Source organism: Nonomuraea sp. SYSU D8015 (assembly GCF_008065375.1).
Classification (GTDB): Bacteria; Actinomycetota; Actinomycetes; order Streptosporangiales; family Streptosporangiaceae; genus Nonomuraea.
The window spans coordinates 456,545-513,223 of record NZ_VJYI01000003.1 but is presented as its reverse complement, the minus strand read 5'-3'; the positions used below and the strand labels follow the sequence as shown (position 1 = coordinate 513,223).

The 56,679-nt window shown below is 71.2% G+C and carries 53 protein-coding genes, 1 tRNA gene and 1 pseudogene (2 of these 55 only partly in view); 29 read left to right on the top strand and 26 right to left on the bottom strand.

The window, feature by feature from the left end; translation table 11 throughout:
• The 10 genes from ID574_RS17800 to ID574_RS17755 form a co-directional block, all read left to right on the top strand.
• Positions 1-459 carry the end of a LacI family DNA-binding transcriptional regulator gene (locus ID574_RS17800; RefSeq protein WP_188189995.1) on the top strand. It extends 576 nt beyond the left edge of the window, so the window shows 459 of its 1,035 coding nt (coding positions 577-1,035); its start codon lies off the left edge, out of view; the stop codon is at positions 457-459.
• Between the two features lie 747 nt (positions 460-1,206).
• Positions 1,207-2,121 carry a carbohydrate ABC transporter permease gene (locus ID574_RS17795; RefSeq protein ID WP_188190296.1) on the top strand — a complete coding sequence of 305 codons (915 nt, stop codon included), beginning with the start codon at positions 1,207-1,209 and terminating at the stop codon, positions 2,119-2,121.
• Positions 2,114-2,941, top strand: coding sequence for a carbohydrate ABC transporter permease (locus tag ID574_RS17790; RefSeq protein WP_188189994.1), 828 nt, complete (start codon positions 2,114-2,116; stop codon positions 2,939-2,941). Before ID574_RS17795 ends, ID574_RS17790 begins: the two co-directional genes overlap by 8 nt.
• 20 nt (positions 2,942-2,961) lie before the next feature.
• Positions 2,962-4,245, top strand: a complete 1,284-nt coding sequence (locus ID574_RS17785) for an ABC transporter substrate-binding protein (RefSeq protein WP_188189993.1) — start codon at positions 2,962-2,964, stop codon at positions 4,243-4,245.
• 26 nt (positions 4,246-4,271) lie between these two features.
• Positions 4,272-5,372, top strand: coding sequence for a Gfo/Idh/MocA family protein (locus tag ID574_RS17780; protein ID WP_188189992.1), 1,101 nt, complete (start codon positions 4,272-4,274; stop codon positions 5,370-5,372).
• Positions 5,369-6,274 (top strand): DUF6807 domain-containing protein, encoded by a 906-nt coding sequence (locus ID574_RS17775; protein ID WP_223166801.1) that lies wholly within the window; start codon positions 5,369-5,371, stop codon positions 6,272-6,274. The genes ID574_RS17780 and ID574_RS17775 overlap by 4 nt, the downstream gene beginning before the upstream one ends.
• The gene (locus tag ID574_RS17770; protein ID WP_188189990.1) at positions 6,271-6,996 is read left to right on the top strand and encodes a cupin domain-containing protein; all 726 of its coding nucleotides are present in this window, start codon (positions 6,271-6,273) and stop codon (positions 6,994-6,996) included. Before ID574_RS17775 ends, ID574_RS17770 begins: the two co-directional genes overlap by 4 nt.
• Positions 6,997-7,040: 44 nt before the next feature.
• Positions 7,041-10,991 (top strand): carboxypeptidase regulatory-like domain-containing protein, encoded by a 3,951-nt coding sequence (locus tag ID574_RS17765; protein WP_188189989.1) that lies wholly within the window; start codon positions 7,041-7,043, stop codon positions 10,989-10,991.
• A 5-nt stretch (positions 10,992-10,996) separates the two neighbouring features.
• Entirely contained in the window at positions 10,997-12,037 is a 1,041-nt protein-coding gene (locus tag ID574_RS17760; protein WP_223166800.1) for a LacI family DNA-binding transcriptional regulator, read from the top strand.
• A 58-nt stretch (positions 12,038-12,095) separates the two neighbouring features.
• Positions 12,096-12,809: a class I SAM-dependent methyltransferase gene (locus tag ID574_RS17755; RefSeq protein WP_188189988.1), complete on the top strand. Its 714-nt coding sequence runs from the start codon at positions 12,096-12,098 to the stop codon at positions 12,807-12,809.
• A gap of 237 nt (positions 12,810-13,046) precedes the next feature.
• Here ID574_RS17755 and ID574_RS17750 read toward each other — a convergent pair whose 3' ends face one another.
• A complete protein-coding gene (locus tag ID574_RS17750) occupies positions 13,047-14,003 on the bottom strand; it encodes an ArsR/SmtB family transcription factor (protein WP_188189987.1) in 957 nt (318 codons plus the stop codon).
• Between the two features lie 276 nt (positions 14,004-14,279).
• A complete protein-coding gene (locus ID574_RS17745) occupies positions 14,280-14,849 on the bottom strand; it encodes a DUF6461 domain-containing protein (RefSeq protein ID WP_188189986.1) in 570 nt (189 codons plus the stop codon).
• On the opposite strand from ID574_RS17745, the gene ID574_RS17740 reads away from it, so the two are divergent.
• Positions 14,848-16,230 carry an FtsX-like permease family protein gene (locus ID574_RS17740; RefSeq protein ID WP_188189985.1) on the top strand — a complete coding sequence of 461 codons (1,383 nt, stop codon included), beginning with the start codon at positions 14,848-14,850 and terminating at the stop codon, positions 16,228-16,230. The two genes, ID574_RS17745 and ID574_RS17740, sit on opposite strands and share 2 nt — an antisense overlap.
• Entirely contained in the window at positions 16,220-16,408 is a 189-nt protein-coding gene (locus ID574_RS17735) for a hypothetical protein (protein WP_188189984.1), read from the top strand. The genes ID574_RS17740 and ID574_RS17735 overlap by 11 nt, the downstream gene beginning before the upstream one ends.
• Positions 16,409-16,840: 432 nt before the next feature.
• Here the strand turns inward: ID574_RS17735 and ID574_RS17730 are convergent, their stop codons facing one another.
• From ID574_RS17730 to ID574_RS17710, 5 genes are all read right to left on the bottom strand, one after another.
• Positions 16,841-17,833 carry an endonuclease/exonuclease/phosphatase family protein gene (locus ID574_RS17730; protein WP_188189983.1) on the bottom strand — a complete coding sequence of 331 codons (993 nt, stop codon included), beginning with the start codon at positions 17,831-17,833 and terminating at the stop codon, positions 16,841-16,843.
• A gap of 75 nt (positions 17,834-17,908) precedes the next feature.
• Positions 17,909-18,700 (bottom strand): SAM-dependent methyltransferase, encoded by a 792-nt coding sequence (locus tag ID574_RS17725; RefSeq protein WP_188189982.1) that lies wholly within the window; start codon positions 18,698-18,700, stop codon positions 17,909-17,911.
• 52 nt (positions 18,701-18,752) lie between these two features.
• A complete protein-coding gene (locus ID574_RS17720; RefSeq protein ID WP_223166799.1) occupies positions 18,753-19,382 on the bottom strand; it encodes a hypothetical protein in 630 nt (209 codons plus the stop codon).
• Entirely contained in the window at positions 19,379-19,951 is a 573-nt protein-coding gene (locus ID574_RS17715; protein ID WP_188189981.1) for an RNA polymerase sigma factor, read from the bottom strand. The genes ID574_RS17720 and ID574_RS17715 overlap by 4 nt, the downstream gene beginning before the upstream one ends.
• A gap of 83 nt (positions 19,952-20,034) precedes the next feature.
• A complete protein-coding gene (locus tag ID574_RS17710; protein WP_188189980.1) occupies positions 20,035-20,805 on the bottom strand; it encodes a PP2C family protein-serine/threonine phosphatase in 771 nt (256 codons plus the stop codon).
• Between the two features lie 364 nt (positions 20,806-21,169).
• On the opposite strand from ID574_RS17710, the gene ID574_RS17705 reads away from it, so the two are divergent.
• The 3 genes from ID574_RS17705 to ID574_RS17695 are packed head-to-tail and all read left to right on the top strand — an operon-like array spanning position 21,170 to position 24,119.
• Complete coding sequence (locus ID574_RS17705; protein WP_188189979.1) at positions 21,170-22,324, top strand: sensor histidine kinase; 1,155 nt, start codon at positions 21,170-21,172, stop codon at positions 22,322-22,324.
• The gene (locus ID574_RS17700; protein WP_188189978.1) at positions 22,321-23,439 is read left to right on the top strand and encodes a hypothetical protein; all 1,119 of its coding nucleotides are present in this window, start codon (positions 22,321-22,323) and stop codon (positions 23,437-23,439) included. The genes ID574_RS17705 and ID574_RS17700 overlap by 4 nt, the downstream gene beginning before the upstream one ends.
• Positions 23,409-24,119, top strand: a complete 711-nt coding sequence (locus ID574_RS17695) for a DNA-binding response regulator (RefSeq protein ID WP_188189977.1) — start codon at positions 23,409-23,411, stop codon at positions 24,117-24,119. Before ID574_RS17700 ends, ID574_RS17695 begins: the two co-directional genes overlap by 31 nt.
• Before the next feature lie 19 nt (positions 24,120-24,138).
• Here the strand turns inward: ID574_RS17695 and ID574_RS17690 are convergent, their stop codons facing one another.
• Complete coding sequence (locus ID574_RS17690) at positions 24,139-24,543, bottom strand: Uma2 family endonuclease (protein WP_188189976.1); 405 nt, start codon at positions 24,541-24,543, stop codon at positions 24,139-24,141.
• 283 nt (positions 24,544-24,826) lie between these two features.
• On the opposite strand from ID574_RS17690, the gene ID574_RS17685 reads away from it, so the two are divergent.
• Both ID574_RS17685 and ID574_RS17680 read left to right on the top strand, forming a co-directional pair.
• A complete protein-coding gene (locus ID574_RS17685) occupies positions 24,827-25,492 on the top strand; it encodes a lytic polysaccharide monooxygenase auxiliary activity family 9 protein (RefSeq protein ID WP_188189975.1) in 666 nt (221 codons plus the stop codon).
• A gap of 362 nt (positions 25,493-25,854) precedes the next feature.
• Positions 25,855-26,910 (top strand): C45 family autoproteolytic acyltransferase/hydrolase, encoded by a 1,056-nt coding sequence (locus ID574_RS17680; protein WP_223166798.1) that lies wholly within the window; start codon positions 25,855-25,857, stop codon positions 26,908-26,910.
• An 18-nt stretch (positions 26,911-26,928) separates the two neighbouring features.
• Here the strand turns inward: ID574_RS17680 and ID574_RS17675 are convergent.
• Positions 26,929-27,516, bottom strand: a pseudogene (locus ID574_RS17675) (acyl-CoA dehydrogenase family protein); the annotation flags it as partial.
• Here ID574_RS17675 and ID574_RS17670 point away from each other — a divergent pair.
• The 3 genes from ID574_RS17670 to ID574_RS17660 are packed head-to-tail and all read left to right on the top strand — an operon-like array spanning position 27,500 to position 29,643.
• Positions 27,500-27,799, top strand: coding sequence for an aldehyde dehydrogenase family protein (locus ID574_RS17670; RefSeq protein WP_442939308.1), 300 nt, complete (start codon positions 27,500-27,502; stop codon positions 27,797-27,799). The pseudogene ID574_RS17675 and the gene ID574_RS17670 overlap by 17 nt on opposite strands.
• Before the next feature lie 60 nt (positions 27,800-27,859).
• Entirely contained in the window at positions 27,860-28,978 is a 1,119-nt protein-coding gene (locus ID574_RS17665; RefSeq protein WP_188190292.1) for a CaiB/BaiF CoA transferase family protein, read from the top strand.
• Positions 28,975-29,643: a GntR family transcriptional regulator gene (locus ID574_RS17660; RefSeq protein ID WP_188189973.1), complete on the top strand. Its 669-nt coding sequence runs from the start codon at positions 28,975-28,977 to the stop codon at positions 29,641-29,643. Before ID574_RS17665 ends, ID574_RS17660 begins: the two co-directional genes overlap by 4 nt.
• A gap of 2 nt (positions 29,644-29,645) precedes the next feature.
• On the opposite strand, the gene ID574_RS17655 is transcribed toward ID574_RS17660, so the two are convergent.
• From ID574_RS17655 to ID574_RS17630, 6 genes are all read right to left on the bottom strand, one after another.
• Positions 29,646-30,935, bottom strand: a complete 1,290-nt coding sequence (locus ID574_RS17655) for an erythromycin esterase family protein (RefSeq protein WP_188189972.1) — start codon at positions 30,933-30,935, stop codon at positions 29,646-29,648.
• A 165-nt stretch (positions 30,936-31,100) separates the two neighbouring features.
• Positions 31,101-31,634 carry a hypothetical protein gene (locus tag ID574_RS17650; RefSeq protein WP_188189971.1) on the bottom strand — a complete coding sequence of 178 codons (534 nt, stop codon included), beginning with the start codon at positions 31,632-31,634 and terminating at the stop codon, positions 31,101-31,103.
• Positions 31,635-31,688: 54 nt separating this feature from the next.
• The gene (locus tag ID574_RS17645; protein ID WP_188189970.1) at positions 31,689-33,020 is read right to left on the bottom strand and encodes a penicillin-binding protein 1A; all 1,332 of its coding nucleotides are present in this window, start codon (positions 33,018-33,020) and stop codon (positions 31,689-31,691) included.
• A 24-nt stretch (positions 33,021-33,044) separates the two neighbouring features.
• Complete coding sequence (locus tag ID574_RS17640) at positions 33,045-34,586, bottom strand: carboxylesterase/lipase family protein (RefSeq protein WP_223166796.1); 1,542 nt, start codon at positions 34,584-34,586, stop codon at positions 33,045-33,047.
• Positions 34,587-34,664: 78 nt separating this feature from the next.
• Entirely contained in the window at positions 34,665-35,465 is an 801-nt protein-coding gene (locus ID574_RS17635; RefSeq protein WP_223166795.1) for an alpha/beta hydrolase, read from the bottom strand.
• A 126-nt stretch (positions 35,466-35,591) separates the two neighbouring features.
• The gene (locus ID574_RS17630; protein ID WP_188189969.1) at positions 35,592-35,936 is read right to left on the bottom strand and encodes a winged helix-turn-helix transcriptional regulator; all 345 of its coding nucleotides are present in this window, start codon (positions 35,934-35,936) and stop codon (positions 35,592-35,594) included.
• A 97-nt stretch (positions 35,937-36,033) separates the two neighbouring features.
• Between ID574_RS17630 and ID574_RS17625 the strand changes: the two genes are divergently transcribed.
• Positions 36,034-37,155 carry an NAD(P)/FAD-dependent oxidoreductase gene (locus ID574_RS17625; protein ID WP_188189968.1) on the top strand — a complete coding sequence of 374 codons (1,122 nt, stop codon included), beginning with the start codon at positions 36,034-36,036 and terminating at the stop codon, positions 37,153-37,155.
• A 95-nt stretch (positions 37,156-37,250) separates the two neighbouring features.
• On the opposite strand, the gene nrfD is transcribed toward ID574_RS17625, so the two are convergent.
• From nrfD to ID574_RS17585, 9 genes are all read right to left on the bottom strand, one after another.
• A complete protein-coding gene (gene nrfD / locus ID574_RS17620; RefSeq protein WP_188189967.1) occupies positions 37,251-38,153 on the bottom strand; it encodes an NrfD/PsrC family molybdoenzyme membrane anchor subunit in 903 nt (300 codons plus the stop codon).
• Positions 38,146-38,961 carry a 4Fe-4S dicluster domain-containing protein gene (locus tag ID574_RS17615; protein WP_188189966.1) on the bottom strand — a complete coding sequence of 272 codons (816 nt, stop codon included), beginning with the start codon at positions 38,959-38,961 and terminating at the stop codon, positions 38,146-38,148. The genes nrfD and ID574_RS17615 overlap by 8 nt, the downstream gene beginning before the upstream one ends.
• A gap of 1 nt (position 38,962) precedes the next feature.
• A complete protein-coding gene (locus tag ID574_RS17610) occupies positions 38,963-39,733 on the bottom strand; it encodes a formate dehydrogenase accessory protein FdhE domain-containing protein (protein ID WP_188189965.1) in 771 nt (256 codons plus the stop codon).
• On the bottom strand, positions 39,733-42,156 hold the full coding sequence (fdnG, locus tag ID574_RS17605) for a formate dehydrogenase-N subunit alpha (protein WP_223166794.1): 2,424 nt from the start codon (positions 42,154-42,156) through the stop codon (positions 39,733-39,735). Before fdnG ends, ID574_RS17610 begins: the two co-directional genes overlap by 1 nt.
• A 12-nt stretch (positions 42,157-42,168) precedes the next feature.
• A complete protein-coding gene (locus ID574_RS59765; protein ID WP_223166793.1) occupies positions 42,169-42,744 on the bottom strand; it encodes a dehydrogenase in 576 nt (191 codons plus the stop codon).
• Between the two features lie 57 nt (positions 42,745-42,801).
• Positions 42,802-43,356 (bottom strand): hypothetical protein, encoded by a 555-nt coding sequence (locus ID574_RS17600; RefSeq protein ID WP_188189963.1) that lies wholly within the window; start codon positions 43,354-43,356, stop codon positions 42,802-42,804.
• Positions 43,353-45,278, bottom strand: a complete 1,926-nt coding sequence (locus tag ID574_RS17595; protein WP_188189962.1) for a selenocysteine-specific translation elongation factor — start codon at positions 45,276-45,278, stop codon at positions 43,353-43,355. Before ID574_RS17595 ends, ID574_RS17600 begins: the two co-directional genes overlap by 4 nt.
• Positions 45,269-46,600, bottom strand: a complete 1,332-nt coding sequence (gene selA, locus ID574_RS17590; protein ID WP_188189961.1) for an L-seryl-tRNA(Sec) selenium transferase — start codon at positions 46,598-46,600, stop codon at positions 45,269-45,271. Before selA ends, ID574_RS17595 begins: the two co-directional genes overlap by 10 nt.
• A 90-nt stretch (positions 46,601-46,690) precedes the next feature.
• Positions 46,691-46,783, bottom strand: a tRNA-Sec gene (locus tag ID574_RS17585).
• 24 nt (positions 46,784-46,807) lie between these two features.
• On the opposite strand from ID574_RS17585, the gene selD reads away from it, so the two are divergent.
• Positions 46,808-47,806, top strand: coding sequence for a selenide, water dikinase SelD (gene selD / locus ID574_RS17580; protein WP_188189960.1), 999 nt, complete (start codon positions 46,808-46,810; stop codon positions 47,804-47,806).
• A 71-nt stretch (positions 47,807-47,877) separates the two neighbouring features.
• Complete coding sequence (locus ID574_RS17575; RefSeq protein ID WP_188189959.1) at positions 47,878-48,417, top strand: hypothetical protein; 540 nt, start codon at positions 47,878-47,880, stop codon at positions 48,415-48,417.
• Between the two features lie 573 nt (positions 48,418-48,990).
• On the opposite strand, the gene ID574_RS17570 is transcribed toward ID574_RS17575, so the two are convergent.
• Complete coding sequence (locus ID574_RS17570; RefSeq protein WP_188189958.1) at positions 48,991-49,413, bottom strand: hypothetical protein; 423 nt, start codon at positions 49,411-49,413, stop codon at positions 48,991-48,993.
• A complete protein-coding gene (locus tag ID574_RS17565) occupies positions 49,410-49,664 on the bottom strand; it encodes a hypothetical protein (protein ID WP_188189957.1) in 255 nt (84 codons plus the stop codon). The genes ID574_RS17570 and ID574_RS17565 overlap by 4 nt, the downstream gene beginning before the upstream one ends.
• Positions 49,665-49,986: 322 nt before the next feature.
• On the opposite strand from ID574_RS17565, the gene ID574_RS17560 reads away from it, so the two are divergent.
• The 6 genes in view from ID574_RS17560 to ID574_RS17535 are tightly spaced (at most 27 nt apart) and all read left to right on the top strand, a layout consistent with a single transcriptional unit that may run on beyond the window.
• Positions 49,987-50,778 (top strand): IclR family transcriptional regulator, encoded by a 792-nt coding sequence (locus ID574_RS17560; RefSeq protein WP_188189956.1) that lies wholly within the window; start codon positions 49,987-49,989, stop codon positions 50,776-50,778.
• Between the two features lie 7 nt (positions 50,779-50,785).
• Positions 50,786-52,057 carry an ABC transporter substrate-binding protein gene (locus ID574_RS17555; RefSeq protein WP_188189955.1) on the top strand — a complete coding sequence of 424 codons (1,272 nt, stop codon included), beginning with the start codon at positions 50,786-50,788 and terminating at the stop codon, positions 52,055-52,057.
• Positions 52,058-52,084: 27 nt separating this feature from the next.
• Positions 52,085-52,981, top strand: a complete 897-nt coding sequence (locus ID574_RS17550) for a carbohydrate ABC transporter permease (RefSeq protein ID WP_223166792.1) — start codon at positions 52,085-52,087, stop codon at positions 52,979-52,981.
• On the top strand, positions 52,978-53,868 hold the full coding sequence (locus ID574_RS17545; RefSeq protein ID WP_188189954.1) for a carbohydrate ABC transporter permease: 891 nt from the start codon (positions 52,978-52,980) through the stop codon (positions 53,866-53,868). The genes ID574_RS17550 and ID574_RS17545 overlap by 4 nt, the downstream gene beginning before the upstream one ends.
• A gap of 12 nt (positions 53,869-53,880) precedes the next feature.
• A complete protein-coding gene (locus ID574_RS17540; protein ID WP_188189953.1) occupies positions 53,881-56,448 on the top strand; it encodes a hypothetical protein in 2,568 nt (855 codons plus the stop codon).
• A protein-coding gene (locus ID574_RS17535) for a glycoside hydrolase family 88 protein (protein WP_188189952.1) crosses the window boundary here: on the top strand, positions 56,445-56,679 show its beginning. The gene runs 827 nt beyond the window's last position; 235 of the gene's 1,062 nt are visible here — the first part of the coding sequence; the start codon lies at positions 56,445-56,447; the stop codon falls past the right edge of the window. Before ID574_RS17540 ends, ID574_RS17535 begins: the two co-directional genes overlap by 4 nt.

The following is a 56,679-nucleotide window of genomic DNA, read 5'->3' as shown; positions in this document are numbered from 1 at the left end:
GCGATATTCGCCGGCGTCAGAGAGCTGCGGACCGCGTCCGATCGTACGGCGGGATTCGTCGACGGATTGCGGGCCGGAGGCGTTGACGAGCGGGATATCCGCACCATTTACTGCGAAATCAGCCGCCAAGGCGGATTCGACGCGGCGCGGCGGCTGGCCGATGAGGGAATGGACGGGCGGCAGGCCGTTCTCGCGCTCAACGACATCGTCGCCATTGGGGCCATGTCGGGTTTCCGGGCGGCCGGGATAAACGTTCCCGAGGACGTTTCCGTGACCGGGATCGACGATATTCCGCTGGCCGGTGACGTGACGCCGAGATTGACGACGGTGGCGCTTCCCTTGGCGGACGCGGGGGCGGAGGCGATCCGCTTCGCGCTCGCGGACGCCGCCGAGCCCCGCCGCCTGATCGTCGAGGGCCGCCTGATCATCCGCGCCAGCACCCGCCCCCGCCACCCCTGACCGACATCGCCGCTGACCGACATCGCCCCTGACCGACATCGCCCCGCCGATCCGCCACACCGGCGCGCGCCCGATTGTCGCCGCTTCAGCGCGCACCGCCGTCGCCCGTCTACCCGCTGCGTCGCCCCGCCGCTTGGACCCGCCGCGCCGCCGCGCCGGGACGCGCCGTTGACGTGCGCCGGCCTGCGGTGGGCCTGGGTGTGGTCCCGCCACGTGTGCCTGGGCGTGACGTGACGGCGCCCGCCGCACCGCGGCCCCCGCCGCACCGCGTTCCCTCCGGCGCGACAGCGTCCGTGCCGAGGCGTCGGCGCGATGCGGGGCAGGCGGTGTTTGTGCCGGTCGTATTGTTACTGTCCGTAATGGCCGCTCCTTTCGTCGAGGGCCGCTGTGCGGTGTGCGGCCGGAGTGCCCCGGCGGCGGGCCGACGGGGGTGGTGACAGGGGTGCGGGGCTGCGTCGCGGCCAAGCGCCGGCGTCTGTACCGCGACTTCGCCCACCCATGCCGCGAGCATTCGTGCAGGTCGCAGTGGTGTAACGGGATGCCGGCCGTCAATCGGCCGACCGCTCACACCGCGTGACGGGCCCCGTGATCACAGGCACCGTAGCGCTCTTGACGCTTGCGTGACCAGCATGCAAACTGCGGAATACGTTTTCCGGAGCCCGGGCGGACCCCGTCTCCCAGTGACAGGAGGTCACGGATGATCGCGTCGAGGAGGCCCGCGTGAGCGCTCTCGGCGAGCTCCAGCGCATGCGCAAGGGCAGCCGCGGAACCCTCGGCGTCGCACGAGAACCCAAGAAGGACAACAAGGCCGCGTTCGCGTTCCTGCTGCCCTGGTTCGCGGGCCTGCTGTTCATCACGGCCGGCCCCATCGCCGCCTCGTTCGTGCTGGGCTTCACCGACTACAACCTGATCCAGCCACCGGTCTTCAACGGCCTGGACAACTGGATGCGGATGCTCGGCGACGCCCGCCTGCACAAGGCGCTCGGCGTGACGCTGGTCTACGTCCTCGTCTCCGTCCCGCTGCAGCTGGCCTGCGCCCTGGCGCTGGCCCTCCTGCTCGACAAGGGCCTGCGCGGTCTGGCGTTCTACCGGTCGGCGTTCTATCTGCCGTCCCTGCTCGGCTCCTCCGTGGCCATCGCGGTGCTGTGGCGGCAGATCTTCGGCGCCGACGGCCTGTTCAACCAGGTGTTGTCCATGGCCGGCATCGAGGGCAAGGGTTGGATCTCCGACCCCGACAGCGCGCTGTCGACGCTGATCGTCCTGAACGTGTGGACGTTCGGCGCCCCCATGGTGATCTTCCTGGCGGGCCTGCGCCAGATCCCCGCGATGTACTACGAGGCCGCGGCCACGGACGGGGCAGGCAAGTGGACCCAGTTCAGGAGGATCACGATCCCGCTGCTGTCGCCGATCGTCTTCTTCAACCTGGTCTTGCAGGTCATCCACGCGTTCCAGTCGTTCACGCAGGCGTTCGTGGTCTCGGGCGGCAGCGGCGGGCCGTCGGACTCCACCCTTTTCTACACGCTCTACCTCTACCAGCGCGGATTCGGAAATTTCGACATGGGGTACGCCTCCGCCCTCGCCTGGCTGCTCCTCGTCATCATCGCCGCGTTCACCGCCATCAACTTCTGGGCCGCGAAATTCTGGGTCGTTTACGATGACTGAGCTGCGCAAACTGCTGAGGCACGCCGGCCTGCTCCTGCTGGCCCTGGTGATGCTCTACCCGGTGCTCTGGATGGTGGTCAGCAGCCTGCGGCCCAACAACGAGATCTTCCGCCGCCCCGGCCTGATCCTCGACAGCCTCCAGATCCAGAATTACGGCGAAGGCTGGAACGCCCTGGCCTCCCCGTTCGGCCACTATCTGGCCAACTCGGCGATCCTGGTGCTGGCCTGCATCATCGGCAACCTGGTGTCCTGCTCGATGGCGGCGTACGCGTTCGCCAGGCTCGACTTCACCGGCAAGCGCCTGTGGTTCGCCATCATGCTCGGCACGATCATGCTGCCGATCCACGTGATCATCGTCCCGCAGTACATCATGTTCTCCCAGCTGGACTGGGTGAACACGTTCCTGCCGCTGGTGGTGCCGAAGTTCCTGGCCACCGACGCGTTCTTCGTCTTCCTCATGGTGCAGTTCATCCGCGGGCTGCCCCGCGAGCTGGACGAGGCGGCCAGGATCGACGGTTGCGGCCACGCCCGCATCTTCCTGCGGATCATCCTGCCCCTGATGCTGCCGGCCCTCGCCACGACCGTGATCTTCACCTTCATCTGGACGTGGAACGACTTCTTCGGCCAGCTCATCTACCTGACGGACCCGGAGATGTACACCGTGCCGGTGGCGCTGCGCTCCTTCGTGGACGCCACCGTTCAGACCTCCTGGGGATCCATGTTCGCCATGAGCGTCGTGTCCCTGGCTCCGGTCTTCCTCGCCTTCCTGGTCGGCCAGCGCTACCTCATCCGAGGCATCGCCACCACCGGCGGCAAGTAACCCCCCGAAGAGGAACCATCATGAGACGAATCGCCCTTGCCGCCGCGGCGGCACTCATGCTCACCGCCTGCGGCAGCGGCGGCGGAAGCGCCGGTCAAGAGCTGTCGAAGGAGCCGGTCACCCTCCGCTTCACCTGGTGGGGCGCGGACGAGCGGCACAAGCGCACGCAGCAGGTCATCGATCTCTTCCAGAAGAAGCACCCGAACATCACCGTCAAAGGCGAGTTCAAGGACTGGAACGGCTATTGGGAGAGCCTGGCGACCACCGTGGCCGCCAACGACGCGCCCGACGTCATCCAGATGGACGAGCTCTACCTCGCCTCGTACGCCGAGCGCGGCGCCCTCCTCGACCTCGGGACCGCCACGAAACACCTCAAGACCGCCGACTTCGACAAGTCCGCCCTGGACACCGGCATCGTCAAGGGCAAGCAGTACGCGATCCCCGTCGGACTGAGCACGTACGCGATCGTCGCCAACACCGACCTCCTCGACCAGTTCAAGATCAAGCTCCCGGACGACGGCACCTGGTCCTGGGACGACTTCAAGAAGGCCGGCGCCGAGGTGTCGAAGGCGGGCGGCGGCAAGGTCACCGGCGTCCAGTCCTTCGGCTTCGACGCCGGCAGTCTCAACATCTGGGCCCGGCAGAACGGCGCCGCCCTGTTCGACGTGGCAGGCAAGGTCGCCGTGCCGGAGAACGTCCTGGCGAGCTACTGGACCTTCATCAAGGACCTGGCCAAGTCCGGCGTCTCCCCGGCGCCGTCGGTGACCATCGAGCGGGCCGGCGGCCCGCTGGACCAGTCCGGCACGGCCACCAACGCCTCCGTCTTCGCCACCTGGTGGAACACCCAGCTCACGTCGCTGTCGGCGGCCAGCGGCTCCAAGCTGAAGCTGCTCAGGCTCCCCGGCGAGTCCCAGGCGTCCTCCCCGGCCGCGTACTACAAGCCCTCGATGTTCTGGTCGATCTCCTCGCGGAGCAAGCACCCGGCCGAGGCCGCGGTGTTCGTGGACTTCCTGGCCAACAGCGAGGAGGCGGCGAACATCCTGCTGACCGACCGCGGCGTCCCCGCGAACACGAAGATCCGCGCCGCCATCACCCCGAAGCTGGGGGAGACCGACAAGGCGGCGGTCGAGTTCCTGGACACGATCAAAGTCGGCACCGCGCCCAGGGTGACCCCGAACGGCGCCAGTAATCTCGAAGCCATCATCAAACGGCACACCGAAGAGGTGCTGTTCGACCGGCTCACGCCGGAGCAGGCCGCCAAGTCGTTCATCAAGGAGCTGCAGACGGAGATCGACGGCGCCTGATCCCCCTTCAACCAGGAGTCATCACCTTGTCTCAACCCAGCTACCGGGCCGCCGTCGTCGGCACCGGTGGGATCGCCACCGCCCATGCCCGGGCCATCGCCGCCTCCGGCGGCAGGGCGACGCTCGTCGCCGTGGCCGACGTGGATCTCGGCCGGGCCAAGGAGTTCGCGGGGACCTGGGACGTCCCGCGGGCTCACGGGAGCCTGACCGAGCTGCTGCGGGAGGAGCAGGTGGACCTCGTCCACCTGTGCACGCCGCCGCGGCTGCACGCGCCGCAGGCCGTCGAATGCCTGGAGGCGGGCGCGACGGCCTTAGTGGAGAAGCCGCCGACGCTGTCGCTGGCCGAGTTCGACACGCTGATCGAGGCGGAGAGCCGATCGACGGCGCACGTCGCGACCGTCCTGCAGCATCGCTTCGGCGCGGGCGCGCTGCGCCTGCGCCGCCTGCAGGACGCCGGTGACCTGGGCCGCCCGCTGCTGGCGACCTGCCTCACCCAGTGGTACCGCGACGAGTCCTACTACGCCGTCCCGTGGCGCGGCACCTGGGGGTCGGAGGGCGGCGGCCCGACGATGGGACACGGCATCCACCAGTTCGACCTGCTCCTGTCGGTGCTCGGCCCATGGCATGAGGTCACGGCGACGGCCGCCCGCCGGGCCCGCTCCGTCGACACTGAAGACGTGTCGATGGCGCTGGTGACGTTCGAGAACGGCGCGGTCGCCACTGTCGTCAACTCGGTGGTGTCGCCGCGCCAGACCTCCGAGCTGCGCTTCGACTACGAGCACGCCACGGTCGAGGTCGAGCACCTGTACGGCTACACCGACGACGACTGGACGATCACCCCCGCGCCCGGCCACGAGAACGTGGCCGACCTCTGGACACAGGGTCGCAGCACCGTGCCGAGCAGCCACGAGGGCTGGTTCGCCGCCGTGCTCGACGCCCTCGACCAGGGCCAGGCGCCCCCGGTCACCGCCGGGGACGCCAGGCGGACGATGGAGTTCATCGCCGCCCTGTACGCCTCCGCCTTCACCGGCGAGCGCGTGCGAAGCGGACAGATCACTGCCGACAGCCCGTTCGCCCGGACGATGGAGGGCACGGGAACCCCATGGGAAAAGGTGAGGAACAAGTGACCCTGCAGGTTGATCACGCGCTCGGCCGGTCGGTCGGCGTGTCGGCGGGCGACGTCGAGCTGTTCAGCTACGTCTACCGCCCGGACACGCCGGTGCTGGAGTCGCCAAAGCCGTACCTGCATCCGATCAGGACGCTCGGCGGCCGGCTGGTGTCGTTGTTCCGGCCGCACGACCACGTCTGGCACAAGGGCATCGCCTGGTCGCTGCCGCACGTGGGCGAGCACAACTTCTGGGGCGGCCCGACGTACGTGACCGGCAAGGGCTACGTGCAGCTCGACAACAACGGCAGCGCCACGCACCGCGAGATGACCACGCTGACCGCCGGCGACGACCGCGTCGAGATCGGGCACACGCTCGACTGGTCCTCCCAGGCCGGCGCCCCGGTCATCGAGGAGCGGCGCTCGCTGGCCGCGACCGTCCTGGACGACACGGCCTGGGCGCTGGTGTTCGAGACGGAGATGACGAACGTGTCCGGCGGCACGCTCGACTTCGGCTCCCCGACCACGAAGGGCCGCGAGAACGCCGGCTACGGCGGCCTGTTCTGGCGCGGCCCCCGGTCGTTCACCGGCGGGATCATCCAGTCGCCGGAAGGGGCGGGCGGCGACGAGCTGCGCGGCACGCGGGCCGACTGGTTCGCCTTCCGCGGCAGGCACGACGAGACCGGCGACCGCTCGACGGTCGTCATGGTCGACGACGCCGCGAACCCGCAGCACCCGCCGCAGTGGTTCGCGCGCAGCGAGGACTTCGCGTGCCTGTGCCCGGCGCCGTTCTTCAGCGAGGAGGTGCCGCTGCCGGACGGCGAGAAGCTCCGCTTCAGGTACGCGGTCGTGATCGCCGACGGCGACCGCGGCGAGGACGGCACGGCGCAGCTGGCCAAGCAGGGACGGGCGGCGCTGGCATGACCTTCCCCGGCGGCACGTCGATCAGCCGGCTGACGGTCTACACGGGAGCGTGCGCCGACGGCCTGGAGGGCGGCACGCCGCATCTGCACACCGCCTCCACCGAGGCGTACGTCGTCGTCGGCGGCCGCGGCGCGCTCCAGACCCTCGACATGAACGGCCTGCGCGAGACGGAGCTGAGCGCCGGCTCGACCGTGTGGTTCACGCCCGGCACCATTCACCGGGCGATCAACAAGGGCGGCCTGGAGGTCGTGGTCGTCATGTCGAACGCCGGCCTGCCCGAGGCCGGCGACGCGGTCATGACGTTCCCGCCCGAGATCGTGGCCGACCCCGACCGCTACCGGGAGGCCGCAGCCCTGCCCATCAGTGGGCCCGTCGGTGGGCCCGTCGGTGGGCCCGCGGCGGACGTCGAGGAGGCGGTCGCGCGGCGGCGTGAGCTGGCCGTGGAAGGCTTCCTGCGGCTGGCGGGCGACCCCGCGGAACTGCGGCGCTTCTACGACAGCGCGGTCACCCTGGTCCGGCCCAAGGTCGCGGGCTGGCGGGAGATCTGGGAGAGCACGGTCGCCCAGGAGACCCGCCGCACCGCGGAGATCCTCGACGCCCTCGACCGCGGCGACGGCTCGCACCTCCAGCGGTCCGCGCTGATGGAGAGCCCGCCGCAGCAGCGGTGGGGCATGTGCGGCCACCTGCGCGCCCACGACGTCGCCCACCCGATCGTGCACTGAAACACCCGCCGGGACACCCTCACCCCCCACCTAGGAGTACGGCGATGCCCCTCATCCGCACGCTGACCCTCTTGCGCATGATGTCGGCCGCCGCCATGGTCGCGGCGCTCGCCCTGCCCGCCCAGCCCGCCTCCGCGTCGGCGCAGGCGGGCAGGACCTACTACGTCGACGCCGCCGCCGGCGACGACGCGGCCTCCGGCCTGGACGAGGCGCACGCCTGGAAGAGCCTGGCCAAGGTGAACGCCACCACGTTCGCGCCCGGCGACCGCATCCTGCTGCGGGCCGGTCAGCGGTGGGCCGGGCAGCTCTGGCCCAAGGGCTCGGGCGAGAGCGGCGCCCCCATCACCGTCGACCGCTACGGCGAGGGCGGCAAACCCCGCATCGACGGCGCGGGCCAGGTCGCCGACGCCGTCCGGCTGTTCAACCAGGAGCACTGGACGATCCGCAACCTGGAGGTCACCAACGAGGTCCCCGTCACCGGCACGCCCGGCGAGAACCTGCGCGACCTGCGCGGCATCCACGTCTCGGGCGACAACAGCCAGACCCTCGACGGGTTCGTCATCGACGGCGTGGACGTGCACGACGTCACCGGCCAGGTCAACTGGATCGGCGGCAGCGTCGAGAACAACGCGCCGGGCGTGCGGTTCCAGACCGGCTGGGACGGCTCGAAGAAGACCGGCGGCATCGTCTTCGACACCACCGTGCCGGACGTCCGCAACCCGCCGGACCGGGCCACCGTGCTCAACGACGTGGTGATCCAGAACTCCACGGTACGCAACACGTCGTTCGCGGGCATCGTCGTCAAGCAGTACACCGGCGACGGCAAGAACGACGCCGGCGAGACGATCGCGACGCCGACCGGCTGGGGCACCCGCACGAGCCCCGACGACCCGAAGTTCACACCCCACACCAACGTTGTCATCAGGAACAACTACGTCACCCAGGCCGACACGGCGTACGGGTGCAACGGCATGTACCTCACCAACGTGCGCGGCGCCCTCGTCGAGCGCAACGTCGTCTACCGGGCCGGGACCTCCGGCATCGAGACGTACTACGCCGACGACGTGACGTTCCAGTTCAACGAGGTGTACGAGACGCAGCAGAAGGCCGGTGGCGCAGACTCCAACGGCATCGACCCGGACAAGGGCACCACGCGGCAGGTCGTGCAGTACAACTACCTGCACGGCAATGGTGACGGCGTGCTGCTGTGCCAGTTCGCCTTCGGCGACGCGATCGTCAGGAACAACGTGATCGCGAGCAACACCCGCTACCAGATCTACCTGCACTCCGACCGGGCCGCCACGGCGAAGATCTACAACAACACGATTTACAACGACAAATCCGCCTATCTCATCTACGGCTACGGCAGCTACCTCGAAGCCCGCTACGACATCACCAACAACCTCCTGTACTCGACCCGCGCCGCCGCCACCCTGACGACCAGCCCGACCATCACCTACAGCCACAACCTGTACGGCGGCGCCGACCTGGCCGTCCCCGCCTCCGACAAGGACGCGGTGGTCGCCGGCCCGCGCTTCGCCGACGCCCCGCTCGACGGCCCCCACGGCACACCGGAGACGGGACCCCAGCTCGCCACCGCCCACGGCCTGCGCGTCACCTCAGGCTCGCAGGCGATCGACACCGGCGCCGAGATCACCGGGAACGGCGGCCGCGACTACGCCGGCGCCACCCTCTACAACGGCGGACCCGACATCGGCGCCTTCGAGTACGCCACCGCCGAGGGCGCCACGACCGAGTCCGTCATCGGCACCGTACGCAGCCCGTCCGGCGCCCCGATCAGCGGCGCGACCGTGACCGTGACATCGAGCGGGGCCGGCGTGACCGCGACAACAGGCGCCGACGGCCGCTTCGCGCTCCACGCCATCCCGTTCGCCGACGGCGTCCGGGTCACGGCCGCCAGGAACGGCTACGCCGGCGCCACCACAACGGTCGACGTGCGTTTCGGCAACGTCGCCACCGTCCACCTCACCCTGGCCTCGACCAGCGTGGTCGGCTCGGTCACCGGCCGGGTGCTTGATCAGGCCGCCCAGCCGCTGCCCGGCGCGACCGTCACCGTCAAGGACGGCGACCAGGCGCTCGCCACCGCCACCAGCGGCGCCGACGGCGGCTTCACGGCGGAGAACGTGCCCATGGGGGAGGGGTACACGATCCGCGCCGAGGCCGGCGGCCACGTGGCGGCGACCCGCTCCGGCCTGAAGGTCGAGCCGGCCACGGCCACCGACGCCGGCGCGCTTCTCCTCGTCCGCCCGACGCCGGACCTCATCGCGGTGCACGACTTCGACGACCTGCCGGCCGGGCCTCTGACCAGCGGCAACGGCCTCACGGTGAGCGCCGCGGGCGGGAGCGTCGAGGTCACCGGCGACAAGACGGCCCGCCTCACCCGTACGGCGAACAGCGGCAGCACGAGCCTCGCGCAGGCGTTCGCGCTGAAGGGCATCGTGACCGTCGAGGCGAGCGTCATGAGCCCGCAGGCCCACACCTCGGGCAACCACTGGTGGGCCGTCCCCTACGTCAGGGGCCCCGGCGGCCAGAACGCCGTCAGCGTCGCGTTCACCAAGAACACGATCGTCGCCTACGCCGGCACCACCACCAAGACCCTGGGCTCCTACGAGCCCGGCCGCCGCTACCACGTCGCGGCCGTGATCGACACCGTGAACCAGCGCTTCGACCTGCTCATCGACGGCCGCCGCGCCCTCGACGACGCCGCGTTCAGGAACCCGATGGACACCGTGGCGCAGATCGACTACTACGCCAACAGCAGCAACTACGGCGCCATCGACCTCGACGACATCCGGGTCTCCCAAGGCGTGGGACTGGCCCGCGACGACACCGCCCTGCTCAGCGTCGACACCGGCGAGGGCGCGCCCGAGGACATGATGCTCGAGGTCCCCGCGCGGGTGGCCGAGGTCGAGGTGACGGCCGTGGCCCGCAGCCCCTTCGCCCGCTCCGTGGCCATCGACGGCGAGCGCACCGAGGGCGCCCGGGCCACGCGGCGGATCACGCTCGGCGACACCGGCGCCGACGTCCGCATCGTGGTCACCGCCGAGGACGGCACCGAGGGCGGCCACACCCTGCAGATCAAGCGGCGGCCGCTCGCCCAGGACACCACCCTGTCCGCCCTCGTCCCCGACGCGGGCACCCTCGACCCGGCCTTCGACCCCGACGTGCGCGCCTACACCCTCGCCGTCCCCGGCGACCGCGTCGCCTTCACCCCCACCGCGCTCAACCCCAAGGCCGCCGTCACGGTCCAGGGACACCCGGTCACGACCGGGACGAAGTCGCCCGCCATCCCCATCCCCGCCGAGGTCACGATCAAGGTGGTGTCGGAGGACGGCACGGCCGACGCCACGTACGAGGTCACGGTCACGGGACCGGGGCTGCCGCAGGACGGCGCGACCGCGCCGCCCGCCACCGCCGCGCTCTCGACGACCAGCGGCTGGGAGCACGGCCTGCACGACGGCACGTACGACGTGACCATGAACCTCTGGCACGGCGTCAACGCGAGCGTCTTCGTCCTGTACGAGAACGGCAAGGAGATCGCCAGGCGCGACCTGACCCCGAAGACCCCGTCCGCCCAGAAGACGTCGATCCCGGTCACCGGACGCGGGAACGGCACCTACGTCTACACCGGCGAGCTGCTCAACCAGGCCGGCCGCACCGCCACCACGTCGGTGAAGGTCGAGGTCGAGGACGCGAACCCGGGAGAGCCCGTGCTCGGCTCCGACAACTGGGACGGCGACGGCGACTACACGATCCGCATGAACATGTGGTGGGGCACCAACGCCACCGCGTACCGGCTCTACGAGGACGGCGTGCTCGTCGACACCCAGCGGCTCGCCGCGGACACCCCGGACGCCCAGAGCGCCGCCACGTCGCTGACGGGCCGGTCGGCGGGCACGCACACCTACGTCGCCGAGCTGGTGAACGCAGCCGGCGCCACCAGGAGCGAGCCACTGACGCTAGTGACAAAATGACCAGTATGGATGACGGGTCGATGGCTCACTCCTCCCCGCCGACCCTGCACGACGTCGCCCGGGAGGCCGGCGTCTCGATCGCCACGGCGTCGCGCGCGCTCAACGGCAGCGCGCGCAACGTCAGATCGGAGAACGCCTCCCGGGTCCGGGCGGCGGCGGCCAAGCTCGGCTACGAGCCCCACCTGTCGGCCCAGGCCATCGCCAAGGGCTCCACCAGGACCGTCGCGCTGGTGATCCGCGACGTGGCCGACCCCTACTTCTCCTCGATCGCCGCCGGGGTCACCCAGGCCGCCGAGGCCGCGCAGCTCATCGTCACCATGGCGGTGGCGGACGGGTCGCCGGAGCGGGAGCTGGAGATCGTCAGGACCCTGCGCGGGCAGCGGCCCCGCGTCATCATCGTCGCGGGCAGCCGCATCGAGGGCACAGGCACCCGCGACTCGCTGACGGAGGAGCTGGCCGAATACCGCACGGCCGGCGGGCGGGTCGTCATGATCAGCCAGCGCGACCTGCCGTTCAGCACCGTCACCGTCGACAACCACGGCGGCGCGGAACGGCTCGCGCGGGCTTTGCTCGACGCCGGCTACCGGCGCTTCGCCGTCTTCCACGCGCCCGCCGAGATCCGCACCTCCCGCGACCGGCACGCCGGCTTCCTGTCCGCCGTGCGCGCGGCGGGGGCTCCGGAGCCGGTCGCGATCGAGACCGGCTTCACCCGCGCGGGCGGCCACGACGCGGCGCGGCGGCTGGTGGAGCGGGGGTTCGACGACGTGGAGGCGGTGTTCGCGGTCAACGACGTGATGGCCATCGGCGCCATGACGGCCTTCCGCGACGCCGGGGTGGTGCCCGGACGCGACATCGGGGTGGCGGGGTTCGACGACATCGGCTCGGCGGTGGACGTGGTGCCCGCGCTGACGTCGGTGGCGGTGCCGCTGCGCGAGGCCGGCCTGACCGCGATGCGGCTCGCGCTGTCGGACGAGGACAGCGCCTCCGTCTGCCTCCCGGCCGACGTCGTGCTACGCGAAAGCACCCCGCCCCGCCCGCCGGCATGATGGTCCCGACCGGAAAATGAGGCGCGGACGGGCGGACCCGCACGGCATGATCACGCCCATGGGCTACGAGAAGCTGATCCACGAGGCGCTCACCACACCGTTCGAAGGCTGGGACTTCACCATGTTCCGCGGGCGCGTCACCGACGACGGCACCCTGCCGTGGGACTACGAGCACCTCGTCCGCGACCGGCTGCCGAAGACCAAGGCCCTGCTCGACCTCGGCACCGGGGGCGGCGAGCTGCTGGCGTCCCTGGCGCCGCTCCCGCCCCGCACCACCGCCACCGAGAGCCATCCGCCGAATGTCCCGGTCGCCCGCCGCCGCCTCGAGCCGCTGGGCGTCGAAGTGGCCGAGTCCGCCACGGCGCTCCCCGACGGCTCCTTCGACCTGGTCGTCAGCCGCCACACGGCGTACGACCCGCGCGAGATCCGCCGCCTCCTGGCCCCCGGCGGCACGTTCGTGACCCAGCAGGTCGCCGGCCGCGACCTGGAGGAGATCAACGAGGCGCTGGGCGGCCCGCCGCACGAGGACCGCGACTGGGACCTCACCGCGGCGAGCGCCGGACTGGAGGTCATCTGGAGCCAGGAGGCGAGCTTCACCACCACGTTCCACGACATCGGCGCACTCGTCCTGTTCCTCCGGGTGATCTCCTGGCAGGTGCCGGACTTCGACGTGGACACGTACTCCTCCCGGCTGCGCGCCCTGCACGCCGACATGGAGCGCGGGCGCCCGCTCAGGGCGACCGCCCGCCGCTTCGCCCTGCTGGCTCAGTAGGTCCAGCTGTAGCGCAGCGCTGCGCTCGAACATTCGCGAGAAGTCGCCGTACGTGCCCAGTTCGGCCGCCTGCGCCGCGCCGTTGGAGGGCCGTAACCGTCAATTCGGTCGGACGCTTACAAAAAACTTGAAATTGCCTCCGGTCCTGGGCCTGACCTGGTCGACTTCGGAGTGGCGGGCATGGCGCAGGGGTACGAGGGCACCTTGCGACATGCCCGGCCATCCCCGCGTGCTCCGTCAGCGCCGGAACAGCTCCAGCAGTTCCTCGGCCCGATGAGTGCGGGCGATCCACACCTCCCGGCCGCGGCGCTCCCTGGTGATGAGCCGCCCGGCACGGAGCCGGTCGCAGTGGTAGGTGAGCCCGCTCGGCGCGAGGTTCATGTCCGTCGCCAGCCTGGACATGGTCATGGGCTGCTCCAGCGCGGAGAGCAGGCCCGCGCGGACCGGCCCGACCAGTGCCGACAGCTCGTCCATCGCGGGCGCGGCCGGACGGCGCCACAGCGAGTCCGCTCCGGGGACGGGGTAGGCGATCCACACCGCCTCCGGGTGGTCCAGGCTGACGATCAACGCGTCCTTGCCGGCCAGCATCGGGACCAGGACGATCTTGCGGTCGCCGAGCTCGAACGAGCCGGGTTCGAGGTCGGAGATGAGCAGGCGGCCTTCGCCGTACGCGATGCGGCCGGTGAGCGAGCCGAGCAGCAACTCGGGCCCGCCGCGCACGGTCGCGACGCCGACGCGCTCGACCTCTTTGTCGAGCAGCGGGCGGGCGCGCCGCCACAGGGGTTCGGCGGTGTTCCACACGTCGGTGACGGCCTCGGCGTAGCCGTGCAGCCAGCGGGCGGGCCGCTCGGCGGCCGGCCGCCAGTGGGCCGGGAGCGGCCCCGGGCCGAACGTGCGCTCCAGGTCCGCGATCAGCGCCTCGGGCGGGGTGTCGTGCAGGACCCCGACCTGCTCCTCGACGGAGACGTCGCCGTCGACGGGCGTGAGCGGCACGACGCTGTCGGGCGCGACGGAGTGTCCGGGCGCGGCCAGCGGGCGAACCGCCTCGTGGCCGCGCCGTCCGACGCGCGAACCGAGCGCGCTGCGCCAGAGCTCCGGCAGGCCGCGACGACGGCCTGCCAGGGCGTCGGCGATCATGGCGAGGGCGGTCACGTTGGGAGAAAGCGAGATGTACAGCCGAGGTGTGGAGCTCACGCGTAGTTCACTCCACACATTGGTGCTTATTACTTGGGCCCCCACAGGTTGGACGGTAGACACGGATGACATGGACGGAGGATTCGCGTCCCTTACGTGATGCGAACACTCCGGGTCTGGGTGACTTTTGCCCGCTCTGGGGTCAAGGTCATGTTGTGTACCTCTGTGTGGTGGTGTGTTGTGTTTGCTCCGTCACGTTAGAGCTCTCCACTAACTCCTGACTTAAAAGGCTCTTACAGCCGCTTGACCCTCTCTTGCCACACAGGTCACCACGGGTCAGACGTAAGGGTCGAGGTGCTCCGTGGATCCGTACAGGGCCGGGGCGGCGTAGTGTGCGGGCGACAGGTGGACGCCGGTGGCCCGCTCGGCGAGCGCCAGGGCGGCCGCGACCGGCGCGCCCCTCCAGCCCGGGTCCGTGAAGTCGGTGTCCATGCCGAGGTCCTGCAGGTCGGCGGCCAGCCGGTCCGGCTCGGCGCCCTGACGGGAGCGGCATTCGTACAGGCTGAAGGTGGTGATCGGCCGGCCGTCCCCGCAGTAGGTGAAGTCGGCGCTGTCGGAGCTCACCGCCACCGCGGCGGCCGCCGATCCCGCCGACAGCACGTCAGCGCGGTGGTAGACGATCTCACCCCAGCCGACCTCCACCAGGGCGGTCCCGCCGGTGGCGGCGAAGGCCGTGACGCCGAAGCCGTAGTCGCCCGTGAAGGGGCTGGGGGTGACGCCGATCCGGCGTAAGGCCTCTTCGGGGCGCACGTTCTTGACGAAGGCCGCGCAGAGCCAGGTTTCGTCGGCGGTGTACTCCTGGTAGAGCCATTCGTACGTCGCCGCCGTCGCGCTTCTCACGATCATGGCGGGATCCTCCCAGACCCGGCCGTCAGCCGGCGCGGTCCTGCTCGTTCTCGGCCACGGCGATCCCCGTCGCCTGCTCGGCGACCTCGGACAGGCGCAGGACCTGCTGCCCACCGACAACGTGGCCGGCTACCTCCAGGCGCCGCCGCTCCTGCTCACCGACCTCGGCGGCCTGGCCAAGATCGCCGAACGGGACCGGAAGAGCGGCCTCGGCGCGGCGCCGCTGAGCGTGGTCAGGGTCCGCGTGTCCGGCGTGACCGGGCCCGACGCCGTGAGCAGGGAGCGCATCGCCCAGGTGGCCCAGCAGATCGTGGCCGCCACCGGTCTGGAGGTGGACATCACCATGGGCGCCTCGCCGTCGACGGTCACCGTCGCGCTGCCCGCCGGCTCGTACGGCCGCCCGCCGCTCACCCTCCAGGAGGGCTGGGTCGGCAAGGGCGCGGCCTACCGCATCCTGGACGAGGCCGACCGCAAGTCGGTGGTGCTGTTCCTGCTCATCCTGGCGGTGTGCGGGCTGTTCGTGCTGAACGCCGCCTCCGCCATGGTCAGCACCCGGCGGACGGAGCTGGGCGTGCTGTCCTGTCTCGGCTGGTCGCGGCGCAAGCTGTTCGGGGTGGTGTTGTGGGAAGTGGGCGCGATCGGGCTGGTCGCCGGGCTGCTGGCGGCCGGGCTCGCCGTACCGCTGTCGTCGTGGTCCGGCCTGGAGGCGTCGCTGCCGCGCGCGCTGCTGGCCGTGCCCGCCGCCGTGGTCCTGGCGCTCGCCGCCAGGGCGGTCCCGGCCTGGCGGGCCTCCACCGTGCCGCCGATCGGGGCCGTGCGCACCGCGGTGCGGGCCCCGCGCCGGGCCCGATCGCCGCGAGGCGTGACCGGGCTGGCCCTGGCGGGGCCGGCCAGGGTGCCGGGCCGGACGATGCTCGGCGCCGTCACACTCATGCTGTGCGTGTTCGCGCTCAGCGTGCTGCTCGTGGTCACGTACGGCTTCCGCGGCCGGGTCGTCGGCTCGCTGCTCGGCGAGGCGATCGTGGTGCAGGCCAGGCCCGCGGACGACGCGGCGATCGCGATCATGTTCGCGCTCGGCGCGCTGGCCGTGGCCGACGTGCTCTATCTCGGCGTACGGGAACGCGACGCGGAACTGGCCACCCTGCGTGCCACCGGCTGGCCCGGGCGGGCCGTGACGCGCCTGGTGCTGTCGGTTTCTTGCACCGAGAGAAAAGGATCGACTCCCGCGTTGGGGTTTTGTCACCCGCCCGCACACCGGAACCGGTGGCCGGTGCCCCCGAACAGATGGCAGTCTGCCCGCAACCGCCCCGGTCCTCCTGCGAACGGACGGCCGGGGCTGGACCTCCGCAGTGTTCACGGAAGGAACCGGCATGACCCATGACGCCGGCCGCGTCGCGGCCAAGCGGATCAACGACCACGTGGAGCTCGTCCACGTCGACAACCCCGACGTGGTGTTCGAGGTCCCCCGGCACGACTGGGAGGCGTTCACCACGGCGGTCAAGTCGGGCGCGTTCGACCTCAGGACGCTGGAGCGCGAGGCAGAGGATCACGTGGCCTGACGGCCGCTTTCCCCAGCCGCACCACGGCGCCCGCCCCCATCCGAGGGGCGGGCGCCGTCGCATGAACGCCTCCGCCCTCCATCCGAGGGGCGGGCACCGTCGCATGAACGACTCCGCCCCGCCCAAGCCTCCCGCGGGCGTATGAAGGCCGTGTCGCCCCACTCGCCTTCCCACCCGGCGCTCCACATCACGCCCGCAGCGTGCGGCCTTCGGCCAAGGGCACCGCCCGCGCGGCCTTCGCGCCGCACCGTACGGGCGTCTCGCCCGGTGCGTCCGCCTGATCGGGTCAGCGCGAGCCTGAGGCGTACTGCGGTGCCGCTGCCCGGCGTCGGCCGGGACCCCTAACGGCCGGAGGGCAGGATGAGCGCGACGGCGCGTTCGCCGGGGGCGGCGCGCGTGCGACGGCCGTCCATCGCCAGCGGGCGGCAGGTGCTATGGGAGGCGGAGTTCGGCGAAGACGCCGCGGTGGTCGGTGCCGGGCACGTCCGCGACCTCGACCCGCCGCACGCCCACCCGCCGGTCCGCCACGACGTGGTCGATGGCGATGATGGTGGGGAAGCCCCGGAAGTTCGGCCAGGTCGGGATCAGCCCCTTGCCCACCTGGTCGGCCGCGTCCACGTAGCCGCGGCTCAGCAGGTCGCGGAAGGCGCGGTGGTCGAGGCTGGCGTTGAAGTCGCCGGCCAGCACCCGGATCGCCGAGGGGGAGGGCGAGGGCAGGGTGCGGAGGGCGGCGTTCCACTCCTGCTCCATCCGGCCCAGCGGCGGGTTGGGATGGACGGCCACGATCTCGACCGTGCTCCCGCCCGGCAGCGTCATGGCGGCGGCGGGCATGTTGTGCCCGATCGGGGTGAACAGCCCCTTCAACTCGGTCAAAGGGTGCCTGGCGTAGATGCCGCTGCCGGTCGCTCCGAACTCCTCCTGCAGCACCCGGTGCGGCAGCAGCTCCTTCAGCCCGGCCTCGTCCAGCCGCTCGACCGCGTCCGGGGTCAGCTCCAGCGCGGTGAACACCTCGACGTCGTGCCTGCGGACGAGATCGACCACGGCCTGCGCGTCACCCCGCTGCCCGAACAGGTTGGCCGTGAACACCCGCAGCGGCGCGCCGTTCGCGGCCGGCTGCTCCTCCGCCGTCACCCTGGGCAGCACGCACGCGGCCATCACCGCGCACGCCAGCGCCGCGACGAGCGCGGCCGGCCGGTTGCGCCTGATCAGCAGCACCGCCGTCAGCGCCGCGAGCACCGCGCCGTACGGTGTCACGGTCATCAACTGGGTGACGAACGAGCCCTGCTCCAGCCCTCCGGCCCTGATCACGGCCCACAGGGCCAGCAGCACGGCGACCGTCCACGACAGCCATCGCCTGCGTCGCCGCCGTTCCTTCGGCGGCTGGTCCGCCCCAGCGGCCTGCTCGGTGCCGACCGTCGTGCTCACTACGCCATCCCGTCCCCCGAATCCGATCACAACTTGAACCTTAAAGGGATTTGGGAGCAGCCGAGTGATGCGACGTCAGCGCTTACGGCCCACGCCTGCGTACATCCATTTCGGCGTGTCGGAGGTCACCGAGGGCTCCGGCCACGCGGAGACCGCGACGAGACCCGGCTCGAGCAGATCGAACCCGTCGAAGTAGCGGGCGATCTGCTCGCCGGTGCGGGGGGTGCGGTGCATCGCCTGGTGCCGGGTCGCCTCCAGGTAGTCGTCGGCGGTCTTCTTCGGCAGGAAGTCGAGCGTCAGGTGGCTCAGCACCAGGTAGCTGCCCGAGGGCACGGCGTCGGCGTACGCCTTGACGAGCCCGGCCGGGTCGTCCGCGTCGGAGATGTGCATGAGGATTGCGACCATCATGAGCGCAACCGGCTGGGTGAAGTCGAGCGTCTCGCGCACCTGCGGGTGGTCGAGGATGGAACGCGGGTCGCGTACGTCGGCCTCGATGTAGGCCGTCCTGCCCTCGGGCGTGCTGCTCAGCAGGGCCCTGGCGTGGTTCATCACAATGGGGTCGTTGTCGACGTAGACCACCCGCGCGTCGGGCGCCTCCGCCTGCGCCACCTCGTGGGTGTTTCCCTGGGTGGGGATGCCCGTGCCCAGATCGAGGAACTGCCTGACGCCGAGCTTGGTCAGGTGGCGCACGGCCCGGCCGAGGAAGGCCCGGTTGTTCCTGGCGCTCTCGCGCACCCCCGGCACCGCCGCCATGGTCGCCTCGGCCACCCGGCGATCGGCCTCGAAGTTGTCTTTGCCGCCGAGCCAGTAGTCGTAGACGCGGGCCGAGTGGGGAATGTTGGGGTTGATCCCGTGCGGTGCGCTCACGATCACGATACTAGGTCACGCGGATCCGACCGGGTGTCGTCGGCGGGGGTCGTCAGCCGAGGCGGGGGACGGGCTTGCAGGGCTCCACGGGTGTGTCCGCCTTGGCCAGCCAGGCGCCCATGCGCCAGAGCACCTGTGCGTTCTCACCGTCGCTGAACTCCAGCACGAGCGTCTCGCCGCGCTTGATGTACTCCGGGAAGATCTGGAACGCCCCGGAGCTCGGCCTGATGGCCTTGAAAGAACGAAGCGTGTTCACGTGCTCACGCATCTCTTCCACGCTGTCGACGGGCGGCCCGCCGTAGGACGCGTCCGCGCCGACGAATCTGGGGACCCCGCAGGCTTTACCCGGGGGCAGGAACGTCACGTCGGCCTTGACTCCGGCCTTGTGCAACTCGGCCTCCAGGCCCTCGGGGTCGCGCAGCTCGGTGAGGGTCACCGTGAGCGTGCCGTCGGGGCTCTTGGACACCGCGTACGCGGAGGTCCCGGTGCCGCCGACGATCAGCGGCGTGACCGCGGCGGCCGCCGCGACACCCGCCGCGACCAGCAGCCGGGGCCCGGTGACGACGCGCCGCCGGGCGCGTGGGTGCATCCCGTCGAGCAGGCGCCGTCGCGCCCCGGCGAGATCCTCCGGGGTGGCCGGCGGAATGCGCTCCCCCATGGTCTTGAGTGCATCCATGATCATTCTGCGGGTTCTCCTTCTCCCAGGGTCTGGCGGATCTGGTGACGGGCCCGATTGAGCCGTGAGGCGACGGTGCCCAGGGGGATGGCGAGCGCGTCGGCGACCTCCTGGTAGCTCAGTTCGGCCCACGCGACGAGCAGCAGCACGTCGCGATCGGCCCGGGTGAGCCTCATCAGGGCCCGCGCCAGCGGCCGGTTGACGGCCAGGGTGTTGATCCCGTCCTCGACCTGGCCGCCCGGTATCTCCGCCGGGTGCACGCCGCTGCGGATGTAGGCGCGATAGAGGTTCATCTCGGCGCGCCGTCGTTTGCCGATCACGTTGGAGGCGATGCCGTACAGCCACGGGCGGGCGTCGGGGCGGCCCCTGTCGTAATCGCCCCGGCGCTGGAAGGCGGCCAGAAAGGTGTCGGCGACGACGTCCTCGGCCTCGCCGGTGCCGAGGCGCCTGGTCACGTAACGGTGCAGCAGAGGCGCATGCCGGTCGAACAGTGCGGCGAAGACCTCCGGCTCGTTCAGCGACCTCTCGATGAGGGTCGCGTCATCGAGCTCGACGACTTCGCGGGGGATTGTCATGCATGTCGGCCTTTCTTGGCGTATGCGGTTACCTGTACTTACCGCGCCGAGCCGAAATGCTTCATGGCCGACGTCCCCGCGCGTCAGACGGTGACGACGTCCGCGATGATGACCGTGGCGTCCTCCTTCGGCTCCGCCGCGGCGAGCTCGTCGTACAACCGGTCCAGGCAGGCGACCGGCGATGAGCCCGTGGCGAAGAGCTCGGTCATGCGCCGCGCGCCGAGCGCCTGGACGACGCCGTCCGTCACGACGATCACGCGGTCGCCGGGGCGGATCGGCACCGCGCCGACCTCGGGTTCCAGCGCCGCCGGCAGGCCGAGCCCGCACGGCGGGCCGTCGTCGGCGGAGCGCGACGTGGTCAGCCGCGTCGGCGCCCCGCCCCTCGGGCAGTGCCAGATGGCGCCGTCGCCGACGTGGGCGAAGCGCAGGCGCGGGCTCTCGCCGGGGTCGAGGACGATCACGTCCAGGGTGCTGACCAGGCCCGGCATGGCGGCGTCACGCAGGGCGGCGCTGCGTACCGCCCGGTGCGCGGCCTGCGCGCACTCGCCCAGGTCCTGCTCCGGAGCGCGAGGGGACCGCGCATGCTGCGGCCCTGCCGCGACCACCGCGCCGAGAGCCAGGGCGGCGGCCGTGTGCCCCGGCTCCGACCCGGCCGCGCCGTCCGCGACCGCGACGAGCCGCTCCTGGATGACGTACGCGTCCGACGCCCGCCGGTGGGAACCCTCGTAGGTGCCGCCCACCGCAACCAGCCGCGGCCGCGTCACCGGCATGCCCTGCGGCCATTTCCCCCGCTTGCCCCGCACGGCCATCACGGACAGGCAGCCGATCAGAATCGACATCACGAAGTACGTCATGAGGTCCCCTCCCGCCGCGGCCCTGATCGCGGCACGCCCAGTAGACGCCCGCGCGCGGCGGAGCGGCTGACGGCCGATCGGCCGTCGTAGCGCTATGACGGCGGATCGACCAGGGCTCCGGCACGACGGCCGATCAGCCGTCATGCCGCGGGGAGAGCGGGGCACCAGGGTGTGGAGGGGCGGTGCACACCGCGAGACAGCCGGCCCGAGGAACCATCCATGCGACCGATGACCCCATCCGCCGAGACGGCAGGAAAAAGTCCGTCCCTTTTAACCGGAGAAACCCAATCTCGTTTCTTTTTGCCCAGGCTGCGCTGCGTTATCGTGAGACGCGTCTTGTGCTCCCGGCGTGTGCGGACGGCTCATGGATCACCCCGGTTCAACGAGGTACGACTCGGCGACCAGGCAATTCGAGCAGGCCACGGCGCGCACGGGCGCGGGGACGCGCGGTGTGGTGGGATCGGTGGCGATCGTCTCCGCGGTGTTCGGCGCCGTTCCGCCGGTCTCGCTGTCGTGGCTGGCGCCCATGCTGGCGCTCCATGCCGTGTGGACGGCGTTGTACGCGCGCGTGTGGTGGCGCAAGGAGCCGCTTCATCCCTGGCTGGTGGCCGGTGATGTGGCCATCGCGGTCGCGCTGTGCCTGTCCCAGCGTCATCTCGTCGCCCCGGAGGCGCTCGTCACGGGGTCGAGCTGGGTGCATGGGATGGCCACGATGACCATCATCGTCGCCGGGGCCGCCTGGAGGCCCGGGATCGCCGTCCCCGCCGGGCTGGCCGTCGCGGGGGCGTTCGCGGCCGGCGTGCGGATCGCCTCTCCCGCGCAGGACGTCTTCGGCACCCTGGGCATCCACCTCGTGCAACTGCTCGCCATCGTCATGCTGATGACGCTGCTGCGCCGCTCGGCCGCCGAGACCGACGCCTTCCTGGAGCAGAGCGTACGCGCCGAGATCTCGCTCATGGTGGAGCGGCTGCGCCGCGAGGACGAGCTGAAGCAGGTCGGCAGCATCCACGAGACCGCCCTGCACACGCTGACGATGGTCGGCCTGGGCACCTACGACGCGCCGTCGCCCACGCTGAGCGCCCAGGTCCGCACCGACCTGGCGGCTCTGGAGAAGCTGCGCGACAGCCCGCGCGCCGACGCGGCCCCGATCGCCCTGGACGCCCTGCTGGAGGAGGTGGCCGGGCGCGCGACGGGACTCGAGGTCCGCAGGGACCTCACGCCCGAGACCGTGCCGGGCAACGTCGCCGAGCGCTTCGCCCGCGCCGTCACCGAGGCGCTGGCCAACGTCGCGCGGCATGCCGGCGTCCATGAGGCCGAGCTGGTCTCCCGCAGGCGCGACGGCGAGATCCTGGTGGAGGTCGCCGACGCCGGCCGCGGGTTCGACCAGGACCGGCTGCCGCCCGACCGGTTCGGCGTGCGCGGCTCGATCCTCGACATGATGCGCTCCCTCCCGAACGGCGGCGCCGAGATCTCCTCGGGCGCCGACGGCACCCGCGTGAGCCTGTGGTGGCGGCCATGACGGAGGAGATCGAGCAGGTCGCGCAGCGGTACGCCCGCTTCACCGCGCTGGGCGCGGCGACCATCGCGGCCGTGTGGCACCTCGGGTACGACCTCACCGTCACGATCACCGGCTGGTCCACCTTCCGCTGGCCGTGGCTGTCGGTCGCGGCCTGGGTCGCCTACTCGGCGATCTTCGTGGTCGCCCTGCTGTCGCTGCTGCGCACCTCGCGCGGGCCGGCCAGGATCCGCGAGCTCGCCCTGGCCACGCTCGCCGTGGACGTCGCGGTGATCGTGTCGCTGCGCCCCGAGGAGCTGATCGGCATCAGCGACTGGGCGTGGGGCTCCGTGGGGTGGATCGCCATCATGCTGGTGTGGGGACGGCCGCGATGGAAGACCGAGCTGATCGCGTTCCTGGCCGCCAACGCCGGCATCATGCTGGTGGCGATGGTGGTGACCGGCACGTTCGACCGCGTCTCCATCTCCAAATACCTGGTGGTCATCGCCGGCGGCGTCACCATGCAGCTCGGCTACACGTGGGGCTGCCACATACTGCGGGCCCGCGCCGAGGACGCCGTCGTGCTGGCCCGCAGGCTGGCCGCCGACGACGCGCTGCGGGAGTCCGCCCAGCGCATCCACACCGACCGGCTCCGCAGGTACGCCGCCATCCGTGACGTGGCCGAGGATCTGCTCCACCAGCTCGCCGACGGCGCCGACCCCGGCGATCCGCGCGTACGCGACGACTGCACGGCCGGCGCCCTCCGGCTGCGCCGGCTCATCACCGAACGCGAGGACGTGCCCGACGAACTCGTCTCGACGCTGCGCGAGCGCATCGAGGCGGCCGAGCGGCGCAAGGTCATGGTGACGGCGCCGCCGTTCGGCGACTACCTGCCCGGGCTTCCGGACGGCGTACGGGAGGATCTGCTCCGGGCGCCCATCCGGGCGCTCGACGGCGCCAGGTCGCGGGCGCGTGTCACCGTGTCCGCGATGTCCACGATGGTGAGCGTGGCCGTCGTGGCCGACAACGACGACCTGCCCATCAGCGCCACCCCCGTACAGGAGCCGAGCGGCGTCGTGGTCACCTATCAGCGGCAGGGAGGTGAGGTATGGGTCAACAGCATCTGGCAAGGCCCGTGACGGTCGCGCTGGTGGAGGACCACCAGGTCGTGGTGGACGGGGTGCGGTCCTGGTTCGCGGGCTCAGGCCCGTCGCCGAGCCCGGTGGAACTGGTCGTGCAGGGGCCGACCATCGAATCCGTCCTCGGTGCCGACGCCGACGTGCTGCTGCTCGACCTCAACCTCAACGGCACCATGGTCATCGACCGGGTCGCCGAGCTGTGCCAGGGCGGGCAGCGGGTCATCGTCTTCTCCGAGCACGAGGAGCCGGAGATCGTCCGCGCCGTGCTGGACGCGGGCGCGTCGGCGTTCATCGGCAAGGGCCGGGCGACGCGCGATTCCTGTGTCGAGACCATCCTGGAGGTGGCCGCCGACCGGCCGAGCGTGACCCCGCCGATGGCCCAGGCCATCGCCACGGACGAGCGGCCGCACCGGCCGCAACTGTCCGACAAGGAACGGGCGGCGCTGCTGTTCTGGTTCCAGTCGATGTCGAAGGCGTCGGTGGCGGCCAGGATGGGGATCAAGGAACGGACCGTGCGGCAGTACATCGACCGGGCCCGGGTGAAGTACGCGGCGGCCGGCCGCCCCGCCCCCACCAAGGAGAAGCTGCTGATCTGCGCCATCCAGGACGGACTGATCCAGCCCGACGAGGTCGGCGTCTACACGTCCCTGGCCGCCAAGAGCCCGCCCGGGCAGAGCTGAAAGCTCCTGGGTCTCGGCCCTACCGGCAGGAGGGGGCCGGCAGGGCCGAGCCCCAGGTCATGCTAGGGCTGCCCACCTCCACCGCCAGCAGAATGTCGCCAGGCGAGAACATCAGTCCCACGCTCATCGTCGACTCCTCAGTCACGACGACGAGGTCGGGGATGTAGAAATTCTTGTCGGTCACCAGCAAGTTGATCGTCGACAACGGCTCCAGCTCGGACGGCATCGCGTCATCGAGGATGCGCTGCAGCCGGTAGATGATGCGCTGGTGTGCGGGAGTGGGGGCAGGGCCTACCAGTAGGCTCCCGTTGAAGAGCTCATATCGGTTCCCGTCGTCTGGGAACTCGAGCAGGTCGTCGACCGTGTACTCCGGCTTGTCGAAAGGCCTCTTGGCGGTTCGATCGTTGCCATTGCGGTCACCCACTCAGTATCGGGAGTCTCGCCCTCGCCCACATGCTACTTCCCCGACTTCCATCACTCTAAGTCACTCTACCGTTACCGTTCGCCCCAATTGAAACTTTCACCCGTGTGATCTGCCGCCGGAAAGCCTTTTCCGCTGCTCACTCGGGCATTGGTCATGCGCGCTCACCCGTCGGAAACATTGACAAAAGGTCATCACTTGGCCGCCTCGGCGAGGTCAGATACCGTCGCCCACCAGGAGCGCTCCTCTTCACCGGAACCCCCGACCGGAACACGGAGACCGCACGATGCCCCGAGTCGCACCGAAACGCTGGGCGCTGCGCGCCCTGGCCCTGCTGATGTCCATGGCGATGATCTTCACCGTTCCACTGGCCGAGACCGCCTCGGCGCACGGGTCGGTCGTCGACCCGGCCTCCCGCAACTACGGCTGCTGGCTGCGCTGGGGCAGCGACTTCCAGAACCCGACCATGCAGCAGCGGGACCCGATGTGCTGGCAGGCGTGGCAGGACAACCCGAACGCCATGTGGAACTGGAACGGGCTCTACCGCAACGAGGTCGGCGGCAACCACCAGGCGGCCATCCCCAACGGCCAGCTGTGCAGCGGCGGCCACGCCGAAGGCGCCCGTTACCGCTCCATGGACACGCCCGGCCCGTGGACGATGACGAACCTCGGCAGCACCTTCGACGTCCGCCTGCACGACCAGGCCCGGCACGGCGCCGACTACATCAGGGTCTACATCACCCGCCAGGGCTACGACGCCACGACGACGCCGCTCGGATGGAACCACCTGGAGCTGGTCCGTGAGACCCCTAGGTACGCGCCCAGTGAGAACTACCTCATCACCGGCCTGAGCAAGGGGTCGCGTACGGGCCGCCACGTGATCTACACGATCTGGAAGGCCTCGCACATGGACCAGACGTACTACATCTGCAGCGACGTCAACTTCAGCTGACCCTGGTCCACCGCTCTCCGCCGGGCGTGCCCTCGTGCGCCCGGCGGTGTTCTATGCGCGTGGCCGGGTCGAGGCGCGGATGGCCACCCGCTCCGTCCCCACCAGCATCGTCCTTGACAGCGGTTCGGCGCAGCTGACCTCTGTTTCCACGGCGTGTCCGGTGCCCTGCCGTCCCTGCGTCACCGTCCTCGCGATCCCTGCGCCAGCCCGGGGGTGGGGCCGTGTTTGCCGACGGGCCTCGGGACGCTGGCGTCCGAGGTCGCGTGGGACGCGATCCTGAGCGCGGTGGCGTGAGCATGGCAGCCGGCCAGGGCCTTCAGGGAAAGGTTCGCGGCGCCGCCGCCCGGGGTAGCGCTTTCCACGTGACTTTTCCCACCTTCACCTCCACACAGCTCGACCCCCGCGCCCGAGGCAAGGAGCTCGGCACCCATCGTCGCAGGGCGATCATCGCGAACTTCGCCGGATACCTGGACCTGTTCACGGTCGCCGGGGCCACCCCGTCCCAGGTGCGCGCATGGGGCAAGCAGGCTCTCGACCGCAGCGCGGCCTGGGCGCCACAGCTGGCCGACGAGATCACCGGGATCGCGTCCGGCGCCGGGCTGGAGCCCTGGCAGGTGGCCGTGGTCAACGCCCGCACCGAGATCCTCGCCGCCGTCGCCGCACCCGGAGAGGGGGAGTGCTCGACGTCCGTCGTGCTGCCCGGCCCGCGTACGGTGCAGACCTGGGACTGGCACGACCACCTGCGCGACGCCCCCATGTTGTGGGAGTTCGAGAGCCGTCCCGGGCACGTGGTGCGGACCTTCACCGAGGCCGGGGCGCTGGCCAAGATCGGGGTGAACACGGCCGGGCTCGGCATCCACTTCAACATCCTGCGCCACCGGTCCGACCACACCGACGTCGGCGTGCCCGTCCACCTGATCGCCCGCCGGATCCTGGAGGAGGCCGCCACCGTCGAGGAGGCCGCCGTCATCGCCCGCTCCGCCCCGGTCTCCGCCTCCACCGTCATCACCGCCGTGACCTCGGACGACGCGGGCTCGATCGAGATCTCCCCGGCCGGGGTCGCGGTCATCCCGCCGGAGCCTGACGGCGTGCTGCAGCACTGCAACCATTTCCTCGACCCGGCCCTCGCGGAGGGGGAGCGGCACGCCACCGACCGGCCCAGCACGTACGAGCGCCTCAAGCACCTGCGCGACCACGTCGCGGAGCTGAGCGGCGACGACCACACCGCGCGGGCGCTGGCCATGCTCAGCCACGGCCCCGATGCCGCGCCCGTCTGCGCCCACCCCGACCAGACCCAGCCGATCAACCAGCGGTGGGAGACCGTCGCGACGATCGCGCTCGACCCTCGGGCCGGGCGGATGTGGGTGCACCAGGGCGGGCCCTGCCAGGTCACCGAAGAGACCTGGCAGACCTTCTGAGCGGTTCCGGTCAGAGGCTCAGTGGAACGCGGCGATCCCGGTCAGCGCCTTGCCGAGGACCAGCGTGTGGATCTCCGACGTGCCCTCGTAGGTCAGCACGGACTCGAGGTTCACGGCGTGCCTGATCACCGGGTATTCGAGGGTGATGCCGCTCGCGCCGAGCAGCGTGCGGCACGTCCTGGCGATCTCGAGGGCCTCGCGCACGTTGTTCAGCTTGCCGGCGCTCACCTGCTCGGGGGTGAGCGCGCCGGCCTCCTTCAGCCGGCCCAGGTGCACCGCGAGCAGCAGGCCCTTGCCCAGCTCCAGCGCCATGTCGGCGAGCTTCTCCTGGGTGAGCTGGTACGACGACAGCGGCCTGGCGAACACCTCGCGGTCGGCCGCGTACGCGATCGCCGTCTCCAGGCAGTCCAGCGCCGCCCCCATCGCCCCGAACACGATCCCGAACCGCGCCTCGTTCAGGCAGCCCAGCGGCCCGGACAGGCCCCGCGCCCCCGGCAGCACGGCCTCGCCGGGCAGCCGCACCCCGTCCAGTACCAGCTCGCTCGTCACGCTCGCGCGCAGCGAGACCTTGTGCTTGACCTCGTTGACGGTGAGGCCGCGCGTGCGCGCCGACGACGCCGAGGAGGCGCTCGGGCTGGCGAACCTCAGCGACCACGGCCTGTCCGCCGCCGTCTTCACCCGCGACCTGGGGGTCGCGTTGCAGGCCGTCCAGCGGCTGGAGGTGGGAGTGCTGCACGTCAACTCCGAGTCGGCGGGGACGCTCCCGTACGTGCCGTTCGGCGGGACCAAGCAGAGCGGGTTCGGGCCCAAGGAGCAGGGGCGGGCCGCCCGCGAGTTCTTCACCCAGACGGTGACCGTCTACCTCGGGGCGCCGCGTGAGCGAGCGTAGCGAGCGAACAATGAGACACAGCACCATGGTCACGCGACCGACGAAGGAGGGCGCGTGACCATGGTGCTGTCCGGGCTGGTGGTGGCCGACTTCAGCCGGGTGCTGGCCGGGCCGTACGCCACGATGCTCCTGGCCGACCTGGGGGCCGACGTGGTCAAGGTCGAGCGGCCCGGCGTCGGGGACGACACCCGCGAATGGGGACCGCCGTACGCGCCCGGCGGCGAGGCCACGTACTTCCTCGGCGTCAACCGCAACAAGCGCTCGATCGCGCTCGACCTACGGGCCGACGCCGAGGTCGCGCGCGCCCTGGCGGCCCGCGCGGACGTGCTCGTGGAGAACTTCCGGCCAGGGACGATGGACCGGCTCGGGCTCGGCTACGACGCGCTGCGGGAGCTCAACCCCGGGCTGGTCTACTGCTCGATCACCGGATTCGGGTCCGGGCCCGGGGCCGCGCTGCCCGGGTACGACCTGATCGCGCAGGCCGTGGGCGGGCTGATGAGCGTCACCGGCGAGCCGGACGGACCCGGGACCAAGGTGGGCGTCGCACTCGTGGACGTGATCACCGGCCTGCACGCCGCCCTCGGCATCCTGGCCGCCCTGCGCCACCGCGACAGCACCGGCGAGGGCCAGCGCGTCGAGGTCTCCCTGCTGTCCTCGCTGCTGTCCGCGCTGACCAACCAGGCCTCCGCGTACGCGGCCGCCGGCGTGGTGCCGCGGGCCATGGGCAACCGGCATCCCAGCATCGTCCCGTACGAGGTGTTCGAGACCGCCGACCGCCCGCTCGTGATCGCGGCCGGCAACGACCGCCTGTTCCAGGCACTGTGCGGGGCGCTGGGCCGCCCCGACCTCGCCGAGGACGCCCGCTACGCGACCAACGCCGGCCGCGTCGCCGCCCGCGCGGACCTCGTCGCCGAGCTGAACGCCGCCCTGCGTGAACGCCCGGCGGACGAGTGGTTCGAGCTGCTCACCGCCGCCGGGGTGCCGTGCGGACCGATCAACGACCTGGCCGCCGCCTTCGCCCTCGCCACCGATCTCGGCCTGGAGCCCGCCGTGGAGCTCGGCGGCGTGGGCCAGGTCGCCAACCCGATCCGCCTCAGCGCCACCCCGCCCGCCTACCGTCTCCCGCCGCCCGGCCTCGGGCAGGACGAAGCCTGGGTTCGTGAGATATTGGGGCCGTGAATCCGGACGAGGCGGGGCGCAGGCCGCCGACGGCCCAGCAGTTCGTGCTGGCCGAGCTGCGCCGTGCCATCACGACCGGCCGCCTGCGCCCCGGCGCCCCCATCCGGCAGGACGCGCTGGCCGAGGAGCTCCAGGTCAGCCGCGTCCCCCTGCGTGAGGCGCTCAAGACGCTCGAGGGTGAGGGGCTGGTCACCCACAAGGCCCACAAGGGCTACTGCGTCGCCATGCTCTCCCTCGACGACCTGCGCGAGGTCTACCGCATCCGCGAGCTGCTGGAAGAGGAGGCCGTACGGCGCGCGGTCGCCCGGCTCACCGACGCCGACCTCGACCGGCTGGAGGCGGCCCAGGCCGAGGTCGAGCGGGCCGCCGCCGCGGGCGACGTGCCCGCCATGGCGGGCGCCAACCGGCTGTTCCACATGATGTTGTTCGAGTGCGCGGGCATGCCGCGGCTGGTCCGGCTGATCAGGACGCTCTGGGACACGACCGACGCCTACCGGTCGATGTACTACGGCGAGGCCGGCAACCGGGAGCGCGTCATCAAGGAGCACCGCGCCACGCTCGACGCCCTGCGCCGCCGCGCCGCCGACGACGCCGTCGTCACCCTCGACGTCCACCGCACCCACGCGGTCGCCGAGCTGGAGTCGCTGCTCGGCCCGGCGCCCTGACGTCACCGGGCGGGGCCTTTCACCACGTGGTCGGTGCCGGTCGTCCGTGACACGTGGGCGATGGCGTCGAACGCCTCGAACACCGGCAGGTCGAGGAAATAGTCGGCCATGCGCGTCTGCTGGAAGGAGTCGGCATCGTGGACGTGCGGGCGTGCCGCGCGCAGGTTCGCGAGCGTCCAGAGCGGGTCGGTGGGGAACGCCGCCTCGATGCTGCCGTCGGCAGGAGGCGGGAGCGGCGCGTCGTACCAGGCTCCCTGCGGACGCTCCGGCGTCGGATCGCCCAGCGTGGTGGTCCGGCCCAGGCTCGACGTCACGCCGATGGCCCGGTAGCCGTCTCCCAGGGCGGCGGCGAGGTGGGCTCCGGCGGGCAGCAGGAGGCGTTCCCGGCTGTCCAGCGCGGGTGTTCGCTGGATGTGCCAGTTGTGCGCCGCGAGCACCACGCGCTTGCCGTCCTCCAGGAGGCGCAGCACCGACTCCGCCATGTAGACGTCGCGGAACGTCGAGGCGGACTCGAAGCCCTCGGCGGCGTTGGCGCGATGGAGCTGATCGAGATACCAGGCGCCGCGCAGGTGCCACATCGCCGTGTCATGCTCGGCCCCGTGGCCGTGGGCGCGTTGGACGAGGGCCATGCGCTGCACGTGCGCCATCAGCCGGCTCAGCGCACTGGTGAGCAGGTCGCGCTCGATCAGGCCGAGGGCCTGGTAGCGGCCCAGTGCGGCCAAGGTCACCGGGTCGTGGAAGAGCCGCACCACGCCGACCGCCTCTTCCAGTATCGGCAGGGCCTCGGGGGCGGCCCACCGCAGGTAACCGGCCAGCTCCTCCAAGGCTGGCAAGGGCGACCCCGAGGCGCCGGGCAGGTCGGTGCCCAGGCACCGCAGCGGTGGCCCGGCGGCGGCGCGGCTCCGCTCCCGCATCCACGTCAGCGCCTCGTACATCTCCCGGCACTGCCCCAGCGACAGGGCGATGCCGTCCGCCGCGACCTGCTCCACGGTGCCGGGGCCGCCGCGGACCCAGGCGTCCAGGACCTGTCCCTGCGTGAACGGGGCCTCCAGGGCGTACACCTCGAAACCGCACCGTTCGACCAGGAAACGCAGGATGCGGTGGCGTACCTGGTAGAACTCCCGGATGTGGTGGGAGCTCTCGCCCAGCGCCACGACCCGCGCGCCGCCGACGATGTGGCGCAGCGGCTCCAGGTCGTCCACCGGGCTCCGCAAGTCCAGGGTGTCCATGGCCGAGCCGTGCTCACCGACCCAGCTCGCGAAGCTCGTCCGGCCGGTCGTGGTCGTCTCCATGCCGCACAGCCTCTCGCGGCAGGCATGCCGCGGTCGTCGTGCGCGGGGAGGGAGTTGGCGGTACGCTCGCCGGAGCAGCCGCGCTGCGGACTACAACGCCGGAAGTATCCGAGCATTTCGGCAGTCGGTCGACTACCGCGTGGCCCGGCTCTCCGCCAGGGGAGCTCAGCCCAGGAGTAGCGCGGAGATCGGCTCGCCCTTCCTGTCGAACAGCTCGACGCTCGTCTTCTCCCGGCCCGGCCACCAGGCGAGCGCCTGCAGGCCGTGATCGGGGACCGTGATCCTCCTGCCCTCGAACCTGATGGCGCCCACCTCGGCCGACAGCCGCACCACGCCGTACGCCACCCACTTCGCCGGCCACGGGAGCAGACGGTCCGCGTTGACGTCGGACCGTGTCGTCCCGTCCGCCTGCGCGTGGCCGTTCAGGACGTCGGCCCCCAGGCTGGGGGCCAGCAGGTCGTCGTCGGGGCCCGCCGCGGTGCTGCGCCCGCCGCGAATGCTCCAGTGGCCGCCGCGTCTCCGCGACAGCACCCAGACGTCGAGCCAGAACAGCCCGACCTCGTCGAGCCGCGCGAACGCCGCCGCCGCGAGCCGGTGGCCGACGTAGAGGGAGAGCGGCGAGAAGCGGTGCCGTCCGCCGAGAGTCTCCGGCAGCACCTGCGGCAGTCCGTGGGCTATGAGCCGGCGACTCTCCGTCACGGGAGTGTACCCAGGGTGGTGAGTACGATCCACGCGCTCATCGTACTCCCGGGGTCACTTCGGGCAGCCGTCGCGACAGCCGCCGAACCGGCTCGTGTCGGGCTCGGTGAAGGCCGTCTCCGGGAGGCCGCGCAGCCCCGCCGTCATGGAGTCCTTCCAGATGGGGCCCGGGATCGACGTGCCCTCCACGTACGCGTAGCGGCGGCCGCCGATGGTGATGTCCACCAGACGGTGGAAGCCGGCCTCCGGTCGCGGGGCGCCGATGGCGACGGCGGAGGCCAGGTCCGGGGTGTAGCCGACATACCAGGCGGACCCGTAGCCGTCGGTGGTGCCCGCCATGCCGGCCGCGTCCCGGCCGAGGCCCTTGAGCGGGCTGCGGGCGAGCGCGTCGGCGAGCACGCCCGTCACCGCGTCGGCGACCGCCGCGTCCAGCACCTGCTCGCACCGGGGGACGAAGGAACGCAGGACTTTCGCACCGTCGCGTACCTCGGTGACCGTCATCGGCTCGCAGCGCTTGCCGCGGGCGGCGAGGGTGGCGTAGGTGGTGGCCACCTCGACCGGGTCCACCTCGTTGACGCCCAGCGTGAAGGTCTCGTATTCGCGGAGCGGCGTCCCGTCGGCGCGGGCCAGGCCCAGTCGCCTGGCCATGGTCACGCTCTCGCACAGGCCGATCTTCTCGGACAGCTTCAGGAAGAACGTGTTCTCCGCGGCCCAGGTGCCCGACCGGAGGGTCGTGAACGCGCCGTGATCCCCCTTCCGGTTGCGAACCGAGTGGGCGGGGTCGGCGACCGCTCGCCCCTCGCAATCCTTGAACGCCTGGAAGGAGGGCGCCCGATACTGGTCGGTGTAGGGGAAGCCGTCCTCGAACCGCAAGCCCTTCTCCAGGGCGGCGGCCAGCGTGTAGACCATCGCCGTGGGCCCCTGCTGGTAGCCGAGCCCGCCCTTCTTGCCGATGAGCGGGCGGCTGGTGACCATGGCCCTGATCTCGCCGGTGCCGGGCACCAGCAGGGCCTGGGCGGCGAGCGGCAGGTCGTCGTGGCGGACGCGTCCGTCGACGGCCTGCTGGGCGGCCTGCTGCAGCCGCTGGTCGACGGTCGTCTCGATGGTCAGGCCGCCGCGGGCCAGCAGCTCCTTGTCGGCCGCCAGCAGGTCGTCGAGCACCCGGAAGCACAGGTACGAGAACCGGCTGGTCGCGCAGTCGCCGGAGAACTCCTCCAGCACCGCGCCGTTGACGTCGACCAGCACGCTCGGCCGCACCACCGTGGGGGCGACCACCAGGCGATCCCGGGCGGGCGCCTCGCCCTCGGCGCCCCGGATGAGCAGGAAGGTCCCGGCGGCCAACGCCCCCGCCGCCACCACGCCGGTGACCACGCGTAAGAGGTTCACCAGTGGATGGTACGGCGGCAGGTGTCACGAACCGAGCGACTCCCAGAACGCGCAGTTGCTGCGCGCCGCCGGGTCCACCGGCCGGATGCCGCCCTCCCCGGGCGCCAGGCTCAGCACGTCGCCCGGCGAGCGGAACCGCGGCCACTGCGGTGCCTGCGCGGCCTTCGGACGGCCGTCCCTGGCGAACGACGTCCAGTACGCCACCATGGCGTCCGACAGCCGCGCCTGCTCCGCGTCCAGCGGCCCGCCGAACAGGCCGGGGAACAGGTACGGCAGTTCCGATCCGTGCGCCGCGCCCTCCTCGAATCCCGGTACGTCGATCAGCGGCGGCGCCGTCCGGTCGGCGAACTGGTAGCCGTACGTCGGCACCCCTGCCCGCGCGAACAGCTCAAGCGCGTCCACGTGCCCGCACGTCGCCAGCGGCGTCCCGAAGTCGGTCTGCAGGGTGGCCACGGCGATCCTCAAGTCCGGATAGGCGGCGGCCGGGTAGCGGGCCAGGACCTGGTCCGCCGCAGGACCGTACGACTCCCGCACGAACGCCTCGTACTCCTCCACCGTGATCGGCTGCGGGTAGAGCAGGGAGACGAACAGCCGCATCTCGTCCAGCGTGTTGCCGTGCATCACCGGCACCCGGTTGAACCGGCCGCTCTCGAACGCCGCCCGCGGCTGCACGGGCAGCACGTGATCGCCGCCGGCCACCGGGTACGGATTCTGCTCCTGGTACGCCTCCAGCAGCGTCTTGACCGGCAGCGCCCGCAGGCACGCGGCGGCGTCGGCGGCGCAGCCCACGGACCCGGCGAACGCGGCCCCGGCCGCCTCCGCCCCCTGCTCGGTGCGCGTCGGATAGGCGCAGCCGTAACTCTGGCCGATGGCCTTGTGGAACAGCCCGGCCGCGGTCGGGGAGGCCAGGTTGGCGCAGATGTCGGCGGAGCCGGCGGACTCGCCGAACAACGTCACGTTGCCCGGGTCGCCGCCGAAGGCCGCGATGTTGCGCCGCACCCAGCGCAGCGCCGCCTGCTGGTCGAGCAGCCCGTAGTTGCCGGCCTGGTAGCGCTCGCCCGCCTCCAGCGCCGGGTGCGCCAGCCAGCCGAGCACGCCGAGCCGGTAGTTGACGGTCACGACCACGACGTCGCCGTCCACGGCGAGCTTGGCGGCGTTGTAGATCGCGCCGGTGCCGCTGACGTTGTTGCCGCCGTGCACCCAGACCATGACCGGCAGCTTCCGGCCGCGGAGCGGGGTGGTGACGTTGAGGTAGAGGCAGTCCTCGACGTACGTCGTCTGGCCGCCGTACGGGGTCGCGGCCTGCGCGCACTGGCTGCCGGGCACGGTCGCGTCACGGACGCCCGCCCACGGCCGGGCCGGTCGCGGCGCCTTCCAGCGCAGCTCGCCGACGGGCGGCTCGGCGAACGGGATGCCCCGGAACGCCCGATGGTCCTGAAGCACCTCGCCTTTGACGACTCCCTTGTCGGTACGCACGAGCGCCGCGGAGCCGGGCTCGGCGGCCGCGACGGGGGTCGCAGGCAGGAGGGTGAGGAGCAGAATCGTCACGGCGGGAATGAGGCGCACGGAGATCTCCTTCCGGCGGGAGCGCCCTGACCGTACACGAGTGGGCGCCCCGACCGTACACGCGCCGACGCCCTCCGCCTAGTGCGAGCCCCGCCCGGCCAGCTCCACCACGGCGCGGATGAGCGCGTCACCGTTGAGCATGGACAGGTCGTTGTGCCCCGCCCCGGCCATCTCGACGGTCGTCACCTGGCCGCCGGCGGCCTTGGCGACCTCCCTGCTCAGCCGCGCGGGCACGATCGTGTCGCGGGTGCCGTACACGACCACGGTCGGCACCTTCACGGTCGCGAGCCGCTCGGACACGGGGAACCGGTCGCGCAGCAGCAGCCGCACCGGCAGGAACGGGTAGTTGACCTGCCCCGCCGCCGCCAGGTCGGTGAACGGCGAGCGCAGCACCAGCCCCTCCGGCGGGTGCTCCAGCGCCAGCCGGGTCGCCACCGCCGCCCCCAGGCTCTCGCCGAAGTAGATCACCCGCCCGTCGCCCAGGAACTGCCGGGCGGCCAGCGCGTCGAGGTACAGCCCCTCCTCGGTCGGGCTGCCCGGGTTGCCGCCGTAGCCGCGGTAGTCCATGAGCAGCACCGGCAGCCCGTGCGCCGCCAGCGCCCTGGCCAGCGGCGCGCGATGCAGCCTGTTGCCCGCGTTCCCGCCCATGACCAGCACGGTCACGTCGCGGTGGCCGGGCACGTACCAGGCGCGGAGGCGCAGGCCGTCCCGCGTGGTGAACGACACGTCCCGCGCCCCTGGGACGACCTCGCCGGCCGGCGGCGCCGGCCGCCGGTCGGGCAGGTAGATGAGCTGCCGCTGGAACAACCACAGCAGTCCGAGCAGCACGACCGCCACCGCGACGATCACGAGTGCGGTACGCGTCAGCGACGTGGTCACCTTTCACACGGTACGCATCACGACACGATCGCGCCTGCCTGGACCACGTGCCGGAGGTGCTCGAAGTCGGCCGGCACGTCGCCGACCTTGCGCCGGCTCCGCTCGCGATCCGCACCAGGGGGCGCGTCACTCCTGCGGGAGGTGTTCCCGAGCCCACTCCGAGATCTGGTCGAGGGCGGGCATGAGCGCCCGGCCGCTCTCGGTCAGCTCGTAGGAGACCGTGACCGGTGGCCCCGCGTCGACGGTGCGGGCGATCAACCCCGCCTTGGTCAGCTCGGACAGCCGTTCGGACAGCACCGAGTCGCTGACCCCCTCGATGGCCCGTGACAGCTCGCGGAACCCCGCGGGACCGACGTTGAGGCTGCCCAGGACGACGCCGCTCCAGCGCTTCCCGAGCAGCCGGAAGGCGCGCGTCAGTGCGGCGTCACTGCGCCGGCAGGTGTCCGCGTCGTGGGAAGAGATCGTCGCCATGGCTCCTCCCAGGCTAGCAGATTCCATGCCGCTTTGATTTTCGAAGTAAGTATGAATAGCCTAGCGACACCGCGAAAGCTAGCTAGGAGAGAAGCTGATGACCGAGAATGCTGGTGGACGGCCGAGCGTGGTGGTCCTGGGCGGCGGGTACGGCGGCCACACGGTGGCCAAACTGCTCGACGACGTCGCCGACGTGACCCTCGTCGACCCCTCGGACTCCTTCATGCACAACCTCGCCGCCCTGCGAGCCCTGGTGGAGCCCGACTGGCTGGACCGGATCTTCCTGCCCTACCGGCGGCTGCTCGCCAACGGGCGGTTCCTGCGCGACCGCGCCGTGGCCGTGGACGGACGGCAGGTCACGCTCGCCTCCGGGACGCGGCTGGAGCCCGACTACCTGGTGCTGGCGACCGGCTCGTCCTATCCGTTCCCCGCCAAGATCGAGGAGCCGGCCGCCGAGACGGCCAAGGCCCGGGCCAGGGAGGCGCACCAGGCACTGTCCGGGGCGCGGCGGGTGCTGCTGATCGGAGCCGGCCCCGTCGGCCTCGAACTCGCGGGAGAGATCAAGTCCGCCTTCCCCGACAAGCACGTCACCCTCGCCGACGTCGCACCCGACATCCTGACGGGCCCGTTCGACCAGGCGCTCCGCGACGAACTCCGCGCCCAGCTGGACAAGCTCGGGGTCGAGCTCAAACTCGGCAGTCCCCTGCGCGACCTCCCGGACGCCGCCCCCGCCACCGCCGCGCCGGTCGCCGTCACCACGGAGGCGGGCGAGCAGCTGACCGGCGACATCTGGTTCCGCTGCTTCGGCGTCGGCCTGCACACCGACTACCTGCGCGGCTCCCTCGCCGAGGCCCGCGACGACCAGGGATACCTGCGGGTCGACGAGCACCTGCGGGTCCACGGCCACGACCGGGTCTTCGCCATCGGCGACATCGCCGACGCCGACCGGAACATGGCCGGCTTCGCCCGGCTGCAGGGCGAAGTGCTCGCCGGCAACCTCCGCACGCTCATCACCGGCGAAGGCCGGCTGACCGCCTACGAACGCCAGCCGCCCGTCGTCCTCGTCCCGCTCGGCCCCGAGGGCGGCGCCGGTCAGCTGCCCGGCCACGACGGCATCGTCGGCCCCGAGGCCACCTCCGACATCAAGGGCCGCGCCATGTTCGTCGACCGGAGCACCGCCCACTTCGACGTCCCCGAGGAGGCCGAGCCGGCCGCCTGACCCACCTGGCCACCGGCGTCCCGGGATTCCCTTGCTAGGGGCGCCGGTGGCCATCCCGTCGCCCCAGGGCGGCAGGGTCCCAGAGCCTCGGTGAGTCACACCTGGATGCTGAAGATCACGGCGGCGCGGAGGGCCAGCACGCCGGCCAGCACCAGCAGCGGCACGGCCAGGGAGTGGCGCAGGGCCGCCGCGCCGTTCGGCGACAGACGCTCGGTGGCCAGGCCGTACAGCCCCGGGATCAGGCCCGCCAGGACGACCAGCCACAGCACGAGCCAGGGCAGGCCGAACACCTGGCCCTGGGTGCCCGCCGCGATCAGCGTCAGCGCGAACACCGCGATCAGCGCCAGCTCCAGCAGCGCGTACAGCCGCTCGGAGACCGACAACATCCCGGCGCTGGGCCGCGCCTCCGGGCGGAAGCGGGTCAGCAGCAGCATCAGCGCGGCCGAGCCGGCCAGGCCGGAGGCCAGGAACAGGCCGCCGAGCGCCCACGTGTCGCTCCACACCGGCTGGTTCGACACCGACAGCAGCACGCCGGTGTAGCCGGCGATGAACAGGCCGAACAGCGAGCCGAAGACGTTGAACGGGCGGTTGTCGAGCCAGGTCACCAGGGGCAGGCGGAGCTTGCCGTCGCGGACGAGGGAGGCGGCGAAGGAGACCGTGGTGACGGCGCCGAAGACGATCAGCGCCCACGAGCCGATCGACATCGGCGACCAGTACTTGAAGTTGACCCCCGGATGGCCGGGCGTGGTGTTCCAGAGCATGTGCCAGAAGCGCAGCGGCTGTCCGAGGTCGAGGGCCAGGAGAATCGGGGCGAGCACCATCGGCGGGAACGCGATGTAGTAGCCGATCCTCGCCATCGGCTCGTCGCCGGGGGCGCCGCGCAGCCGGAGCAGGGTGGCGAGCACGTACGAGCCGCCGGACAGGCCCGCGAGGAAGAAGTACGCCAGGATGTACCACAGCCAGTCGGGCGGGCCGGCGAAATGCTGGACGTCACCCATCTTCCGAACTCACCTTCTCCCTGCGACGGCGCAGCGCGATCAGGCCGCCGAGCACGCCCAGGACCGCGGTGACGGCGGCGGTCAGGTAGCCGCCGGCGTTGTTGCGGCTGGGCAGGACGGCGTTGCGCTCGTCCGGCAGGCCGTACTTCTCGGGCTTGTCCATGAGCAGGAAGAACGCGTTCAGCCCGCCGTACACCTTCTCGTCGTGGCCGTACAAGCTCGCCTGGGTGACGCCCTGGGCGTGCAGCGTTTGCAGGCGCTCCACGGCCGTCCGGCGCAGCTCCTCGACCGGGCCGAACTTGATCGACTCGGTGGGGCAGGCCTTGGCGCAGGCGGGCGTCATGTCGTTCTGGAGGCGGTCGTAGCACAGGGTGCACTTCTGCGCGATGCCGGTGGTGTGGCTGGCGCCGATCACGTCGTACGGGCAGGCCGCGATGCAGTTGCGGCAGCCGTTGCACACGTCCGGCTGGATGAAGACGCTGTCGAACTCCGTGCGGATGATGGCGTTCGTCGGGCAGACCTCCATGCAGCTGGCCTGCTTGCAGTGCTTGCAGACGTCCGACATCAGCAGCCACGCCTTGCCGTTGCCCTCGGAGAGGGTCTCGTCGGGCACGTCGTCGTGGAACTGCACGTGCCGCCAGTTCTCGGCGTCCAGCCTGCCGGTGTTGTCGAAGCCGTCCAGGAACGACGGCGCGTTGCCCTCCAGCTGGTTCCACTGCTTGCAGGCCACCTCGCAGGCCTTGCAGCCGATGCACACGCTGGTGTCGGTGAAGAACCCGTACGCCTGGCCCGGTGTGATGTGCGGCATCTCAGAACCCCATCAGGTTGGGCGTGATCTTGGTGTAGCCCTGGTCGGCCATGTGCAGGTCGATGGGCACCGCGGCGAGTTCGTCGACCGGCGGCACGGCCCTCGGGTCGCGGCCCAGGTCGACGTCGATCAGGTAGTGGTGACAGGTCTCGCAGGACTCGGCCCGCAGATGCGGGAACACCGAGCTGTCCGCCGCGGCGCCGCGGCCGATCCGCGGTCCCACGGGTTCCGCGCCCGCTTCGGCGTGGAGGGTGCGTTCGCCGGTCTCGCCGCAGTTGGGGCAGGTCGTGGCGGAGAAGCTCCACTCGTGTGCGCAGCGGGCGCACTGCAGCATGCGCCGGCCGCTGACCAGGGGGTCGTCGCCGGCGGTGCGGTAGCTGACCTGCGGCGGGCCGCCGCAGGCCGGGCAGCCGCCCGGATTGGTGGCGGGGATCGGCTGGACGGGGACGACGCGCATGGTGGCGCGGGCGAGGTAGCGCTCGACGGGCGTGAGATCCTCGTCGTGCGCGAGCCAGGCGTGGAGCAGGCCGTCGCCGCCGGCCCTGGTCCCGGCGACCGCCGCGGCCAGGAGGGGCGGGCCGTGGGCGGCGGTGGCCTCGACGACGCGGGGCAGGACGTACGACCGCGCCCACTCCACCGTCCCGTCGGCCGGCACGCGCTCGCGTACCAACTCCCACACCTCCACCAGCGCGAGGTAGAGCCGGAGGACCTCAGCCGCGTGCGGATACCGCTCCCGCAGCTCCCCGGCCCTGACCCGATCCCTGGCGAACATCAGATCTTCTCGATGTCGACGAGGAACGCCTTGTACTCGGGCGTTCGCGCGCTCGCGTCCCCCACGAACGGGGTGAGGGCGTTGGCCAGCCAGTGCTGACCGGTGTTGATGCCCACGAACCCCCAGTGGATGGGGATGCCGATCTGGTACACCGTGCGCCCGTCCACGTTCAGCGGCCCGAGCCGGTTGGTCACCACGGCCCGCACCTCGAGCTTGCCGCGCCTGGACGAGACCCGCACCCGGTCGCCGGTCGCGATGCCCTTCTCGCGGGCCAGCCCGGCGGGCACCTCGACGAACGCCTCCGGCTGCAGCTGGACCAGGTGCTCGACGTTCTGGGTGACGTAGTGCTCGTGCTCGGTCAGCCGGTACGACGTCGCGACGTACGGATAGTCGGCCGGGGTGCCGAAGCGGTTCGGCCGTCCGGCCCGCTCGTCGTACCTGAAGGCCACGGGCGTCGCCGACACCTGCGGGTGCAGCGGGTTGGCGATCGGCGACTCGATGGGCTCGTAGTGCTCGGGGAACGGCCCGTCCGCCACCGCGTTGCTGAACAGGCGGCCCACGCCCTCTCCGGTCATGATGAACGGCAGCGGCGCGTCGGGCCCCGGCCCGGTCGTCGGCGGGTAGTCGGGCACGTCGCCTGCCCACTGGCCGTTCTCCCAGGCGATGCCGGGACGTTCGGGATCCCACGGCCGGCCGTTCTCGTCGGCGGAGGCCCGGTTGTAGAGGATGCGGCGGTTGGCGGGCCAGCTCCACGCCCAGTTCGGGTAGAAGCCCATGCCGGTGGGGTCGTTTCTGCCGGGGTCCTGGACGCCGTCGCGGCGCTTGGTGAGGTTGCCCTCCTCCGGGTAGTGGCCGGTGTAGATCCAGTCGCCGGCGCTGGTGGTGCCGTCGTCCTTGAGGTCCACGAAGGTGGACAGGCGTTTGCCGGTCCGCAGGTCCCGGCCGTTGATCTCCTGGGCGATCTCGTCCAGCTCCGGCTTCCTCGGGTTCCGGTAGGGGAGGGCCATCTTCAGCACGGGGTCGGGGAACTTGCCGCCCTGGGTCTCGTACAGGTCCCTGACCCGCAGGAACAGCTCGGCCAGGATCCAGTGGTCGTGCCTGGCCTCGCCCTCCGGCGGCAGCACCTGGTCCTTCCACTGCGCCCAGCGGCCGCTGTTGGTGAACGAGCCGTCCTTCTCGATCCAGTGGGTGGCCGGGAGCATGAACACCTCGGTCTGGATCTTCGCCGGGTCCATGCCGGGCGCCCGCCAGAACTCCGAGCTGGTGGTGGCGAACGGGTCCATCACGCACAGCCACTTGAGGTTCGACAGCGCCTGGAGGACCTGGTTGGAGTCAGGGCCGATGCTGGTCGCGGTCATCCCCGACAGCAGGATGCCCTGCATCTTTCCCCGGAGCGCCTGGTCGAAGATCGAGATCCAGGAGGCGTTGGCGGCGGGCTTGGGCAGGTAGTCGAAGGCGAACTCGTTGTCCTTCGTGGCGGCCTCGCCGTACCAGGCCTTGAGGAGGCTGACCAGGTAGCGGCGGTAGTTCTCGCCGAAGAAGTTCACCGCTCTGGGGTGCTGCTTGACGCTGGCGCTCTCGTCCAGGTACGCCTTGATGTCCTTCTGCCCCGGGGCCGGGATGCGCAGGTAGCCGGGGAGGATGTCCCACGAGATGGCGTGGTCGGTGTTGCCCTGGATGTTGGCGTGGCCGCGTTCGGCGTTCATGCCGCCGCCGGGGCGGCCCATGTTGCCGAGCAGCAGTTGCAGGAGGGCGCCGGAGCGGATGAGCTGCACGCCGGTGGTGTGGTGGGTGAGGCCGACGGCGTACACGATGGTCATGACCTTGTCCGGGCGGCCCATCTCGCCGACCTGCCTGGCCACCTGGAGGAACTGCTCGCGCGGGATGCCGGTGATGCGGGCGACCGTGTCGGGGTCGTAACGCTGGTAGTGGGCGCGGAGCAGGTTGATGACGGAGCGCGGGTGGTCGAGGTCGATCCTGGCGTGGCCCTCGTCGTCGGTCTCGTACGCCCAGAGCTTGGTGTTGTAGACGCCCTGCTCCTGGTCGTAGCCGTTGAACATGCCGTCCTTGAAGGCGTACCCCTCCTTGACGACGAAGCCGGCGTTGGTGGCCCAGCGCACGTACTCGTCGTGGTAGAGGCGGTTCTGCAGGATGTAATTGATGAGGCCGCCGAAGTAGGCGACGTCCGTTCCGGTGCGGATGCGGACGTATGTGTCGGCGACGGCGGACGTCCTCGTGAACCGCGGGTCGGCGTGGATGATCTTCGCGCCGCGGTCGAGCTTGGCGCGCATGAGCCAGCGGAAGCCCACCGGGTGGGCCTCGGCCGGGTTGGCGCCGTTGACGAGGATCAGGTCGGCATGCCTGATGTCACGCCAATGGTTGGTCATGGCCCCTCGGCCGAACGTGGCGGCCAAACTGACCACCGTGGGACCGTGTCAAACACGGGCCTGTTGTTCGAGGTGAACCAGGCCCAACCCCCTCATCAGCTTGGTGGCGAGATATCCCTCTTCGGAGCTGAACGCCGCCCCGCCCGCGAAGGCGATGCCCTCGCAGCGGTTGACGACGTTGCCGTCGGCGTCCTGGGTGACGAACGTGGCGTCACGCGAGGCCTTGATGTTCCTGGCGAGCCGGTCGAGCGCGAACTCCCAGGAGACCTGCTTCCATCCGGTCGCGCCCGGCGCGCGGTAGAGCGGGTGCGGCACGCGTCTTCGCGAGACGGCCAGTTGGAGCGACGTCGCGCCCTTCGGGCAGAGCGTGCCCTCGTTGACCGGGCTGTCGGGGTCGCCCTCGATCTGCAGCAACTCCGTCTTGCCGCCCGCGGTCTTCCTGGTATGGGCGATGAGCGAGCATCCGACGGCGCAGTACGGGCACAGCGAGTGGGAGACGGTGGAACCCCCGATGCGTAACCGCTGCTTGACCCTGATCGATTCGGTCAGGTCGAACCCCAGGGCCGAGCCGCCGAGCGCCCCTGCCGGGCCGATGCTCAGGAACTGCCGCCGGCTGACGTCCATGACTGGACTCCCTTTGGTGCCTTTCGCTTTTACCGTATGTTTTGACAGGTTGTGCGTCTAGCCCTGAGCGAGCTGGAGGTCGTGGCGGCCGCCCGGGTCGTCGGGGTTGCGCAGGAGGTCGAGCAGGCGCGGGTCGGCGGGCACGAGCACACCGTGATCGCCGCGCTCGGCCGCCAGCCGCAGGGTCTCCCGCCAGGCGGGCCGCCCGGCCGGCACGGCGACCGGCACCCACCTCCCCGCCCCGGCCTCCTCGTACGCCTCGCCCTCCGCGATCCGCACCATCGTCCGGGTGCCTGTCTGGGGCTGGTCGGCGATGAGGGCGAGACGGCCCCGGCTCAGCCGCTCCACCGTCGCGAGCGCCTGGGGCGCGGGTGCCTGGGGGACGGCCACGGCCAGGAGCGATCGGTAGGTCAGCGCGGCGAGGGCGGCGGTCAGCGTGAGGGGGTCGAGCGACGGGGCCGCGCCGTGCTCGACCCAGAGCGCGTGGGCCCCGGCCGCCTCGAACGCCACCGCGTCGGTGAGCCACTCGCCGGGATCCTCCTGCGGCCTGGGCAGCACGACTCCGACCCGCACGTCCGCCACGGCCCGGGCGCGCTCGCCCTGCCCGCTCACGGCGCCGCCCCGCGCGGCCCGGCTCGGTGCGGCCCGGCTCGGTGCGACGAGGCTTCGTGCGGTCCGGTTGTGTGCGGTCCGGCCTCTTGCGGGTCGGCTGCGTGCTGGTCGACGACGACGCGGAGGCGGTCGTCGATCCTGCGGGTGAGGCGGAGCCGGTCGAGGTGCTCCAGCAGCGGGATGATGACCCGCCGGTTGGTGCCGAGCGCGGCGCGCGCGTCCCCGGCCGTGAACGGCTGCGGCAGCTTCGCCAGGATGCGTGCCGCCTCCGTGTCGGCCCCGGGCAGCAGCACGACCCCGTCGGTGAGCCGCAGCACCATCCCGGCCCGCACGGCCAGCGCCACCGTCCGCTTGCTCAGCCCGAGCTCGGGGAGCCGCGCCGCCTCCGGCGCCAGGTACGGCGTCTCGGCCAGCTCGGCACGCAGCCGTTCGACGGCGCTGACGACCTCCCCGGGCACGCCGCCGCCGTCGATCCGCCCCTCGGACAGGCGCAGCGGCGGGCAGGTCTTGACTAGCGCCTCGACCAGGTCACGGGTAGGCAGGCCGAGCGCGGTCCTGGCCGCGTCCTCCGAGATGCCGGGGTGCTCGGCCACGACCTCCTTCAGCCGCACCACCAGGCTCGCCCACCGCGCCGGATCGACCACCCAGTCCCCGACCCCTGGCACGTCGAGCACGCCCGGATCACATCCCATGGCGACGAGCTCGGACCGCCGCACCACTCCACGCCAGCCGAGCACGGTGGCGGCATCCGGCACTCCCGTGACCTCGGGGCCGGCGAACGGCGCCAGCTCCGCCGCCCGCCTCGCGCCCGCTCCACGGCGGCGCAGCGCCGGCGGCCGCACGTCGAGCACCAGCACGCTCGTGATCGGCCGTCCCGGGCAGCGCAACAACGCCCGATCGCCGATGCGCAGGGGCAGCGGCCGGGCCAGCGTCAATCGTGCCGTGGCGATGGCGCCGGTCGTGCCGGACGGAAGCGGCGCGCCCGGGCTCATGGGGCGGATGCGTACCGGCACCGATGCCGAACCGATGTGCAGGACGGCCTCGCGGGGCACCGGGCCGAGCTGATTGGCCGAGCCATGGCTCCGCGCGCGTGGATGGATGTCCTCGCCTCGCTGCGGATCCATCCGCACATCCAGTCGCGCGTCCACCACGTCCGTCTCGATCCAGGCGTCGGGAGTGAGCAGCGTCTCGCCGCGGACCGCCCGGTCGCGTTCGACGCCCCGCAGATTGACCGCCACGCGGGCGGTGGCCGTGACCTCGGTCGCCGGTTCGCCCATGACCTGCAGGGCCTTCACCCGTACCCGCTCGCCGCCCAGCACGAGCGTGTCGTCGGACCGCAGCGTGCCGGCCGCGAGCGTGCCCGTGACGACCGTGCCCGCGCCCGTGATGGTGAAGGCCCGGTCGATCCACAGGCGTACCGGAGCGCGCGGGTCCGGCGGCGGCAGCGACGCGACCAGTCGGTCGAGCCCGAGCCGCAGGTCATCCAGGCCCTCCCCGGTGCTGCCGCTCACCGTGACCACCGGCCAGGGGATACGCTCGCGGGCCTCCTCCACCGCCAGCGCGGGATCCATGAGGTCGCACCGGGTCACCACCAGCAGGCCACGGTCCACGCCGAGCGCCTTGATCGCCTCCCAGTGCTCCTGGGACTGGGCCTGCCAGCCTTGGTCGGCGGCCAGCACGAACATCACGGCGGGCACCGGGCCGAGCCCGGCCAGCATGTTGGTGACGAACCGCTCGTGCCCCGGCACGTCCACGAACGCCAGCCGGCGGCCCGACGGCAGGGTCGTCCAGGCGAAGCCGAGGTCGATGGTCATGCCGCGGCGGCGCTCCTCGGCCCACCTGTCGGGCTCGATGCCGGTGAGCGCGCGGACCAGCGTGGACTTCCCGTGGTCGACGTGGCCGGCCGTGGCGATCACGTACATGCCAGGATCGCCTCCACGAGCTCGTCGTCGAGATCGGGCGGTACGGAGCGCACGTCGACGAGGAGCCTGCCGCCCGCGACCCGCCCGACCACGGCGGGCTCGCCCAGGCGGAGCGGGAGCGCGAGCCGTTCGGGCAGGGCGAGCGCCACGCTCGGCAGCTCACAGCCCGGCGCTCCGCCGCCGCCCACGACGCTCACGCTGCCCACCACGTCGCACTCCACGGCACCCCTCAGCAGGCCGGCGAGGCGGTGGGCGCGCTTTCGCAGGTCCTCCAGGTCGGCGTGGAGGGCGAGGCGCACGGGCGGGTCCGAGCGGAGCGTGGCCTCCAGGGCCGCCAGGGTCAGCTTGTCCACCCGCAGGGCGCGGGCCAGGGGATGGCGGCGCAGGCGATGCACCAGGTCGGCGCGGCCCAGGATCAGGCCGGCCTGGGGACCGCCGAGGAGCTTGTCGCCGCTGGCCGTCACCAGGGCGGCGCCCGAGCGCAGCGCCGTACGCATGTCCGGCTCGTCCGGGAGGAGCGGGTCAGGATCGAGGAGGCCCGAGCCGACGTCCACCACCACGGGCACCGGGAGCGTGCTCAGCTCGCCGACCGAGGCGGCGGAGGTGAAGCCCTCGACGCGGAAGTTGGACGGGTGGACCTTGAGCACGAACCCGGTGGCGTCGCCGATCGCGTCGGCGTAGTCGCGGGCCTCGGTGCGATTGGTGGTGCCGACCTCGCGCAGCCGCGCCCCCGTGGATTCGAGCAGGTCGGGGAGGCGGAAACCGTCGCCGATCGCCACCATCTCGCCGCGGCTGATGACGATCTCCCGCCCGGCCCCCAGCGCGGTCGCCGCCAGCACCAGGGCCGCCGCGTTGTTGTTGACGACGTGCACGTCCCCCGCCTCGGGAACCGCCGCCGCCAGCGCGGCCAGCGCCGCCCGGCCACGCCGCGCCCGCTCCCCGGTCACCAGGTCGAACTCGACGTCCGTGCTCCCGGCGGCGGCCGCGACGGCCTCGACGGCGGCTTGGGAGAGCGGGGCGCGGCCCAGATTGGTGTGCACGAGGACCCCGGTGGCGTTGATCACCCGGCGTGGCCCCGTGGCCAGGGCCGACACGGCGGCCCCCACGACCTCCTCCGGCGCGATGCGCCCCTCCCTGGCCTGCTGTTGCGCCACGACGACCGCGGCCTTGACGGCGGCCCGGCTCACGCCGCGACCCGCCTCGACCACACGCGGATCGGCCAGGACGGCGTCGGTACGCGGGATCCGCCGCCGCGGATCGCCGGCTGGCGGAGGGACGCCGGTGGAGATGGGGTCGGCGGCCCGGCGGGGGCCGGCGGTCATCCGGACGCCCTCGCGTCGTCGCTCATCGGGACCTCGCGTTCATGGGGCCTGGTGTCATCAGCCTCAGCCAGTGGGACATGCGGAGCTTGAGCGGAGGCGCACGGGAATCGAACCCGCCGGCGACGCCGCGCGCCGCCCACCGGTTTTGAAGACCGGGGTGACCACCAGAACACACGCGCCTCCAAGAACGAGACGATACTTCACGCTATGACGGATATCAGGCTCACGCAGTACGCCCGTGGCGGCGGATGCAGTTGCAAGATCCCGCCCGGCGAGCTGGAGGCGGTCCTGGCCGCCTTCCCCTCCTTCGACTCCGACGAAGATTCCGGACGAGAGCTGCTGATCGGGCTCGAACACGGCGACGACGCCGCCGTCGTACGCGTGGACGGCGACCGTGCCCTCGTCTCCACCGTCGACTTCTTCGCCCCGGTCGTCGACGACCCGTACGACTTCGGCCGGATCGCCGCCGCCAACGCCCTGTCGGACGTCTACGCCGTCGGCGGCGAGCCGCTCGTCGCGCTCAACCTGCTCGGCTGGCCCCGCGACATCCTGCCCATGGAGCTCGCCCACGAGGTGCTGCGCGGCGGCCTCGACGTGGCCGCGAAGGCGGGCTGCGCCGTCGGCGGCGGGCACAGCATCGACGACGCCGAGCCCAAGTACGGCATGGCCGTCACCGGCCTGGCCGACCCCGCCGCCCTGCTGCGCCTCGACGCCGGGCGTCCCGGCCTGCCGCTGAGCCTGACCAAGCCCCTCGGCGTCGGCGTGCTCAACTCCCGTCACAAGGCCACGGGCGAGGTCTTCCCCGAGGCGATCGCGTCCATGACCACGCTCAACCGGGACGCGTCACGTGCCGCCCGGACGTCGGGCGCGCGGTGCGCGACGGACGTGACCGGGTTCGGCCTGCTGGGGCACCTGTTCAAGCTGGCCAGGGCCAGCGGCGTCACCGCCGTCGTGGACGCCGCGGCGGTGCCGTACCTGGAGGGGGCCAGGGAGGCGGTGCGGGACGGGTATGTCAGCGGCGGCACCCGCCGCAACCTGGCCTGGGTCTCGCCGCACCTCGACGCCGGTGGGACGACCGAGGAGGACCTGCTCCTGCTGGCCGACGCGCAGACCTCGGGCGGGCTGCTGGTGGCCGGCGAGGTGCCGGGAGCGCCGGTGATCGGCGAACTCGTGGCAGCGGGGGAGCACACGCTGATCGTCCGGTAGCCCGGCCAGGCCTCCCGGGTTACGTTGAAGCGGAGCCCCTCCACCGAGACCTGCGAAGGAAGTGGTTCCCCGTGCTCTACCTGTTCGGCTTCGAGCGGATCGGCGTGGCCGTGAGTGACATCTACTTCGTCGACCCCGACCCGATCCCGGGCCAGGAGGGCGCCGAGCGAGGCGTCCGGCTGGAGATCCGCAGGCTCGAACCGGGTGAGCTGAAGGGCTCGATCTACTCGGCCCGCCCCATCACCGTCGACCGGCCGCTGTGGCGGATCGACCTGCTGGAGTCGGTCTCCGGGACGCCGGGAAGCTTCGACCGCACCCACCACCATCCGTCGATCGACGGATGGGAGCCGGGGAGGCGGGTCTTCGACGAGCGACTGTCCGCCGAGCCGCTCACGTGGCTGGCTGAGCGACTGGCGGACCTGGAGGGTGTGCTGAAGGAGGTCGGCGTCGGCGGGGACGAGGTCTCTCCCGCCGACGTGGCCGGGTTGCGCGACCGAGTCCCGGAGATCGTCGAGACGGTGGGACGGCTGCTCGACCGCGTCCGCTCAGGCGAACTCGCCACCCCGCCCGACGCCGACTCCGGCACGAGCGTCCGCGCCAGCTGGCTCTGACCTCCCGGACCCTGCCAGCTGCGGCTCCCGTGCCGCCTGCCCGCTCCGTCGGCGAGCGCTGCCGAGACGTCTTGTCCGCGAAGGCCGAAACCTCCCGACCCAAACGCCGCTCGTGGGTCAGCTTTTCCTGCCGCGTGATCGCAGTGACTACAGTAGCGATCGCTCGCGCGGCTTCTATGGCGCGGCCCAACCGCCACTCAGGCGATTCTCCGTCACTCTAGGTACTTGCTTTGTGACAATGAGTGGCATGCCACCCGGCGCGACGCCCTCAAAGAGCTGTTCACGACCGCCCCCAACTGGCGGTGGAGATCCTGCCGATCTCGCCCAACTGGAAACGTGGGTCACTCGCGCAGTCACCACCCGACCATCGAGGACCTGTTCGTCGAAGCGAGCGAAGAGCGCTGCTAGCGCTATCAACGACACGACGTCGGCCCAGCGGTCGAGATGTGGCCGGCCTCGCTCGTCGCCGACGGCGTTGAGCCGGTCCCGTATCGACCGGGCACCTTGATGGTTGTCATGTCGTCAACCACACCGTGAGTGCGTGGCTGTTCATGACGATCGGCGTAGGCCATGTCAGTCCAGGTCGGAGATCTCGACCAGCTCGACCTGCCACGGTAGGTGGGCCTTGATGGTGTCCCAGCGGCCCGCATCGGCGGTCAGGACCGGCCAGTCCAGATGTTGGGAGACCGCGACGACATGAGCGGCGGCCATGTCGGCCGGTTGCTCCATGCGTGCCACCACCTCGGCCAGTCGAGCGGCCTCGGTGTGTGCCGCGACCGGATCCACGTGCACATGTTCCAGGACGTCGATCACGCCGCGGACCACCAACCGCTGATCGGGCGACAGCACCGCCTCGGCGGCGGCGAGGGTGATGAACGGCACGCTGGTACGGACGTGGGCGCGATCGAAGGAGATGATGAGCCGGTGCAGGGCCATATCCCGGCGGCCCAGTTCGATCAGGACGGTGTCGTCCGGCACATAGCCGAATGGGATCACCTGTCGGCCTCGCGTGCTTGCAGGATCTGGATCGCCTTTTCCGTCTGTCGCTGGGCTCGGGCCATGGCTTCGGCGTCTTCTTCGGCCTTGGCCAGCACTTCTTGGTAGGCGAGGCGGGCGCGGGTCTTCTCCGTTTCGTGCTGGTCGAGCAGGTCGGTCAGCACGGCTGCCAGAGTGGTGCCGCGGCCTCGCTCGTTCGCGATGGCGTTGAGTCGGTCGCGCACCGTCTTGGGCACCTTGATAGTGGTCATGTCCGAAGTCATACCAGAAGACTACCTGGTATACCTGCGGTATGAAGATATGGCGTGTGGCGCGGCCTTCGTTCCCGCCTCTCTAAATGGCGCACTTGGACACGCCGCCCGTTGATCCCGCGTTGCGCAGCTCCAGGCCCGGTCGCGTCGCGGACGACGCTCTCCTCGCCCACCTCGGCAGACCGCCATCGCGTCGTCGGAACGGGCAATGGGGTAAGGCAAACCACTGCATTACCGACTATTGACACTAAGCGGCAACTGTCAGTAGTTTCCTCCCAATCATCGGTTTCACATCCCACTCATCGGGCCGTTAGAGGGTGCTATGGCCGAGCTTGACCGTCTGACTGGGACTCTGGAGCGCGGTTTCGCGATCCTGGAGTTGCTCTCCTCCGAGCGATCCATCACGGCGGTGCAGATCGCGGAGCGGCTGGGTCTGTCGCGTAGCGCCACCTACCGGATCCTCGGTGCGTTGCGTCAGCGGGGCTACGTCGACTGGGACGGGACCGAGCGGGTGCAGCTCGGCCAGCGTGCCGTGACCCTCGGCATGGCGGCTCTGGCCAACTTCGATCCCTACCTCGCCGCCCAGGCGCATCTGCGGGATCTGTCGCGGGAGCTGTCGGAGGCCGCTCTGATGGCGGTGCGCGACGGCGAGCAGATGGTGTACGTCGCCCACGAGGACGTCACCGATCACTCCATCGCGGTCCGCCGGCTGCTCGGCGTCCGGCGCCCCATGCACAGCACGTCACTCGGCAAGGCCTATCTCGCGGCTCTGCCGATCGACGAGGTCGACGCCCTCATCGACCGGCTCGACCTGCAGGCGTTCACCCCCACCACGATCACCGACCGGGCGAGGCTGCGTGCCGAGCTCGACGAGACCCGCGCCCGCGGGTACTCGATCGACAACAGCGAGAACGAGCCGGACGTGCTCTGCTTCGGCGCCGCGATCCGCGACGAGCGCGGCATGCCCATCTGCGCGATCAGCGTGGCGGGCCCGCGTGAGCGGATGATCGGGAAGCAGGACGTGGTCCCGCATCGGGTGTCCGACGTGGCACTCGCGATCTCCCGCCGGCTCGGGTTCGTCGGGCCTGTCAATTATGTAAATCTGGGAAGGTAGCCCAAAGATGCGACGGATCCTGGCCTTCTGCATCGCCACAGTGACGCTCGCCGCGTGCGCGCCGGGCACGACCAGCGGAGGCGGGAGCGCCGAACAGGTCGAAGACAAGACGCTGACGTACCTCTACTTCACCGACGGGCCCGACGAGCAGGCCACGCGCAGCCTGATCGCCGACTACGAGAAGAAGACCGGTGTGAAGGTCGACCTCCAGATCGTCCCCTTCGACAACCTGGAGCAGCGGCTGCAGGCCCGGCTGTCCGGCGGGAACGCGCCGGACGTGGCGCGGCTGACGGACATCTCACCCTTCCGCAGCGACCTGCTCGACCTGAACAAGTACCAGAAGGCGGCCCTGGACGGCCAGTTCATCGACGGCGCCAACGCCTACATCAAGGGACCGGCCGGTGAGCTGCTCGGGGTGCCGAGCGACCTGACGATGAACGGCCCTCTGGTGAACGTGGACCAGTTCAAGAAGGCCGGGGTGTCGCTGCCGGACGTCAGCAAGCCCTGGAAGTGGGATGAGATGGTGACGGCCGCCCAGAAGGTGCAGAAGGCCAACAAGACCCAGTACGCGATCGCGATGGACGTCTCAGGGCACCGGTTCTCCACCATGCTGAGCCAGTTCGGCACCACGTTCTTCAGCGCGGACGGCACGTCCGTGGGGCTGGACCCGCAGAAGGCGACGGCCGCGGTGAAGAAGTTCGCCGACCTCAACGCCTCCGGTGTGATGCCCGCCGACCTGTGGCTGCAGGCCGGCACCAAGTACAAGGCGGCGAACGAGATCTTCCTGGCACAGCAGACCCCGGTGTACCTCACCGGGAACTGGCAGGTCAGCGCGTTCGCCAAGGACGCGACGTTCACCTGGGCCGCCGCGCCGAACCCTTGCCAGGAGGAGTGCGGCGGGTTCCCCGGCGGGAAGTTCATGGTGTCGTTCAAGCAGAGCAAGCGGCAGCAGGCGGCGGCCGACTTCATCGCGTACATGAACTCGAAGGAGTCGCAGGAGCGCCTGGCCAAGGAGGCCAACTTCCTGCCGACCAGGAAGGACCTCATCGCCTCCGGCGTCGACTACCCCCAGCGTGACGCCGACATGAAGGTGTTCCTCGCCGACGTGAGCCGCACCCCGCAGCAGGACTTCGCCACCGCCTACAGCCCTGCGTTCGCGGCCACGGCGAAGGCCGCCGTCGAGGCGCTGGGCAAGGTGCTCGCCAAGAGCCAGTCGCCGGAGCAGGCGGTCGAAGCGATCAGAGCCGGGGCGGAGAAGGCGCTCAAGGACACCAAATAACCAAGTAGAGGCGCTCGAGGACATCAAGTGAGCTCTGCCCACGCACGTCGCGTCAAGCCGTGGAACCAGCGGCTCGCGCCGTACCTGTTCATCCTTCCCAACATGTTGATCTTCGGGTTGTTCGTGGTGTACCCGGCGATCAACAACTTCAACATCAGCCTCTACGACAGCCGCAACGGCCGTGACTTCACCTTCGTGGGCGGCGCGAACTACCAGGAACTGCTCAGCTCGGAGGCGTTCTGGAGCGCCGCGCGCGCCACCGTGGTGTTCGCCGTGTGCTTCGTGGTGCTCACGACGGTCCTGTCGGTGGCGCTGGCCCTGCTGCTCAACCGGCGCATCAAGGGCCGGGCGTTCTTCCGCACGGTGTTCTTCCTGCCGGTCGTCCTCTCGCCGGTCGTGGTGGGTCTCATCTGGGGCTGGATCTTCGACCGGGGCAACGGGCTGCTCAACACCGTCCTCACGCGGATCGGGCTGGGGCAGCCGGGCTGGCTGGTGGACGGCGGCCTGGCGATGACTGTCGTGATCTTCGTGGGGCTGTGGATGCACATCGGCTTCTACATCCTCATCATCCTGGCCGGGCTGCAGGGCATCGATCCGACGTACTACGAGGCCGCGCGGATGGACGGCGCCACGAGCTGGCAGCAACTGCGGAGGATCACGCTGCCGTTGCTGCGGCCGACCACGATGGTGGTGGTGATCCTCAGCCTGATCGCCGGCTTCCAGGCGTTCGACTACATCTGGACGCTCACCGGCGGAGGGCCCATCGGCGCGACCACGCTGATGGTCCAGTACATCTACGAGAACGCCTTCCAGTCCCCGATCCGGTACGGCCTGGCCGCGGCCGCCTCCGTGGTGCTGTTCATCACGGTGTTCGCGCTGACCCTGCTCAACTTCCTGTACGGCAGGCGGAAGGAGGCGACATGAGCGTGCAACCGGTTCGACCCGTTCAGAGCCCGATCAAGCGGACTCAGTGGACCTCGATCGGCGGCGGCCGGGTGCCGTCGGCAGGTCAGGTCCTCACCTACGCGGTCCTCATCGGGCTGACCATCGTGGTCCTGGCCCCCGTGGTCTGGGCGGTGCTCTCGTCGTTCAAGACGCAGAGCGAGCTGGCCCAGCGTCCGCCGGCGCTGCTGCCGTCGTCTCTGGCGCCGACCAACTACACCGAGGCGCTCAGCTCCTTCGACTTCGGCCTCTACCTGCAGAACAGCGTGATCGTGACGGTCGGCGCGACGCTGCTGACCGTGGTCGTCAACACGATGTGCGCCTACGGGCTGGCGAAGTACAACTTCCGCGGCCGTGACGTGCTGTTCCTGGTGGTGCTCGGCACCATCATGATCCCGCTGCAGCTCATCTTCATCCCCGTCTACCAAATGGCCGCGCAGCTGGGACTGGTGAACTCCCTGTGGGGGCTGATCATCCCGCCCGCGGCCACACCGACAGGCGTGTTCCTGCTGCGCCAGTACATGCTGGGCATCCCCGACGACCTGATCGAGGCGGCCCGCATCGACGGCGCGGGCGAGTTCCGGATCTTCGCGCGGATCGTGGTGCCGCTCTGCGGCGCGGCCCTCGCGGTGGTCACGATCTTCTCGGTGATGTGGCGGTGGAACGACTTCCTGTGGCCGCTGATCATCAGCCAGGACCCCGAGAAGTACACGCTGCCGGTGGCGTTGGCCCAGTTCAACAGCCAGTTGTCCGTGCCGTTCAACTACATCCTGGCGATGTCGGTGGTGAGCATGATCCCGGTTGTGGTGATCTTCCTCCTCCTCCAGCGCCACATCGTGCGCGGCATCGCCAACACCGGATTCAAGTAGAGAGTCGAGGACATGGAAGCACGGACCGTACACGCGCTCGACGGCCGCGGCACGGTACTGGACTGGCTGGTCAGTCCCGCCTGGGCGCAGCCCGCTGACGACCTCGGCGACCACCTGGAGGCCGACGGCGACCCCTGGGGAGAGCGGGGCCGATGGCGCCTCACCAACGGCCCGGACGTGACGCCGTTCAAGGAACAGCTCTACCGGCACCGGCCGTTGCCGCGCGACCCCGTGACCGAGCCGATCACCGAAGGCGGCCCGATCCGCTACCTGGGGCACACGGGGGAGTGGCGCCGGGTGCACACCGGCGCCGACGGCCTGGTGGACTGGAGCCAGTTCTGCTTCACCCCGGAGTACCGGGTCGCGCTCGCGGCCACCGTCCTGGAGGTCGACCAGGCCGAGTGGCGGACGCTCCGGCTGGCCTCCACCGGGCCGACGCTGCTGTTCCTCAACGGTGAGCTGCTGGAGGAGTCCGACGGCTTCACCTACATGGAGCCCGCCGAGCGTGCCCGGCGGGTGTGGCTGCCCTCCGGCGCCTCGACCGTGGTCGTCGCCTCCTGGCAGGTGGCGTTCCGCGAGTGCAGGCATGTGCTGCGGCTGCGCGTGGAGGGATTGCCCGTGCGCGTCGTGCTGCCCGGCGCCGGCGGCCGCGAGGACACCGACGCCGTCGCCGAACGCGTCCTCGACGCCGTGGGCGTGACCCGCTGGGGCACCACCGACGGCACGGTGCCGCTCGTCGGCCCGGACGGCGCCGTGCTGCGCGTGCGGTGGGCGGATCAGGAGCGTTTCGTCCGCCTGACCGGCGGACGGGCGACCCTGCGGCTCGACAAGGTCGAGGAGGACGGCGGGGCCGGGAGCGCCTCCATGTTGTCGACCGGCGAGACGATGCTGCGGGTCTCCGTCGGCGACTCACCGGTGTACCGGGAGTTCCCCGTCGCGGTCCTGCCCCGGGAGTACCGGCCGGCCCCGGAGGGCGATCCCGCCACGTGGCGGGCCGAATTCCTGCGCCACGCCGCCTGCATGGAGGGGACCTCGGCGGCCGAGCTGGTCCGCGCCGTCGAGGATCCGTCGTACGCCGTCACAGGTCTCGAGCGCGCCCTGTGGATGATCGGCAACAGGGCCGACTGCGCCGACTTCGAGGCGATCGGGCTGGCGCACCTCTGGCACCGGGCCCCCACCTGGGCGCCCGGCCTGCGCGAGCGGGTACGGGAGGCGATGCTCGGCTTCAAGTACTGGATCGACCAGCCCGGCCTCGACGCGATGTGCTACTTCACCGAGAACCACCAGCTCGTCTGGCACACCGCTGAGCTGCTGTGGGGCACCGCGCTGGCCGACAAGACGTTCTCCAACACCGGCTGGACCGGCGCCCGGCACGCCGCGCACGGGCGCGAGATGGCGGCCGAGTGGATGCGCCGCAAGCTCGCCGGCGGGTTCAGCGAGTTCGACTCCAACGCCTACCTCGCGATCGACCTGCTCGCGCTGGTCTCGCTGGTGGAGTTCGCCGAGGACGCCGAGATCAGGGAGCTGGCGGCGGGGGTGGCGGACCGGGTGCTGTTCAGCCTGGCGGCGAATTCCTGGCGCGGCATTCACGGATGCGCCCACGGCCGATCCTACGTCTCGACGCTGCGGTCGTCGCGGTTGGAGGAGACCGCGCCGATCATGTGGCTGTGCTTCGGCACCGGCGCGCTCAACGACGCCGTCCTCCCGGCCACCGCGATCGCCACCGCGCGCCGCTACCGGATGCCGGAGGTGATCCGCCAGGCCGCGAACGACCTGCCGGACCGGTGGTGGGGCAGGCAGAGCTACCGCGGGGAGTACCGCCTCGCCCACGACCTGCTCAGCAGGCCGTACGGGTCGGATGTGACGGTGTTCAAGACCCCCGACGTGATGCTCTCCTGCGCCAACGACTACCGCCCCGGCCTGCCCGGGCTCCAGGAGCACATCTGGGGCGCCACCCTGGGCCCGGAGACCCAGGTGTTCGTCACCCACGCGCCCAACTCCTCCACCTCCCCGTCGGCCAGACCCAACGCCTGGGCGGGCAACCGGATCCTGCCCAGGGCACGCCAGCACGAAGGCACCGTGCTGGCGCTGTACCGGATCCCGGACGACGACGTCATGGGCTACACCCACGCGTGGTTTCCCATCGCCGAGTTCGACGAGTGGACCCAGACGGGCGTGTGGACGGTCGGACGCAAGGGCGGCGGCTACGTCGCGCTCGCCACCGAAGGCGGGGCGGAGCCGGTGACCACCGGGCCCGACGCCTGGCAGGAGCTGCGGCCGCGCGGCTCGGGCACGGCCTGGGTCTGCACCGTCGGACGCCGCCCCGACTTCGTCGCGTCCCTGACCGACCCTCGCTTCACCCGCGACGGGGTCGCCTTCACCACCCCGGAAGGGGCCGAGCTGAGCCTGACGTGGAACGGCCCGTTCACGGCGAACGGACGCCCGGCCGACCTCTCCGCCGACGGCACCGTCGCCCCGGTTCCCCAGCTCGACAACCCCTACGCCCGGCTCGAATCCGGCGCCGGCACGTTGTCCATCGGGTCACACGTGATCGACCTCCAGAAGGGCCGGAACGTATGAGTGAAGGTCGTGGTCTGGACACCAGCCAGGCGAGCCGGTCCGCGCCGCCGCGGCGGCCTGCGGACCGGGCGGATCTCACCCCGGAGGTCCTCGCCAAGACCGCCGGACGCATCGCCGACCGCGCCGTCGCCATGGGCCTCACGCACTGGTTCTGGGGCGAGGGCGTCGTCCTGCAGGGCATGATGCGGCTGACCCCCGTGCATCCGTTCGTCACCGAGTTCGTCGACCGGC

What these genes read in the sequence shown, in the direction of transcription:
- ID574_RS17625 (WP_188189968.1), top strand. Translation starts at nt 36,034, where the DNA reads ATGACCGAGAATGCTGGTGGACGGCCGAGCGTGGTGGTCCTGGGCGGC.
- ID574_RS17705 (WP_188189979.1), top strand. Translation starts at nt 21,170, where the DNA reads ATGGATCACCCCGGTTCAACGAGGTACGACTCGGCGACCAGGCAATTC.
- ID574_RS17720 (WP_223166799.1), bottom strand. Translation starts at nt 19,382, where the DNA reads ATGATCATGGATGCACTCAAGACCATGGGGGAGCGCATTCCGCCGGCC.
- ID574_RS59765 (WP_223166793.1), bottom strand. Translation starts at nt 42,744, where the DNA reads ATGGACGTCAGCCGGCGGCAGTTCCTGAGCATCGGCCCGGCAGGGGCG.
- ID574_RS17745 (WP_188189986.1), bottom strand. Translation starts at nt 14,849, where the DNA reads ATGATCGTGAGAAGCGCGACGGCGGCGACGTACGAATGGCTCTACCAG.
- ID574_RS17770 (WP_188189990.1), top strand. Translation starts at nt 6,271, where the DNA reads ATGACCTTCCCCGGCGGCACGTCGATCAGCCGGCTGACGGTCTACACG.
- ID574_RS17630 (WP_188189969.1), bottom strand. Translation starts at nt 35,936, where the DNA reads ATGGCGACGATCTCTTCCCACGACGCGGACACCTGCCGGCGCAGTGAC.
- ID574_RS17595 (WP_188189962.1), bottom strand. Translation starts at nt 45,278, where the DNA reads ATGTACGTGATCGCCACGGCCGGCCACGTCGACCACGGGAAGTCCACG.
- ID574_RS17565 (WP_188189957.1), bottom strand. Translation starts at nt 49,664, where the DNA reads ATGACCACTATCAAGGTGCCCAAGACGGTGCGCGACCGACTCAACGCC.
- ID574_RS17615 (WP_188189966.1), bottom strand. Translation starts at nt 38,961, where the DNA reads ATGCCGCACATCACACCGGGCCAGGCGTACGGGTTCTTCACCGACACC.
- ID574_RS17760 (WP_223166800.1), top strand. Translation starts at nt 10,997, where the DNA reads ATGGATGACGGGTCGATGGCTCACTCCTCCCCGCCGACCCTGCACGAC.
- ID574_RS17695 (WP_188189977.1), top strand. Translation starts at nt 23,409, where the DNA reads ATGGGTCAACAGCATCTGGCAAGGCCCGTGACGGTCGCGCTGGTGGAG.
- ID574_RS17755 (WP_188189988.1), top strand. Translation starts at nt 12,096, where the DNA reads ATGGGCTACGAGAAGCTGATCCACGAGGCGCTCACCACACCGTTCGAA.
- ID574_RS17740 (WP_188189985.1), top strand. Translation starts at nt 14,848, where the DNA reads ATGGCGGGATCCTCCCAGACCCGGCCGTCAGCCGGCGCGGTCCTGCTC.
- ID574_RS17790 (WP_188189994.1), top strand. Translation starts at nt 2,114, where the DNA reads ATGACTGAGCTGCGCAAACTGCTGAGGCACGCCGGCCTGCTCCTGCTG.
- ID574_RS17735 (WP_188189984.1), top strand. Translation starts at nt 16,220, where the DNA reads ATGACCCATGACGCCGGCCGCGTCGCGGCCAAGCGGATCAACGACCAC.
- ID574_RS17545 (WP_188189954.1), top strand. Translation starts at nt 52,978, where the DNA reads ATGAGCGTGCAACCGGTTCGACCCGTTCAGAGCCCGATCAAGCGGACT.
- ID574_RS17700 (WP_188189978.1), top strand. Translation starts at nt 22,321, where the DNA reads ATGACGGAGGAGATCGAGCAGGTCGCGCAGCGGTACGCCCGCTTCACC.
- ID574_RS17685 (WP_188189975.1), top strand. Translation starts at nt 24,827, where the DNA reads ATGCCCCGAGTCGCACCGAAACGCTGGGCGCTGCGCGCCCTGGCCCTG.
- ID574_RS17555 (WP_188189955.1), top strand. Translation starts at nt 50,786, where the DNA reads ATGCGACGGATCCTGGCCTTCTGCATCGCCACAGTGACGCTCGCCGCG.
- ID574_RS17665 (WP_188190292.1), top strand. Translation starts at nt 27,860, where the DNA reads ATGGTGCTGTCCGGGCTGGTGGTGGCCGACTTCAGCCGGGTGCTGGCC.
- ID574_RS17795 (WP_188190296.1), top strand. Translation starts at nt 1,207, where the DNA reads ATGCGCAAGGGCAGCCGCGGAACCCTCGGCGTCGCACGAGAACCCAAG.
- ID574_RS17785 (WP_188189993.1), top strand. Translation starts at nt 2,962, where the DNA reads ATGAGACGAATCGCCCTTGCCGCCGCGGCGGCACTCATGCTCACCGCC.
- selA (WP_188189961.1), bottom strand. Translation starts at nt 46,600, where the DNA reads ATGACCGCCGGCCCCCGCCGGGCCGCCGACCCCATCTCCACCGGCGTC.
- nrfD (WP_188189967.1), bottom strand. Translation starts at nt 38,153, where the DNA reads ATGGGTGACGTCCAGCATTTCGCCGGCCCGCCCGACTGGCTGTGGTAC.
- selD (WP_188189960.1), top strand. Translation starts at nt 46,808, where the DNA reads ATGACGGATATCAGGCTCACGCAGTACGCCCGTGGCGGCGGATGCAGT.
- ID574_RS17540 (WP_188189953.1), top strand. Translation starts at nt 53,881, where the DNA reads ATGGAAGCACGGACCGTACACGCGCTCGACGGCCGCGGCACGGTACTG.
- ID574_RS17655 (WP_188189972.1), bottom strand. Translation starts at nt 30,935, where the DNA reads ATGGAGACGACCACGACCGGCCGGACGAGCTTCGCGAGCTGGGTCGGT.
- ID574_RS17560 (WP_188189956.1), top strand. Translation starts at nt 49,987, where the DNA reads ATGGCCGAGCTTGACCGTCTGACTGGGACTCTGGAGCGCGGTTTCGCG.
- ID574_RS17610 (WP_188189965.1), bottom strand. Translation starts at nt 39,733, where the DNA reads ATGTTCGCCAGGGATCGGGTCAGGGCCGGGGAGCTGCGGGAGCGGTAT.
- ID574_RS17715 (WP_188189981.1), bottom strand. Translation starts at nt 19,951, where the DNA reads ATGACAATCCCCCGCGAAGTCGTCGAGCTCGATGACGCGACCCTCATC.
- ID574_RS17710 (WP_188189980.1), bottom strand. Translation starts at nt 20,805, where the DNA reads ATGACGTACTTCGTGATGTCGATTCTGATCGGCTGCCTGTCCGTGATG.
- ID574_RS17765 (WP_188189989.1), top strand. Translation starts at nt 7,041, where the DNA reads ATGCCCCTCATCCGCACGCTGACCCTCTTGCGCATGATGTCGGCCGCC.